Source organism: uncultured Odoribacter sp., from assembly GCF_937966165.1.
In the GTDB taxonomy this organism is placed as follows: Bacteria; Bacteroidota; Bacteroidia; order Bacteroidales; family Marinifilaceae; genus Culturomica.
Map to the genome: position 1 here is coordinate 1 of NZ_CALCLB010000023.1, position 57,671 is coordinate 57,671.

Here is a 57,671-nt window from a genome sequence, read left to right on the forward strand (position 1 = left end):
GGGCTTCATTTTTAAACGGATAAATTTCATAACCCCGTCATTCTAACCTACCTATGAAGCTTTAGTTCATAAATTTAGAATGATGTGGATAGTATAAAAATTTAAGGAATCAAGTTGCTTAGGAAGTAGATAAGTTTAACTATTACTTTAATCTTTTTAGCTAGATTTTTATAGAATTTACAAAAGAAAAACAAGTAAAATTGGAGAAAGGTATGATTCTAAATAGGGGACAATTATTAAGTATTCCATTTGTCGCTACAGGAATAATTTTTGTAATACTAAAAAGTAAATCAAATATAGTAAGAAAGCAATAAAAGGATAAACGATAGCACCTTCCCCCGTCCCTAAGTGCTATTTGTGGGTTGAATAAAATATTTTACTTATTTTTGTCATTCTAATATTTTGTCCCATGAAAGTTAACCGGGTATATACAGCATATTTTAGTCCAACCGGAACGACCCGTACGGTTATAACTCGTTTGGCCCATGCTATTGCTGCTCATTTGAAGATACCTATCGAGATTTGGGATTTTACCCTCCCGAAACATCGTCAGCAACTCCCCCAATCCGTGTATTCTGACCTTTTTCTAATAGGGTTACCTGTTTATGCAGGACGTTTGCCCAATCTGATGCTGGATTATCTTTCTGCCTTTACCGGACAGGGTGCTTTGGCCGTGCCTATTGTAATGTTCGGCAATCGTTCATACGGGAACGCATTAATTGAATTACGGGATTTACTCGAAAATTCCGGATTTCATACCATTGCCGCAGCAGCTTTTGTCGGACAACATTCATTTTCCGATGTATTAGCTAAAGGACGTCCGGATACAAAGGACCTGGAATTGACTGACCGGTTTGCAGAAAATATTATTGCACGAATAAAAGCAATATCTACTATCGGTTCGTTAACGCCTGTAAATGTTCCCGGGAAAGGAGCTCCCAATTATGGAGGATATTATAAGCCTCTTGGGAATACAGGAGCCCCTGTCAATATACTAAAAGTGAAGCCCATTACAATAACAGACTGTATTGATTGTAAACGCTGCGTAGCCGTTTGTCCTCTCGGCTCCATCGATCCGGAAGCTGTTGACCGGATTAACGGGATTTGTATCAAATGCAATGCCTGTATTAAAATTTGCCCGGTCCACGCCAAACAATTAGATAACCCAGCCTACCTTTCACACTGCCAATACCTGGAAACCACCTATAATTCTCGGGCTGAAGTGGAGTTATTCTAAACAAAAAGACGGAAACCGATTGGGCTTTACTACCTGTACCCATTTACACACTTACCCCCGTCCCTATTTGCACAAAAATATAGCACCTTCCCCCGTCCCCGGGTGTTACTTTTACGCCCAATTTAACCACCCTTTTTTCGCTTCTTCAAGATTTTGTAGATGAAGCAAGATTGATACAAATTTGCATTATTTTACGACAATATTTTTTAGTTCTTTTAGATGAACACACTACAGAAGCCTCCAATTATTAAGTGAAAAATAGCATTTTTGTTTCTATTTATTCACTTAAATTGTTTAATGTATGGCAACAGTTCATGTAAAATTGCGTCAATCTGTCGTAGAGGGTAAACCAGGCACCCTCTTTTTTGTTTTATCCCATGGGAGAAATACCAAACAAATTAAAACAACCTGCAAGTTATTTCCTCACGAATGGGATTCCACAGCACAACAGGTACTTCTTCCGGCAAACGAAAGAAGTACTTATATCCGCCAAGTGCGGATTTATCTGGAGGAATCGTTAACTCACCTCCGTTTACTTATTCTTTCCCATTCTCCGGAAGAACCTGATTTTCTTCAAAAAATAGCGGATCATTTCAACGGGAAATCCTGTGCTCTCCGTTTATTCCCTTTTATCGAAGAACTACAGAAACAATTGGAACAAAACGGACAAATCAAAACCGCCATGTCCTATCACTACGCCATGAGAAGCTTTAAAGCCTTCCGGGAAGGACGGGATATCGAATTAACAGCCATCGATTCCAACATTATGTCAGAATACGAATATTGGTTAAAAAGGAAGAACGTCACCCTCAATTCCATTTCCTTTTATATGCGGATTCTCCGTGCAATATACAACAAAGCCGTCTCCCAGGAATTAATCTTCCAGCGCGATCCTTTTAAGAATGTATATACCGGCATCGAAAAAACCCGGAAAAGGGCTATTGATGAAAACATCATTCTTAAATTGAAAAAGTTAGACCTCAAACAACCTAATCTGATCTTTACCCGCGACCTCTTTTTGCTCAGTTTTTACACCCGGGGCATGTCTTTTGTCGATATGGCTTATCTCCGCCGAAAAGACATTCGTAACGGCATTATTGGCTACAAACGCCGTAAAACAGGTCAGCGTCTTTCTATCAAGCTGGAACCCTGTATGCAGCGCATTCTGGACAAATATACACCTCATGTCTCCAGTGAAGTGGATTATGTACTTCCGATTATCAGCAGCATTGACCCGCTCACGGCTTTCAAACAGTACCGCAATGCTCTTTCTTATTACAACCGTTCACTCAAAACCCTCTCCCATCTTCTGGGACTGCACCAAAGTCTCTCCTCTTATGTCTCCCGCCACAGCTGGGCCACCATCGCTTACAAAAGGCATATTCCTCTTTCCGTCATCAGCGAAGGCATGGGGCATTACTCTGAGATGACCACCAAAATTTACCTGGCCTCCCTCGACCAAACCCTCCTCGACCGGGCCAATAGAATGGTACTGAAAGGACTGTAAAAACATTCTCAAATACAAAAATCAGACCGGATTAAATTTCTTTGGAAGAAATTATATTCATTCTTGCCCAAGTCTAAAGTTTACTTGGGCAAGTTAATATAAACACCCGTCAAATATTTGCATTATCCTCTTTTCCGTCAAAGAAAATAAGCGTGTTTTTTACCCAATAAGTATCCCTAATGCTACACCTAAAAGAAATAACCCTTAGAAAAAATGAATCTTTATGGATTTGTAAAAGAAAGGAAATTATCTGTCACGAAAAAAAGAATAATTGTATAGATAATCTTTAAGACTGGAAAATTGAAAAGAATATTTATTTCTGGCATAGTCCAATATAAATCAGATTATCAAAGACAGGAAAGAAAGGACTAAAAACGATTTTGAATAGCTTATCTTTTTAAAAAAGATAAAACATTTTTCAGAACACATACTGACTCCAATCCACCCACATTTCCTTATCATATCTCCAGCTATCCTTCACTGCCTCAGAAAGAATTTTATTGGAAAATACCAAAAGAATGGAATCCGGTTCATTGGCTTTAAACCCGTTGGCATACCCTTCCGGTACAAGCAATACTTTACTTTGTTGCGCATTTAACTGGAATATTTCCGCTTGCAATGCCGGTGAAGGATTTTCCCAATTGTCCACTTTTACAAAAGTCGCAGTAAAAGATCCCTTTACCACATAAAACCACTTTTTCTCATGCTGGTGGGCATGCCAGGCCCGTATGATGGAGGAATCTTTTTGATGAATGATATAAAACCGTTCAATTTCGCTCATATTCAAATCGTTCACATGGGAAATCTGTCCCCTGAAATCAACTGAAATCCCACCTTCTACGAATTTAAGTTCTGGCATATCTTACTAAATAATTGATTCGTTTTTTCTTTTAATTTCGCTCTTTCAAAAATAAAATTGAAAAAACTTATTTATAAACCGGAAATTCTCTATTTCCTAGCGAAACCTTTTTCCCGACATTTTGATAGTCAAATGAGCAAATTCTTCGGCTCTTTTACCAGATTTATCTTATACTCCTGTTAACAGATTTCTATCCATCCTGACTGTCTATATCTTACCTATTCCTAAAAGCCATAAAAAATAAACTAAATGAATCTGCCGCTTAATCCGGGAAGGCTGTTTCACTAAACGATAGGCCCATTCCAATCCATGTTCCACCCACCATGCAGGAGCCCTTTTTACGGCTCCGGTATATACATCAAAACTTCCTCCCAGCCCCTGATAAACCGCAATATGCCGTTCCTGCATCTCTTCCATCAACAATTCCTGCTTGGGAGACCCCATAGCTACAAATACGACATCCGGTTTTTTCTTTGCAACATCCTTTAGCAAGGCTTCCCTTTCTTCCCGGGTTTTGATATACCCATTTCTATAATTCACAATAGAAATTCCAGGAAACTCTTTCCGTAACTTTGCAACAGTAAATTCTATCACTTCCTGCTTTCCTCCTACTAAATAAAAACTCTTCCCTTCCTGATAAAGTTGATGGATAATCTTTAACCAAAGCTCACATCCGGGTATCTTCACAACATTTTTATATCCTTTTCTTTTAAGGGCCAAAACAGCCCCAATTCCGTCACAATACCCTACGTTCCGGTTAATAATTGCCCGTGTTTCTTCTGTAGCATGCAAGATTTTTTCAGCATTGATCGCTACAAGAATACCTTTGAATTTATTGATATAATTCAATAATTCCTCTTCAGAATCAAAAGGGAAAACCTCAACTCCGTTCAATGAAATTTTGTCGTTTGTCATTTATAGAAAACAATTGATTTTTCAGATAGAAAAGGCGGCCCAAAACTCTTATTTCGCCTTCAGACGACGAAATACCGATATATAAATAATTTTCTCTGATTTATTGATAAAAGAAAAAACAACATTTATAATTTTCTATAGGACAGGATTCTGTTCCAATAAAAAATAACTCATGGCGTAAAACATAAAAGCATTACTCCAGCGCATATATGATATTTTAGAACTTATTCCTGGCTTAATCTGATAATAAAAATAGCCTCGTTTGTTTTGCATATTATGAATTGTCCAGTTTAACACTTGTTGTGCCATTTCCTGATTTTCCTGAAACTTATGTAAACGGGAAAGCGTAACCAAAAACTGAGCGGGGCAATGGATATCTATGGGATAAATTTGATTATAATAATACTTTGGAGTACCATTTTTTTCAAAGAAATGGTGCATATAAAAATTATAACCTTTTTCCAGATATTTCTGAAAAGAACTATCTCCCGTCTGTTCTTGATAAGCAACTAACCCATCCAGATTGTATGCAGAATGGAAACTATCAATCCATGATTGAACGGGTAATAATCCGTATACCCAACTTCCGTCTTCCGCCTGCCCATTACAACAAGCTAACACAGACTGTTGCGCCAGATCTTTATAAAGAGTATTTTTGGTATAATGATAACAATAACTCAATAATCTGCTTCCTAATAATGAAGCATTATAGACCGTATCATTCCCCGGTAAGGGACTATATGAAAATAAAAAACCTTCGTTACAGGGAGTTCTATGTAAATCCTTTACGATAAATTCTGCTGCTGAAAGCGCAACTTCTAAATATTCTTGATTCTTAGTAATTTCATATGCCTCTATCAAGGCCGTCGCACAAAAATTTGTAGCAACTACTGTTGGTGTATTTTTAGGAAAAAGAAATAAACGACGTGCCTGCCAATCAAAATTGTATCCCCAACAAGCTCCACTATATCCTTTCGATTGCATTTTAATCAGCAATCGGGCCAGTTCATGAATCTGTTTTAAAATCACGTCTTTTGTGCCAAGACCTCTCGACAACTCTGAAGAATCGCACATAACTTTGTACAGATTACAATATCCTTGCAAAAACAATCCAATTCCTTTCGCATTATACTCTTTCGGAACGAAAGCCAGTGAACGCAAATTTACCGGACAACGTTTAAATCCCTGAATCATAATTAATCTGCAAAAAGCTGATTTTTTAAAAAAAGGAATCGCCTGAAATACTTTGGAATTTAACCCATCATAAGGATCCCAACCTTTAAAATGTTCAGATTCACAATATTTTCGCAAAGAATTAAAAGAATCTAATACAGATTTCATCGTAAAATAATAATTCTATTAAAAAATTATACAGTCCTCAGCATACTCTTAATTTTTCAACAATTTTATACACGCCTGAGTATAATGATTTGCCATATTTTGTAAAGAAGCTTTTTCCCGAATTATATTTTTGCTTCGCAGAGACATTTTCCTTTTAATTTCAGGACTTAAACGAATAAACATTTCTAACTTGTCTGAAATTTCATCAATATCTCCAAATTGTTTTAGCAGAAATCCATTTTGATCCACCAAATCATATACAGTACCATCTCCAGCAGTAGATATAATAGGTAAACCATAAGCCATAGCTTCATTAATAGCTAATCCCCCGCTCCCTGTCAGTAAAAAAACATCTGCGTTAAGGAAATAAGCTGTTAATTCTTCTCCATATTTAGGTCCCACAATATTTATATATTCCCCCATCTCATGCTCTGCAACAAAATTTTGTAATACATTTAGAATCCGTCCTCCTCCTACAATGTTAAATTCAATAAAGTACCCTTTTTGCTTTATTTTTTGTACAGCCAACATGGCAGCTTCTAATTTCTTATTTTTTATAAGAGCACCTACATATAAAATTTTAATATGGCCTTCCTCTTTACTGAACTCAGGAGAAAAACTCCGCTCCAAAATTTTTTCAACATCAATCGTATTCTGAGCAATAAAAATATTTTCTGAAGGAATATGCCGATGTTGTAAATATTGTTTATACAAATGACCATAACAAATATGTACCTTCGCTTTTCTCAAGACAAAACCTAATAATTTTTCCCTCAATTGTCTTACCATTTTTGAAAGCTCAGGTCTCACATATCCACAACTCCAGATCGCATAAGGAATCCTCTTTTTTCTACAATATCCTAACAAAGACCAAAAAGATAAAATAGCAGGATTAAATAAAAAAATCACCCCATCCGGTTGATATTCTTTGACAGCAGATACCATCCCTTTTAAATAAGTCACAGTATATCCACAATACCTATCTTCTTGAGTTTCAAAACACTGCTCCTGAAATTGATTATCAACGGAATTTTTAACAACCTTCGTATTTGTTGTCCCGTGGAAAACAATAAATTCCACCTCTTTTACTGATAATTTCCGTTTCAATAATTCAAAAAAATCCTTCCTGTAATCAGGTAAAGTTGGAAGTATAACGGCTATTTTCTTTATCATTATAAAATTCTTATAATTGTTTTATACATACCAGAGGGTAGCTCCCCGATATAAAAATTTCCTGATATTTTTAGTGTATGTATTCTTGAAAAGACATCAAAAATATTCGTACTACTAATAGTAGTATTCCTTCTTTAATTAAAGATCATATATATTAAATCTTCAAACCCATTACATATATATAATCATTATCCACCTTTGTGAAAAAAGAAAGGCATCCAAAATAGGATTGAGAATTATTTTCAAGGGTATCTACAACCTCAAATTCAGTTGACTTATAATTAAAATCCATTTGTTGAATATAATACGTTATGTCAACAAATATCTTCTTTCTAAAAAAATAAAAGTGAAGAGAGAATATTACAATGGAGAACCGTATCTAATTTATAAACAAAAATTTCCACATTTTAAAAATAAAATAATATTAAGCATTCTCTTTTGAACATCAAATGATGATAGTCCCCCCTATAGATAAAAATCGCTCTTAAAACAATTTTTGTAAAATATTTAAAAGAAGAAGTAAAAAACAAAACCGGAGTATAATTGAATTTTCTCAGCTTTCTGATATTATAATAAACTCATTCTTTTATTCTACAATTGTATCTTACTTCCCAAATAATCATAATATTGATCAGTAAAATAACCATAACCCGTTGTAAAGGTCATCTCACCTAGATAAGGTTTCCCATCTATTTCGTAAAAATCCATTCTTACTTGTTTAAAAGGTTTTGCGAGTATTTTACATGCCTCAATCATTTTATCAAAGGATTTTGGCTTAGGGATATCTATTGCAGCATTACAATGATAATGATTGCCAGGTAAAATGAATTCATTTTTTTTATTCCACTCAAGATCATAAAGGATCATATCCAAAGTAAACTTCTTACGATTACATATCACTAAAACCGACTCAGGCATTCCATTAAAACACCAGATTTTATAATCAACCAAAGAATCGGTAGAAACTTTTTCCGCCACCTTATTTTGAAATAATAATTCTTCAGCTATAATACAAGGTCTAATTTTTAAATAATGTATTTGTCCTCCATGATAACCATACGGACGGGATATCCATCTCTTTAGTTTCTTTTTAAGAAATTGTATATCTAAAGCCCCTTTATCCTCAACCTTCATCACTGTACCACAACCGTTATTGGCTTTAAGCACAAATGACTTCGGCAAAGAATCAAAATCGATATCATCTACGGAATACCAATACCCGTAAAGAGTATTCAACAGGTATTCACAACCGTTTTCACGCACATAATTTCTCACTAAATATTTATCAGCACATTTTGTCCATAAAGACGTATCCGAATTAAATTCTAACCATACAATTTTCTCAATTAAATTACTAGGATGTTTCCAATTAATTTTTCTTTTAAAAACTTTTTTAAAAAGATAATTTGCAGAAAACCGTGGATTTATTTTATATAAAACCAATCTTTTATAATATAGATAATTCAAGTATAAATTACTTATTATCAAATTATTTCTTAAACATGACTTTAATTTCATTTATTTGCAGACTTAAAATTAAATTAATCATATTTTTCCTCAGTTTATAAAATTTTGAAATAGCATTCCTTATCGTTTTACTAAAGTTAGCATCGATAACTCTTAAAGAATGATCCAGAAGCTTTTAATATTAAGCTACTTAAAGAATATTTTATGTATGATCTTGATTTTGAAAAGTATGCATCATAATATAGTCGGAATAATAATTACATTTCTTACTAATAGCAGACATTTTTATTGTCCAGGGCTGTGTACCGACGATTGATATTAATGCTAGTTTCTCCATTTCTTATAAACTCTCATACAAAGGATATAATTTTTTATGCTTATCCACCCATTCTTTCATTTCAATAATCATTTGTTCATAAGAAGGTACAATAAAAGAGAAATCGTGTCTTCTTCGATATAATGACTTATCAACAGTCAATATATCTGATTTATTAATTGTAAGTTCATCATTTCTAAAATACTTATTAAATAAACAAAGTAAATCATACTTAGAGATATTCTCGTTATTTACAAGATTATATAATCCGCATAAATTCTCTTTTATAGCCTGTTCCATTGCTTTAGCAAGTGTCAAAGTCGTTACACCAGTCCACATCGCACCCGTATAACCGTTAATTTTACCAGATTGCTTCATAAACCAATGAAAAAGTCCTATACCTTTTTCATTCATATCAGGACCAATAATAGAATTCCTAAAAGTTAAGTTTTTTTCATCATCAATCTCGCCCATAGCTTTTGTCCTATCGTAGAAACTTCGGCCATCAGGTAAACTATCTTCAAAATAAGGTCCAGTATTTCCTGCAAAAATACAATCCGTACTCATGTGTATCAACTTTGTATTCCTATCTTTTAATGTATCAACAATAAGATGCGGTAAATAACTGTTAAGAAAAACAGCTTTATCTGGGTTCTTATCAGCAATCTGATTTAGTAAACCTATACAATTGATAACGGCATCATAGTCATCTGCCAACAACATTTCTTTAAATTTCTCGGTTTCAAAAGCATTGCCAATAATATTTTTATCACAATAAGAAAAAGGAGTCTGTGAATAGGCTACCACATAATTTCCTTGCTCTTTAAAATATATTGTAATCAAATGTCCAGCCATACCACTGGATCCCAATATTAATATCTTCATCTGAAATAATTTGTCTGAATTAAACTTAGATTTTACTCACTGCGTATTTCACGTGATTTAGCCTGTTCTATCCATCCCAGATCCTCACGAATAAGACGTAATTTCAATAACAATTTTTTCATTCCTTCCACATCTAATCTTCTGGTATTATGACTGTGATAGTCTTCAATTCGTGAAAGTTGTTTGTCACCTTGTACAAAGAATTTATCATAGTTCAAATCACGTGTATCACAAGGAATCCGAAAATAATTACCCATATCTTCAGCCCGCACCATTTCTTCACGTGTAACCAAAGTTTCATATAATTTTTCTCCATGACGCGTACCAATAACCTGAACATCTGTTTGCCCATATTCTTCTTTTATCTGTGAATATATTTCCTTTAAGGCCTGAGACAATGTAAATAAAGTTGCAGCCGGAGCCTTCTGTACAAATAAATCACCATTATGCCCATGTGTAAAAGCATATATTACCAAATCAACTGCATCATCGAGTGTCATCATAAAGCGTGTCATGTTCGGATCTGTAATGGTAATAGATTTATACGCCTTGATCTGTTCTACCCACAATGGAATAACCGATCCACGACTGCCCATCACATTTCCATAACGTGTACAACAAATTGTCGTCTCCGCATTTTCGCTAATTTCACGACCTTTAGCAATGGCTACCTTTTCCATTAAAGCCTTACTCATGCCCATAGCATTAATAGGATAAGCAGCTTTATCCGTAGAAAGTACAACCACATTTTTAACCTTATGTTCTATTGCCGACAATAAAACATTCTCTGTTCCTTCAATATTCGTACGAACAGCTTCCATCGGAAAAAATTCACAACTTGGAACCTGTTTCAACGCAGCCGCACTAAATACATAATCGACACCATGCATTGCTATATCTACAGATTGGCGACTACGCACATTTCCTATGTAAAATTTCACCTTAGGATTTTGAAGCGAATGACGCATATCATCTTGCTTCTTTTCATCACGCGAAAAAATACGGATTTCTTTAATATCGCTATCCAAAAAGCGACGAAGAACAGCATTACCAAATGAACCCGTTCCACCTGTAATCAACAGGACTTTGTCTTTAAATACTGACATATTATTAATTATTAATGACATTCAATGTCAATCTGATAATCTAAAAAAACAAAAACTGTTTATTAACAACTTTCATCAAATTCGTAGTTGATTTCTTGGGAAAGAAGCAATAAGAGACTATGTCACTTTACAAGCCAAAAAACAAAATTGCGGAAAACTTAATGTACTTGCTTTCCGCTTCTCTACTAATCTTTTTTAAAACAGACCCTCCAGAAAAGCGTTGATCTCCTTCTTAAGTTATAATTTAGGCTATTAACTAAGCGTGAACCATTATTATAAAAACTTCTTGCTTATGTAATCTTTACTCTTAAACTAACTTTTTAATAATTTAGCTGATAAAGCTTTATTTTCTAATGAAATTTAATTATCAACATATAAATAAAGTAAACATAAGTTTTTCTTTGGATTAGAAAATTTTGAAATTCAAAAGGGATTTTATAGAACTCTTTGATAATACTATTATTTCTTAAACATTTATCAAAAAACCACTTTTCCTAACGTTCAATAATAAAATAATTAGAATTTTGTCGAACTAACGTCATTTATATCTGGAAGAGCTTCATAACTATATTTTCTATTTTTTAAAATAGTTTTTATTATATTATTAAAAACTCTTGAGAGGGGCATATGAGAATATATATTATATAAATATTTAGTCGCGAATGCAGCATCATACAAACTGTTTATTCCGGCAGCAGAAGCATCAAAAATGATCGAATCTCTAGTGATAACCGAACCAAATATCTTTTTTCGATGTCGTATTTTTTTCTTTGTTGTTTGCATCAGCCTATCAAAAAGTTTTATTAAATTATGTTGCTCAGCAATTTTTCTAACTATTTTCAATTCCCTAATTAACAATTCTTTCTCAAAATATCTATTTGCAACTTCATCAAAACATTTTCTGATAAGATTCTCAAAATCGATCGGAGTATATTTACCCGGCCAACCAGGCAAATCTCTTGCCGTTAATAAATAATCAGCCGTCATTAAAGCAATAAGAGGAGAATAAGGTTGTGAGGCTAATTCTCTATGCATAGGTCTATCAGCGTTTTGTCGAAAAAATAATTCAGATTCTTTTCTGGATTCCGGATCCGTTCTCAAATAAGCCTTTCCTTGAGATTTCGGAGAGGATCCACCTATTGATAATGGCTCTCTTGAAAAAACATACTCATCTACTTCCCCTGCCAGTACAACCCCTGAAAATCCATCAGGTGTGGGACATGAATAAAAACAATGATCAATTGTCCTAGATTTTACTTTTTCTACCAACCTAGTGGAGACAACACCTTTAATATAAAACATCGGACAGTCTTCAGATATGTACCATAATGTATGAGATATTTTATTCAAATATTCTCCTGACTTATAAATTACTATTCCTCGTCCTTTTCGAAGGATAAATTTGCCACTGGGATCTTCCGAAGTAGGATACTGATAGAAACTCGTTGTCCAGGTAAGCAATTCTTTATTCGTCTCTCTAAGAATCTCATACATTCTTTGAATTCCATCCACAACAAGTCCGTCATCTCCTCCCAATGCCATTACATATCCGGGACGTACTTGATTTAAAGCAAATTCAAAATTATCTCTCATGCCTAAACATTTTTCGTGTGCAAAGAGTTTAATCCTATTATCCCGCTTTGCCAGTTCCCTCACTATTTCAACCGAGTTATCGACACTTCCGTCATCAGAGACAATAATCTCGAAATTAGGATATTCCTGAATCATACATGTTCGTAGCACATCCCTAATATATTCTGCCCTATTTTTTGTCGGAATAATCACAGTAAACAACGGATAATCTCCACTTTGACTCATATTCTTTTAGCTTAATAATTTCTGATAAACTTCTTCCAACTTTTTTATGTTAGCCTCCGGATTAAACATTTTCTCCACATAAGTAGATTTCTCTTTGAGCTTTTTCTTTAATAAAGGTTCAATCCTATCAAATGCCATTAATTGTTCTTTAAAATCATTGTAATTATTCTCTTTATAAAGAACTGCTAACTCTCCTTTAATAGAGTACTCTAAAGATTCTGCATTTTCAGCAGCAATAACTGGTATATGTAAAATAATGCTTTCGGCTAAAGCTAAATTTGCATGTGGTATTTTAAAGTAACTCAGTACACAATAGGCTTGTTCATAAATATGCTTAATAAAATAGGTGTTCGGAATTATCCTTATCCGATTGTCTGACGAAATAGCTTTATCGAGCTCTTCAATATAAGTTTTTTCTGAATTTATAAATAAAAATTTTCTCAATCTGTTTGTTTTACTATTGGGCTTAGTACCCAATAAAAGTAATCTTGAATCCTCACCTTTAATAACTGAACTAAAAGCACGGATTACCTCTAAAGTACCCTTTATCCTATCATACCCACCTGTACACAAATATACTTTCTTGTGTGAACAATCCTCATTAAATATTTTACTATAAGGTCTGTCCTCATAACGATTAGATAAATCGATCCAATCATATATAATATTTACGCTATGAGTCTTATTTTCTATCATTGATGCGCTATACGAATTTATTGCAATAACTTCATCTGCAAATTTTCTGATTTGACTGATAGCCAGATTACGCTGAATATAATGCTGATTTTCAGGCCAATGTTCCCGGATATGAATAACAGTTTTTATTCCATTCTTTTTTGCAATCCGAAGAAATGGATAAAGCATCATCGTATTGAGATAAACGATATCGGGTTTAATTTTATGAAGGATATTACAGAATAATTTCAATGATTGAACTATACGCATCATACGCACAATATTATGCAATGTAAATATGCTTTTGTTATAAGGAACAGTTGTTATTTTTGAAATAAACAAAACATCCACATCCAAAGCTTTCAGTTCAGCAACCAACGGGCCATCTCTGCCCAAAAGTACAATAGGACGGTATGCTTTTCTATCCAAGGCTTTGATGATATTAAGCAGACAATAGGTTCCGCCTCCAATATTTGATGCATGATATACATATAGAATAGTTTTCATAAAAAATCTCCCTTAAACGATCTTTTCATTATAATTCAGTAGTCCCAGAATATAAGGATAAATCCATGATGTGGATTCAGGATACGCGGCTTGTATAAATGTCATCATAATAAGAAATAAGAATCCCAATCTGGCTTTTAGATTTCTTTTACAAATACTTTTACCCAAATAATAATAGAATAAGAAAAAAAGAAAAGCTGAAAATATTCCATAAGTAACAAAATACACTTTATAACCAGCACCTCTGATATTTTCGTCATAACCCGCAGCACCCGCAGTACCACCGTTAATTTGATTTACTCGTTCTGTACCTAAACCTAAAATTATTGACCCATTTCTGATCGCTTGATCATAATAAAAATCTGTTGCTTCACCAGTCCTATTATTACCGGCAATACCCTTCTCATCACTCAGTTTCAGTCTTTCTATAATCGTGATATTTATATAATTATTACCCTCATTATAAGACAAAGAACAACTATATATAATTATTAATAATATGACAGTTTTTATGAATGTCTTAAAACTCTTTTTTTCTATAAACAAAAAAATTATATATGCAATCAAAGTTGTTATATAGCCTGCTAAAGAAAGGCTCAACAATAAGCCAAGCAGGAGTATATAATTATATTTTTTAGAAAAATCGAACTTTAAAGCAAAAAGCAGAAAAGAAAGCATAGTACCTAAGTAACCCGGTTCCAGAAAAATGGATTGGAAACGTATAGATGCATAAGAAAGCCCCTCTATCGGTTTTAATAAAAATATATAATTGAAAAAAAAGTAAGAATTAATATCTCCTTTCTGAATTATAGGAGCCGGTAGGTTATTTATCAACAACAAAATATGGAGAATTATCCCGGGTATGAGAATAAAAGCAATTCCTCTTGCAATAAATTTTAGATTTTTTGCTAAATTGCTTTTATCGCTAAGAGCTACCCATATAGGAAATATTTTCAATAAGATACCGGGAATACTGAGTATACTAAATCGGTTATTAAATAAAACTGCCAAAATATAACATAAGAAAGCAAACATTAAATTGGGTGAAACACATAATCTTATCTTCATTTCGCCTTTATACCAAAAAGCAATAAGTGCCAATGCGATAAGAACAAAATAATGAAGCATTCTTGAACTTGTGATTTCCCAAGTAAACCAAGCATGTGCTCCCCATAAAATCTCAAATAAAAGTAAAAGTCTGAAAAGAAATATGATAATTTTAGCTTTCATTGCTTAATGACAATTTAATAAAATCTATAGATTCATCGATCAACATATTCAATTTAGGTACTATCAATGAATAATCTATTTCATTTGCCGGAACAGATAATTTATCAGAAGACATCATACGTTCATTTAATCCTACCGAATTCAAAAGGCTCATAGCACGTTCGTCGACACCGGTTCCTAATCGGAGGGTGATAAATTGCTTGTTAAACTTGATAGAAAAAGCTGTACCGTGAAACGATGTAGTTACAACAAATGAAGCACATTTGAAATACCCCAAAAACTCATTGGGCGATGTAGTTTGCAATACACCTTTTTGATGTTTCGGAGTTACATATGGTCTAATTTCTATAACCTTTAACCCCTTAGCTAATGCTATCATATCAGCTAATCTCCTAACACTTTTATGCTGAGGTACGGTATAGATTAAAAGATAATCATTCTCTTTAGGTAGAAGTGCAATCTTTTCCCATTGAAGCTTATCCAATAATAAAACGGGGTCCAATGCGACTTTTGTAGAAGCAGGCACAATGCTGTTTAGATAATTCATCAACGAGCTCTCTCTTACAGACACAGCATTAAACCGGCTGAGTATACCCGTAAAGTATGGTTTATGTGCTTCATCGCAAATCAAAGGATTGGTACTGGCAGCATAAGATATAAAAAGTGATTTATTCTTAATAATTTTTCCCGAAAAAACCTTATCCTCCCCTCCTGTAAGTAACGGATTCCATATCTGATCACTCCCAAAAATTAGAGCATCATAGCCTGTAATTTCATCTATGGTGCTATCGTATCGACGTTGAGATAAAGGAAGTTTGTTTATAAATTCATTAAAAACCTTTACTCTTCGTCTTTTTAGGTGCATACACAAAATAAATTTAGACAAATAGACTATTTTTGCTTTAAGTGATAATGATTTGAACGTTGTTAGAGAAAACAATGCATATTGTGATTGAAAATAGGAAGGATAATAGTCGATCACTTCTACCTCATGACCTAATTTTATAAGCATTGTACTCAATGCATAACATTGCAGCACTGCCCCATAGTTATGAGCACGATGATATGTAATAATGCCAATTTTCACACAACTATTTTTAATGATTTATAATTCTACCGATTATTTGATGTATACTTTTCCTAATGCTACTTCTCTCCATTTTACTTAAACCCAGAACCCAAATCGTCAGCATAGAACAGCTTACTGACACTAGAGATGTAATTATAAAACGAGTAATATCGTTCGATAAAAAAGTATACGTAATGTATGGAATAATAAACGAAACAGCAGAGACCAATAGTATTCTTAAATAAACTTCCAGGATAAATCGTCTGGCATCAAACTTTATCATAGGTTTTAACAACACCAACCTTGCCCATAAACACAATTGGCTCAATACAATTGCTGTAACAAACACGCTCTCGGGAAGAAAGCCTAAACGCAGGAGTACATAGCTAACAGGCAAGTTGAGTAAATTGATTCCTCCTACGATTATCTGATACTTTTTTATATTCCCAGTAGCCAACATGGCTGTTATCAATGGATTGGAAATCGATTCACTCATACTTAATATCAGTATCAATCGAATAAAGTTAATTGAATGCTCAGGAATCTGCCCTAACCACAATTGTACAACATAAGAAGTATTGAACAAAAGAGGAAGCGATAGTACGAAAAGAATATAATAAGAAAACTTTGATCCTTTATAGAGAAGTGACATCATATATGTCTTATCTTCAGATGCATAGGATTTCGTAATTTGAGGGTTCATTGCTGTTGTAAATCCGGAAATAAAGTTATGAACAGCATTGCTTACTTGAGAAGCGATGCCACGTGCCGCGTTTACTGTTGGACCACAGAATATATTAATTATTATATTGCCACCCTGATCGCGTAATATTCCACTGGCCGCGCCTATAAAATTCCAACCGGCAAATCCAAACATTTCTTTCAATAAAGAACGCTCCCATATCCAATGTAAAGTGCATTCTGCAAATTTCCGTTTACAATATATCGTGTAAATAAAACGTACAGATATAGAAAGCAGGCAAATAGATAATCCGTAAAAAATTAATGTATCTATCGGGGATACCAGAATTGCATAAGCGATTACTAATTTCCCTATCCCTTCATAAATGCTGATATAAGCAAATGCATTCATTTTCTCATGCGCAATAATTGCAGCATTGTAGGGGATACTGATGAGGTTTATTACAAAGGTCAAGATTGAAAATTGAAACACCCAATTAGCGGCTACCATTCTGTTATCAGGTATATTCATTTCAGAGCGGAGGAACCATAAACCTGCAGTTTCAATCAAAACGAATATTATAAACGCCAGTATGGATTGAATAATCACTGCTGACGAAAAAACTTTGGACAATCGTTCTTTATTATCCGTCCCAAGTTCAAAGGTTATGAACCGGCTAATTGCTGCAGTGATTGAACTACTGATAATAGAAAACATCGTAACAACCCCACCAACTACATTGTAAATACCATAATCTTCTATGCCAAGGGCTTCCAACAATATACGGGATGTATAGAGATTTACGGCCATCAGAAACAACATTCTGATGGTGAGTGTTAACGTATTCTTTGCTAATCTTTTTGATTTGTCACTCATTGACTATCGCGAATTATCTAAAAAAATTTGAAAGAATACTCCTGAATTTACTGAATTTATATTTAGTTTGAGTTTTTATATTCAAATCCGAATATTTCTTTGCAACATACAAAAAACCTTTACCTGAATATTCTTTCTCAAAAAGTTCTCTGTTCGCATTATATTCAGCAGGACCCAGTAATTGAGGCTGAACACATACGTCTTTGGATACTTCTTGACTGAAATGACCTTTACTTGCGATATTAAAAAGAATTTGCCCCTGCTTAGTGTTTACTAATACCAGACTGATTCCTTTATTATCTTTAGGTAAACTGGGAATGCGTTCCGACCCCCAAAAATCTCCTATTGTCAAATCTGAAATCCGTTCATACCGGGAAAATCTGCAGCTATAACAACATTTTTTTAAGCTAATATTGGAGTAAAAGAGTTTTTTAAACGTAATAAAACTGTGCTCTTTATCACAGACAAAAGTCTCTTTATGGACATTCCAACCTATGCGTTTATCTCTAAAATATGCTTTCTTGATTTTTCCATACTTTTTCTCAATATATACCAAATAGTCAGACCATATTTTCGGAGAAGGAACTCCATGGCAGATCAAATCAACAAGAAAAAGATTTTCTCTGTATTTTGATGGAATAAATGCTTTAATACCGGCAATCTGGCAGGGAGTACCGGTGAACATTACTTTTCTCCCGTCTTTAAGATCTTGCAGTGTACGAATGTAACAATCGTTTAAGTCGCTTTGAACGTATTTCGAAAACCTTAGCCCTTCACGTTCTTCAGCCGATACGGCTCGCTTATGTAATACACGAAAGTTCTCATCAAATGCTGCCCCATATACCACTCCCCCCTGATCTAAGATTGCATCGGAAAATATGACGAAAGCTGCTCCACTCTGGCTCTTGAGTAAATCCGATTCATCAAAATGCCTTAAGGCATAATACCTCTGTTTAAAGCTGACTGGTTCTGGAGGACGAAAAGAGCATTCTTTCAAACACAATCCACAATGAGTACATTTTTTTACATCCACAACCGGATAACTAAATCCTAAAACATCCGGAACCATCGTTATCGCATTGTTAATACAGATAGTTGCACAGAGTACACAACCACTGCAATCTTCTCTCTTTTTAATTAATACGTTGTTGACGGAATTCATTTTTCTCTTAATTATAGATTATGAATGTCAGATTTTTTTCCAAATCATTTTATTGATGATGCCAGTATAGCTCTGGATGAGTTTTATAACTTTCATAGATACATTATCGTTTATATAAGCGGGTACATCGCAAGCTTCATCGCCGCTCTTATGCATCTCAACAGCCATATTCACTGCTTGAAGCACCTGTTCAGATGAAAGGGAGCCAATGATAAAAACACCTTTATCCATAGCTTCAGGTCGTTCAGTAGAAGTACGTATAGATACTGCAGGGAAATGGAAGTAAGCACTCTCCTCTGGTACCGTACCGCTGTCTGATACTACACAAAATGCGTGTTTCTGAAGATGATTATAATCAAAGAAGCCAAAAGGTTGTGCTTGAACGACACGTGCATCGAACTGGAATCCACGTAGTTCAATAAATTTCTTTGAACGCGGATGACAACTGTAAAGAACAGGCATATCGTAATATGTTGCCATAGCATTTACAGCATTCATTAAAGACATAAAATTGGCTTCAATGTCAATATTTTCTTCGCGGTGTGCCGAGAGCAGTATATAACGGTTGTCTTTTAATCCCAACCGTTGCAAAACATCACTATTATCAATTTCCAACTGACACTTTTTCAATACCTCAGCCATAGGGGAACCCACAACATAAGTGTATTCCGGTCTAACGCCCGAATCAAGAATATATCGTCTAGCGTGTTCCGAATAACATAAATTAACATCGCTGGTTACATCTACAATGCGGCGGATTACTTCTTCCGGTAAGTTCTCATCTTTACAACGATTTCCTGCCTCCATATGAAAGATTGGAATCTTTAGGCGTTTTGCAGCAATAACGGAAAGACAAGAATTTGTATCTCCCAACACAATTATGGCATCAGGCTTCACTTCAACCATAATTTCGTAAGATTTAGAAATTACATTTCCCATAGTCTGACCAATATTTTCGCCTACAACTCCAAGGTAGTAATCAGGCTCTCTAAGTCCCAAGTCCTTAAAGAAAATCTCATTCAATGTATAGTCATAGTTTTGCCCCGTATGTACCAAAATGTGATCAAAATATTTATCAGCTTTCTTGATAATGGCAGACATCTTGATAATTTCAGGCCGAGTGCCGACTATTGTTAGTAATTTGAGTTTTTTCACTTTATAATAATATTTATAGACTATAAATGAGACAAATGAACTTATACCTCTTGTTATCAGTAGGACCTACCTTCTGATACTGGCATGAGCTTATTAGCTTATTCCAAACATTTATCGATTATCCGTCCACACGCCATCCCATCTCCATAGGGATTGATGGCTTTACTCATTTTTTCATAAGCTTGCTGGTCATCCAGTAAGGCAGACACTTCATTAAAAATCCGGTGATAAGCCGTACCTACTAATTTCACCGTTCCGGCATCCAATGCTTCCGGACGTTCTGTCGTATCACGCATCACGAGTACTGGTTTTCCCAAACCCGGAGCTTCTTCCTGTATGCCACCGCTATCGGTCAGGACAATCGCCGATTTTTCCATCAGATAAACAAAACTCAGGTATTCCAGCGGTTCGATAAAAAACATATTGCCCAAATTCGCCAAGTTCTCTCCAAATACTTCATGGATCGGTTTGCGGACATTCGGATTCAGATGCATCGGATAAACGAAGTCAACATCAGGATATTTCTGTGTCAAATCTTTAATGGCCGTACACATATGAACAAAACCATCTCCAAAATTCTCACGGCGATGCCCCGTAATCAGTACAAGTTTCTTACCGCCGGACAGACGGGTAACATCATAACCTGCTGCAGCCAACGCCCCTTCCAATTCCCGGTTAAGAGACAGGTCTTCTTTAATTTTCTTTACTACCCAATAAAGCGCATCAATTACGGTATTACCCGTAACAGTTATCTTTTTATCTTCCACATTTTCCTCTAATAAATTCTGACGGCTTAAAGCAGTAGGAGCAAAATGCCAGGTAGCAATACGCCCTGTTAGCTGACGGTTCATTTCTTCAGGCCAGGGACTGTAAATATTATGGGTACGCAGTCCGGCTTCCACATGGCCCACAGGAATTTGCTGGTAAAAAGCAGCTAAAGCCGCAACAGTACTGGTTGTGGTATCCCCGTGAACCAATACAACATCCGGTCGGGCTTCCGTTAATACCTCCCGCATACCGGTAAGAACACGGGCGGTAACATCATAAAGATCCTGCCCCTGCTTCATAATATTCAAATCATAATCAGGTACTATACTGAAAATATTTAATACCTGATCCAACATTTCCCGATGCTGACCTGTGACACAGACCAGGGTCTGAAATTGATCCGGATATTTTTGGAATTCTTTTACCAGCGGAGCCATTTTAATGGCCTCAGGACGAGTTCCGAAGACCAACATTATCTTTTTCATCTGAACTCACTTTTTATATATACCACAGAAGTCTAAAATCACTTTGTCATCCCGGTAAGGTAAAGTTTTAAATTCTTTATGAGCTACCAAGAATACAACGATATCAGCTTTTTCATAAGCTTCTGTATAAGAGGTCAGTTTAAAAACTTTATGTTCTGACACATTGGGTTCCACGACCAATATGTCCGCATTATTACAACTTTGCATTACCTTAGTTGTGATATATTTAGCCGGAGCTTCACGCAAATCATCAATATCCGGTTTGAAAGCAAGCCCCATCATAGCAATGACTGGTTTTCTTTGATGTTCGAGCTCAAACTTCAACATCGCATTTTCTACTTTTTCGGCACACCAGAAAGCTTTATAGTTGTTAATTTCGCGGGCTTTAGCTATAATCTGGGATTCCATCGGGAACTCAGCGGTAATGAAATAAGGGTCTACGGCAATACAGTGTCCTCCTACTCCACAGCCGGGCAACAGTATATTCACGCGCGGGTGTTTATTGGCCAGCTGTATCAATTCCCAAACATTTATACCCGCCTTATCACAGATCAGAGACAATTCATTGGCAAAAGCAATCTGTACATCACGGGAAGAGTTTTCAGTCAATTTACACATCTCTGCTGTACGACAATGCGTACGATGTAAAGTACCCTGAACAAACTGACTGTAAAAAGCAATTGCTTTTTCTGTTGATTCTGAGTTAATTCCTCCAATTACCCTGTCATTGTGTACCAATTCGTAAATTACATTTCCTGGTAATACTCGTTCCGGACAATAAGCTATAAATATTTCATTCTCAAGCTCAGGACGTTCCTCAAAGATTAATTTAGCCATCATTTCTGTAGTTCCGACCGGAGAAGTAGATTCAATTACAAATAAATCTCCTTTTTTCAAAAGAGGGAGGACAGCCCGGGTTGCAGCTTCCACATACGTCACATCAGGTTCATGATTTCCTTTAAAAGGGGTAGGCACCACCATAAAATAAGCTTCACAAACTTCCGGCTTTACAGAAGCTTTTAACTTTCCGGATTTTACAACTTCCTGCAAATAAGCCTCCAAACCAGGTTCTACAATATGTAACCTGCCCTGATTAGTCATTTCCACAACTTGCGGATTAATATCCACTCCGATAACATCTATACCATGCTTAGCTGCAATGATAGCGGTAGGTAAGCCAATATAGCCCAACCCCATAAAACATGCTTTCATAATTTTATTGATTAATCTTTATATAAGAATTGCTCAGTTATTCTCTTATCATACAGTTCTTTTTTTACAACCGATCCAATTTTCTCTGGATTTTGAGAAAAAACTTATTTCGTTGAGGATAATGTAATTTTATATGCTGTTGAACACGATTATAGATTTGTGGCCTGTATTTTTCCAAATAAGCCACTATATGCCAAATTCCATATGTAACAACCAAACAGGCCATAAAAACAATCAGAAATTGAAGTTCCGGAGCAATATGCAGTACAAAAGCCGTAATATACCAAAGCATAATCACGAAAAGATTCAACATAATAATCTGTATGGTGGTCAGCACATGACTAAACCCTAATCGGATAAACATATGATGTAAATGAGTTTTATCCGCAGAAAAAGGAGATCGCCTTTTAGCTATCCTGGCAAGCATCACCCGTAAAGTATCGAAGACCGGAACAGCAAATACTGCCATTAAAAAACTAACGGAATAGGCTCCGATATTAGTAGGACCTTCGTATTGCAAAATATTTAAAATAAAAGCGCTGAATACAACTCCTAATACTAAAGATCCTCCATCCCCAATAAACATTTTATATTTGCGTCCAAAAACATTATGCATAAAAAAAGGGAACAAAGCTCCTACGATGACCCACGCTAAAATAGCGTATGGCATATCTCCATAACGCAAAAAAACGATTCCGCAAATAGTTGCAACGACAATACCATAACCGGAAGAAAGACCGTCCACCCCGTCAATCAAATTAATTGCATTAATAACTCCCACACAAGCAATTAACGTCAAGGGATAAGCAACAGATGCCGGTAAATAATGAATCCCAAATAAACCATGTAAATTATCCAAAATATAACCCTCTCCCATTAAGAAACAGACAGCAATAACCTGTAATAAAAACTTTATGTGAGGACTTAAATTCAATATATCATCAGCTACTCCGGTAAACAGCATCAATAACATAGCTATAAATACAATAAAAAGAGAAGAACAATCGTAATGAAAATAAAACAAACCGACTGTAATAAAAATACCGAAGAATACACCTACTCCCCCCAATATAGGTATTGGTTCTTTGTTCAGTTTTCGTGCATTCGGATTATCTACAATAGATTTAATCCGGGCAATTTTGACTAAACGAGGATGTACCAACGACACGAGTATTGTCGAAAGTACTACACTTAAAAAAATAATCATGAAAAATTCCATGGGGAAGGTGATTTATAATTACGGCCCTGGGAACTCTAAAATGAACTTCTAAAATTCCATTTTTCTGAATCGTAATCGTTCGCTATACTTAACTTCCAATTATTCTCTTTTTTTACATTCTTTCGGTATGGAAATCTTAATTAAATTGCTTTTCGGAATACGGACACTGACCGATAAAAATGTTCCAAGACGTAATGTGAATTCCTTCTTTCCTTCGCATTCCGTCAAAATTCCTTCCATTCCAGCTAAAGTCCCACTCTTAATCATCACCCTATCCCCTACAACATAACAATTGGGATTTATTTTTATCTTATTTCCCATCTCTGTTGTCAAACGTATGAAATCCTCCATCTGCCTTTCCGGAATAACCAGAATTCTATTGTCTTTTTGCCGTATATAATTGATTTTAGTTTTATGAGTCAGTAGAAAATCAAACGCCTCCTTCCAGCTTGTTTTTAAAAATATTAAATTCGGAATAAGAGGTTTTTCGCTTTCTTTTACGCTATTGCCTTGTTTGATAATTTTTTGAACGGTTGGAATAAAATACAATATATTGTTTTTAATAAGACGCTCTTTCAGCAAGATCTCTTGATTACATCGCGTCCGTGCACAAATCCAATTTTCCTTATTATCAAGCATTTATAATTTATAAAATCTAAATAAAGTACAAACCATTCCTATTTGTCCCCTATTTTATAAAAGACATTTATAAAGACCTTTCTACTCTTTACTTGCGATTGAATTGAATGACTTTTAAACAAAACTTCATTTTGTTATTCTTCCTCTACCAAAGAGGTACATAACAAAATTTCGTTAGGCAAAATTATAAATATATAATTTAGAATGCAAATAAATGTCAATTTAATTATTGGTTACAGGGAGCAAGCGTTGTTTTCCAATGTCTTGCAATTCTATCACTTTCAGAAGAATATAATTATTTCCATAGCTATTAAATATAATATTTAAATAAATATCTACTTTGATTTTAATTTATCATAATATAAAAAAGTAATTATACTGCAATTTATTTTATCACTCAGAGATTCGAAAATTTAAGAGTTGAATTTTTTTAGCATTTAATATTTTCTTTTTATAAATCCTTTTTTAACAACGATAAATACACTGTAAAAGTTACAAATACGAGAAGATATAACTGTTATGTTCTTGTAAAAACAGGTATACCTCTTTGGTAGAGGAAGGAAAATAGCAAGATAAGTTTAGAGGAAGTGTGCGATCTTCCTCTTTGGTAGAGGAAAAAATAACGAAATGAGTTTAATGAAAATTAGCGTTGTGGCGGACAATGCGTAGAAGGTTAAACAAATTTACCGACTGTTTTCAATCAAAAAAGAGAACAAAAAGTAAAATTTTTTCTATCAAGAATCTTATCGGAATGAGAGCTGAAAAAACAGAAAGATCGCATTCAGCACAATAAACTACGATCGGGATTTTTCAACTAACCTTAAAACGTTAATGAGTGATGAAATCAAAATTACTGAATAAAATTATCAACGCTAAATATTTGAGTTACTGGATTATTTTAGTTGTTGACCTTATTATTTCTGTTAGTTGTACTTTTCTAGCTTGTTTATTAGCCCGGCATTTTACGAAATTGGAAATATCCGAGGGGAATTTATCAATTTCTAATCTGATTCACGATAAAGTATGGCAATCTACAAATTCTGAAATGTCGATTGAAGTAATACTGAAAATCATGGTATTATCCTTGATTTGCAGTGCCATCTCATTCTATATATTCAAAGCTTACCGGAATATTATCCGGCATTCTACATTAAAAGAATTGTGGAGAATAGGCTGCGCTACTTTAGGTAAGATTCTTCTGATTTATATTACCCTCTCTTTTTATCATATAGTAAGTGACAAGCAATTACTTATCGGCTCTTTATTCGATCTAATGCTTACCGGTATTTCTTTAGTAGCCGTCCGGATTGCCATGATTCTGATGTACGATATTTTAACCAGTAAGTTCTCCAAACAAAATAGCAAAATTTTAATTTACGGAATTACGGATAAAAGTGTCTCTCTGGAAACCCGTTTACGAAATAGCAGCCATTACCATATAGCCGGATTCTATGTATTCGGACAAAACTACAAATCTTATCGGCTGGCCGATCTTCCGGTATATTATTTTAATAATGAAGACGATTTTATATACATCACCAACCGCTATAATGTGGAAGGAATACTTTTCCCCAACTATATTACAGCTCAGGAAGAAAAGGAGCGGTTGATCCGTTATTGTGAAAAGAATAAAATAAAAGTATTGATTGCGCCTCCTGTAGATGAAGTAAGCGGAGACAAATTAATGCGGGCGAATATACGGGAGATCCGGATAGAAGATTTGCTTGGACGGGAAGAGATTAAGATCAATATGAATGAAATTATCGCCAACTTTAAGGATAAAACGATTCTGGTAACCGGTGCTGCCGGTTCTATTGGAAGCGAACTTTGCCGGCAATTGGCGACATTCGGGGTGAAGCAGCTTGTTCTGTTCGACTCTGCGGAGACCCCTATGCATAACATCCGCCTGGAATTGGAAGAACGTTTTCCGGAAATGGAATTTGTACCTATTATCGGAGACGTCAGAATTTCCCAGCGTGTAAACATGGTGTTCGAACGCTATAAACCTCAGTTTATCTTCCATGCAGCTGCTTACAAACATGTGCCTTTAATGGAAGAGAATCCTTGTGAAGCTGTATTGGCAAATGTATACGGCACCCAAAACATAGCTGAGCTGGCAGTACGTTATCAGGTAGAAAAAATGGTTATGATCTCAACAGACAAGGCTGTCAATCCCACAAATGTCATGGGAGCCTCCAAGCGTCTGGCGGAAATTTATGTACAAAGTTTGGGAATGGCTATCGCTAAAGGGGAGGTGAAAGGAAAGACCAAATTTGTCACTACCCGTTTTGGAAACGTGCTGGGAAGTAACGGAAGTGTTATTCCCCGTTTCAGGAAACAAATCGAAAAAGGAGGTCCGGTAACCGTTACTCATCCGGAAATTACCCGTTTTTTTATGACAATACCGGAAGCTTGCCGCTTAGTGATGGAAGCAGCTACAATGTCCAATGGAAATGAAATTTTTGTATTTGAAATGGGAGAATCTGTAAAAATTGCAGACTTGGCGAAAAGAATGATCGAACTAGCCGGTTATGAACCCGACAAAGATATTAAAATCAAATATACGGGTTTGCGTCCAGGTGAAAAACTTTATGAAGAAGTATTAAGTAATGAAGAAAACACCATTCCGACAACCCATCAAAAAATTAAAGTAGCAAAAGTACGGGAATATAAATATGCAGACATTGTGCCCGAAATGGAGCATCTGGCTTCCGTAGCCCGTCAAATTCAAGTTATGGAAACGGTACGGCTCATGAAACAAATTATACCCGAATTCAAATCGAAAAATTCCTGTTTCGAAGAACTGGATAAGCAAAAGGAAAGTGCTTTATCCCATCAGGATTATAAAGTTTGATATAAAACGATAGGATAAAAGTGATGTAAGAACAAACAATATAAACTGAAACATGGAATTACGCTCCTCTTGGTATGCCGTTTATACAACCTCCCGTAGTGAAAAGAAAGTAAAAGCCCGCTTGGATGAAGCCAAAGTGGATAACTATTTACCATTGCGTACTGAATATAGAATGTGGAGTGACCGGAGGAAAAAAGTATCTTTTCCATTAATTCCCGGCTATATTTTCGTTCGTATTCCCATGCAGGAAACATTGAAAGTCTTAAATATACCCGGAGTCGTCACATTTCTCAAAGAAAAATCTGCCCCAGCCTCTATTCCTGACAAACAGATAGAACGTCTCCGCCTGATGGTAGAACATGCTTTTGACGAAGTGGAATTCACCACCTCCCCTGTTTCTGTCGGAGATACAATTTTAGTTAAACACGGTACCCTTCAAGGATTAGTCGGAGAACTAGTGGAAATGCGAGGCAAATACAAAATCGCCATCCGGATCGAATACTTCGGCTGTGCCCTCACCACAATCCCCCTCGGCTGGATAGAAAAAATATAGGTGACAGGGGGACGGTTCTTTTGTCACCTCTTTCAATCAAAAAATACACAAACCTAGCCCTCCCTACTAAAAATAACCTGCAAAAAACAAGGTATCTTTAATTCCGCTGATGATAGAATCTAATATAACAAATCTTCCGGTTCAATCGGCATGTAAGGCCCGTCTTTCACTTCAAAAATTACGGTCCCGCTTACCAGCACCTCCAACGTATGCCATTGATCTTTCGGTATATGTACTCCATAATTTCCTTCTAACGGATCCAACAGAAAATCCGCTGTCCTTCCTCCCAATTCATTATAAAACATCACCCGTATCCTACCTCTTATTACCATATATGTTTCTGCTGTTTGACGGTGACGGTGAATAGGCAGAATCGTACCCGGCTCCAAGGCATTCAGTAATCGCTGTGCTTTAGCCTCCAGCGAATCGTGCAGATTGAAATTCATCCGTAAGCGCGGGCTTTCTTTCGCTTGCCCGCTCACCTTATCTAATAAAATCTTATCTATCAACATATATACTTTACCTTGTTACAACAGTTTGCAAAGTACAAAATATTAGCTTTATATCAAATCCCAATGAAATGCCGTAAAATTTTAAACTATTTTTAAAGGACATAATTATAATACATTCACCAGAAATTCTAATTATTTATTATTTCTACAAAGTTCTCTAATAAAAATTCGATTTGTACATCTGTCAAACCTGTATGTAAAGGTAATGTTACCTCATTTTTATACTGATTATAAGCATTGGGATAATCCTTAATATCAAAACCGAGAGCCTTATATCCAGACATCATAGGTAATGGTTTATAGTGAACATTACAAGCAATATCCCGCTTAGCCATTTCAATAATAACATTATTTCTGAATTCTGTATCTTTATCAAGTAACCGTACCAAATATAAGTGGCAACTGGACAAATAATCTACACCCCAATGGGACAATACCTGTACATTACAGTTCTTTAAGACATCATTATATTTAGCAACCATTTCCTGACGGCGGACCAGCATTCCCGGATAACGTTTCATCTGAATCAAACCAATAGCTGCTGTTATGTCCGTCATATTACATTTGTATGCAAGAGAAACGATATCATACTCCCAAGCTCCTAATTGTGTTTTTGCCAAAGCATCTTTACTTTGGCCATGTAGTGATAAAAGCTGAAACTGTTTATAAATCCATTCATTATCCACGCCTTTGATATTCTTCCAAGTCAAAGCACCCCCTTCTGCTGTCGTAAAATTTTTTACAGCATGGAATGAAAAGGAAGTGAAGTCTGCAATTTCTCCACACATTTTTCCGTGCCATTGTGCTCCGAAAGCATGGGCGGCATCCGCCATGATAATTACTCTTCCAAAGGCTTTTTGTAATCCATTGGCTGGCCTGAACAGAGCTTTTTTACTTTTGACAGCGGCATATATTTTCTCATAATCGCAGACTATGCCCCCTAAATCTGCAGGGATAACAACCTTTGTCTTTTCTGTAATCGCATCTGCTAGTTTAAAATAATCCATTTCAAAAGAGTCCGGAGCAGTATCTACCAAAACAATTTTAGCTCCCACATGGGCAATGACACTTGCCGTTGCGGTGTAAGTATATGCACTCGTTATAACCTCATCACCAGGCCCTACCCCTAACAAGCGCAGGATTGATTCCATACAAGCCGTAGCAGAATTCAGACAAACTGCTTTTTCTGTATGGCAATACGCTGCTATTTGTCTTTCAAATTCCTTTGTACGAGGCCCCGTCGTTATCCATCCTGAACAAATCGCCTTAGTAACTTCTTCAGCTTCTTGTATCCCCATATCAGGGGGTGAGAATAAAATTTTCATTTTAGATTGAATTATTGCATAACATATCCGATTGAACTTATGATATTATCAGCATAAGCAACCGCATCTTCCACATTTTTTCCAATAGTAATAACATGTCCAGAGCGATCAAGACTGGAAGTTACTTCAGAAATAATATCACCAGTTTTCTTGTACACTTCCAGTTGATAAACGGAACTATCTATATGACATTTACTGAAATCGATTGATTTCAATACTCCCGGCCGTGGAGTAAAATACCTTATTGCCACACCTTGGGGAGCGTGTTTAGGTGTTAAATCGGGTTCTTCTCCTAAAGCTACCTGTATTGCTGCACCCACCATATCAATGCCTGTAGACAGGTGTACCAATTCTGTTGAAATAAAATCCCCTCCCAGTCTGGCTCCGATTTCCATAATATAAGGTTTCCCCTGTTGTAATTTAACTTCAGCATGAGCGACACAATTAGTAAGATGCAAAGCTTTACAGCCAGAAATTGCAGCCTTCACAACTAATTCAACCTCAACGGGAGAAAACTTACTTGGCTGACTATGACCCAATTCCACAAAATGAGGAGCGCCCGTCGTTAACTTATCGGTAACCGTCAACACATTAATCTCATTATTCCAAATAATAATCTCTACGCTAAATTCCGGTCCCTCAATGTATTGTTCTACTACAACAGCTTTATCTCTGCTATTCATAAAAGCTGTATCAAATGCTTTTTCCAAAAAGGCTCTATCTTGCTGACGATTTATACAAGAAACTCCTCTGCTTCCACTATTACGTGATGGTTTGACAATAGCTTTACCTTCGATCCGATATAACTTTTGTAAAAACTCATCAAAAGTTCCGGCACCAAAAGACAGGGGAGAAGGCGCATTTCCCAACCGGAAAGCTTCCCGCATCTTCTCCTTATTCGTGGCAAGAATAGCCGTTTTTACTCCTATACCAGATAAATGAAATACATCGTTGACAATTCCCATCGTATTCATAGCCACTTCAGAACAGGGATGAATCACACCATCAATATGTTCATTCCCCAATGCCTTTAATACAGCTTCCGGATCTACAATATTGACTACAAGTGATTTATCAGCCAACGGTAATCCTATGGCAGCAGGATTTCCGTCTGCAACAACGGTATAAATACCTTTCTCCTTTGCTTTCTTAATCACAGCAACCTGAAGAATCCCGGCACCTAATATTAACAACGATTTCATTAATTTCTGACTAAATCCTCTATTACTTTCAAATATCTGGAAACAGAAATTTCTCTGGATAAATTTTCAACAATATAATTCCGGGCATTTCTCCCCAGTTGACTACATAATTCCCGATTTTGATATAAAGTCTGTATAGATGAAACGAAAGCCCTTAAATCTTCTGCCTCCGAAAATAATCCGACCTGATTATCTTCAATAATTTTTTGTAAGTCAGAACGAGAATCAAAATTTGCAACCACTGGTGTGCCACTAGCCAGAATACTCCAAGTTTTACTGGGCATTGCACTTCCCCCAAACCCTTTTTTGCAGGAAACGACAGAAACATCGGCTAAACTATATACATAAGAAACCTTATCATAAGATTGCAACGGCAGAAATCGTAAATTTGTAATCTTTATGTTGTCTAAAGAATCGATATAAGGCTTAGACTGTTGCTCCGTTCCAAAAATCAAAAATTCTATATCCTCATACTCCAGGAATTGTTTTGCAGCTTCTATAATAATATTGATATTCTGAGCTTTTCCCAAATTCCCCGCATAAACGATATAAAACTTATTTCTGCTTAACTGAAATTCCTCAAATAAAAAATTGTCTTCTTTAGCTATCGGATGAACGACTTTCTCGTCAACCCAGTTATAAATAACTCTGATCTTGTCTTTCGCTACTTTTTTAGATAACAGATTTTTCTTAAAATCGTCAGAAATAACAATAATCTTGGACGCGCTTTTATATGTGATATTTTCTATCCTTCTTCCAATTTTCCATAGAAAAGAATTATATTTTGTCAATCCCGACGCTACTAAGGAGTCCGGAAATATATCCTGAAGATTATAGACAAAAGGTTTGCGTCTGAAAAAACGGATAAAAGCCCCTACTAATCCCTGTGTAGGCGGAGTACTTTGTAAAAACAGGACATCCTGTTTTTTGAAAAGACCGATACCTGCAAAAACCATATTAATATAAAAATACCTCAGTGCCCTTGCTAGAACAGACTTTCCTTCTTTCGGTGCATAAAACCGGTGAATCGTCAATCGTCCATTTATTAATTGTTCTCTTTTCTGCTTTTTATAATAATTTCTGATTGAAGTATCAATCCCCCGTGTCGGCAAGGGGACATATAGGTTTACAGTCCATCCCAACTCTGCCATCCCTTCATACAACTGTTTCGACAAATATAAACTGGCCGCAAATTCTGGTTCATAATAAGCACTAAAAATCAGTATTCTCATCACTTATTATTTTCTATTCACATTTTCAGAAAATAATACTGTCCGGATCGTCCAAAAGATGATCATGACATCCAATAAAAATGAGAGGTGTTCTACATAATAGATATCATTTCTCAATTTTTCTTTTGTAAGTACGGAATTCCTGTTTATTGCCTGATTATAACCTGTAATTCCGGGCCGTACAGTTAGAATAATACGTTCTTCTTCTGTATATTTATCTAAATACATAGCTGAATCGGGACGGGGACCAATAAAACTCATATCTCCTATCATGACATTTATCAATTGAGGAATCTCATCAATACTGGTTTTTCTCAAAAATTTTCCCACTTTCGTAACACGGGGATCGTCTGCAGAATTATAAGTGGAACCATCTTCCAAACGGATATCCGGAGCATTTACCTTCATCGACCGCAACTTATACATCTTAAAAATTTTCCCCTTTTTACCAATTCTTTGAGCACAATAAAATAAAGGACCGCCGTCTTCTATCTTTATCGCTAATCCGAATATAACCAATACCAATAACAGGAAGGGGGATAAAATAAAAGAGAATAAAATAGCCAGGAATCTCTTGAAAAAATGTTTATACATACATCAATAATTAAAAAGATCTCTGTAAAGGTTGTCGTCCATATCCTTTTTAAAATCTTCCATCATTTTGCGAAAATCAGAATAAGCCGGAACATAGTTAAAATCTTTTTTAGCTTTTTCCATACTGAACAAATAGGAAGGGGTATTATTTTTTATATCAGGATTATAAAGGATCTTTGATTTTCTTCCGTCCCGGGGAGCAAAAACGTCAGCAATTATTTCTGCCTGTTCCTGAAGAGTTACCCCTTTTCCAGAAGTCATATTATACAGGCCATAAGTATTTGGATTTGTAATCGCCAGATAAAAAGCATGTGCCACATCTTTCACATAGGCAACATCCCGGCTCAAATCTTTACTTCCAAAAACGGTAATATCTTCAGCTTTCTGGGCTTTCTCGATAAAAATTTGTAATCCGGATTTTAAATATTTACCATTGATAAATAAGGAGCCATGAGGACCAACCCCATAAACCGGAGGAAACCTGAAAACGGCATTCTTCATGCCATGTTGTTGATTATAATATTCCAGTACATCATTTGCTGCATTTTTTGAAATTACGTATACGGCATGATCCCCTTTATAGATAAATCCCCTCGGTTCATCTTCCGTAACAGCCCTTTCGCCGCTCCAGGAATTATAGACATCAGCATAAGAAGAAGTCGAAATGACACGTTTAATAGTATGCTTTCTGCAATATTCCAAAACGTTTATAGTCCCCAGTACATTAATCTTAAAATAATCGTCGGCATTTTCATCTACATCCAAATTTACCGGGGCATTAGCCGGTAGTAAGCCAGCCAGCAATATCACTCCTTCCACCCCTTCTGACGGAAGTTTTTCAAAGTCATTTTTATTTGTAATATCCAGATTTACATACTTTACTCCTAAAGTATCGTAATAATTTTTAAACTTGTTATTACGTCCCGTTACCAATACTGAAGAATTATTTTTTAAAAATTCGGTTACAGTATGAACACCGATAAAACTGGATGCACCAATAATGATTATCATATATTTCTCTGTATTAATATTTTCTCCAAATCATTTTATTAACAATACCCGTATAACTTTGAATAAGCTTAACCACTTTTACAGACACATTCTCGTCCTTATAATCAGGTGTGGGGAACCCCAATGCTCCATCTTTATTCATTTCTACAGCAACATCTACTGCTTGTAATACCTGCTCTGTCGTTATGCCGGCCAGGATAAAATCTCCCTTATCCAATGCTTCGGGCCGCTCCGTACTGGTACGGATACAGACTGCAGGTATCGGATTGCCTACCGACAGGAAATAGCTGCTTTCCTCCGGCAGGGTTCCCGAATCGGATACGACCGCAAAAGCATTCATCTGCAAATGATTGTAATCGTGGAAACCCAGCGGTTGATGTTGTATCACACGGGGGTCAAAACGGAATCCGCGCTGTTCTATATATTTCTTTGAGCGGGGATGACAGGAATACAATATCGGCATATCGTATTTTTCTGCCATGGCATTTACAGCATTCATCAGATTGAAAAAGTTCGCTTCAATATCGATATTTTCTTCCCGGTGAGCTGAAAGTAAAATATATTTCCCTTTCTCCAATCCCAATGTTTCGAGTATACGGCTGGCCCGGATCTGTTGCAGATTTGCAGAAAGTACTTCTGCCATGGGAGAGCCCACCACATAAGTCCGTTCCCGGGGCGTGCCTGCCGCATTCAGGTAGCGACGGGCATGCTCCGAATAACACATATTGACATCGGCCGTCACATCTACAATACGGCGGTTGGTTTCCTCCGGCAGACATTCGTCGAAACAACGGTTACCGGCTTCCATGTGGAAAATCGGAATATGTAAACGTTTGGCACCGATTACGCAAAGGCAGGAATTTGTATCACCCAGAACCAGGACGGCATCCGGTTTTACCTCTGCCATCAGGCTGTAAGACCGGGCTATAATATTGCCGATCGTTTCTCCCAAATCGGATCCCACTGCATTCAAATAATGATCAGGAGCGCGGAGTCCCAGATCGTCAAAGAACACCTGATTTAAGGTATAGTCGTAATTCTGTCCCGTATGTACCAATACCTGAGTAAAATACCGGTCGCATTTTTTTATAACTTCCGATAACCGTATAATCTCCGGACGGGTTCCGATTACCGTCATAAGTTTCAATTTTGCCATTTTCTTCTTTTTAAACTTCCTCAAAAAAAGTATCGGGATGTTGCGGATCAAAACATTCATTGCACCACATAAATGTTACCATATCTGTCTCCCCCAGATTCTCAATATTATGGGTATAACCCGTAGGGATATCGATAACCTCTATCTTATCCCCGCAAACAAAATATTCTATTACTTCTGTATTTTCTCCGTTCATATTGCGGAAACGGATAACCCCTCTTCCACTCACCACAACAAACTTCTCATTCTTGGTGTGATGCCAGTGATTTCCCTTCGTGATATGCGGCTTTGAGATATTTACCGAAAACTGTCCCCGGTCCGGTGTCCGGATGATTTCGGTAAAACTCCCCCTTGCATCCACGTTCATTTTCAGGGGATAACCGAACTTGTCACTAGGGAGATAAGAAAGATAAGTGGAATACAACTTTTTCGTAAAGGCATCCCCTACATCGGGAACGTTCAGATTATTCCTGCTTTCCTTGAAAGAATAAAGCAGTTCTACAATCTTACCCAAAGTAACGCTATAGACTACCGGTACTTCACAATAATCCCCTTTTCTGTTTTCCCCTCCCGTTAAGGCAGCGATCAGTTCATTTACCACATCGTCCACATACACCAGATTCATCATCACAGCCGGATCATTCACCCGGATTGCCAGGTCATGGGCAATATTGTTGCAGAAGGTAGCTACCGCGCTGTTATAATTCGGACGGCACCATTTCCCGAATACATTCGGGAAACGGTATATCAATACCTTCGCCCCGGTTTCTTTTGCATATTCCAGCATCAAATGCTCCCCTGCCCTTTTGGACTCCCCATAGGGATTGTCCAGTGTCGCCTGGGTAGAGGAGGAAATCATTACCGGGCAGGTATTGTTATATTTCCTGAGCGTATCCAGCAGGGTAGAGGCAAAGCCAAAATTACCTTTCATGAATTCCGACTGCTCTTTAGGCCTGTTTACCCCGGCCAGATTAAATACAAAATCTGCATTTTTACAATATACCTCTAATTCGGACGGATCACTGTCTATATCGTATTCGAATACTTTGAGGCCGTCGGGAACAGCATTATTCCTGGCTTTCCCCGATTGTATATTATGCAGCTGAGCCACCAGGTTTCTGCCAATGAAACCCCTGGCTCCCGTTACAAGAATATTCATAACATATCAGTTGATTAAACAGCCGTTGTACATGAGGCAGGATGCCGGTCAAAAAGAAAAGTATAAAACGGCTCTGTATCGGATTTTACTCGCTTTTGATTTCAGTTGTCTTTAATTTCTCCTCCAAACCCAAATCTTCCCGTATAAATCGCAGCTTGAGCAATAATTGCTTCATGTCGTTCACATCCAAACGGGTTGTATTATGGGAATGATAATCTTCTATTTTCGCCACGGCCTCATTGCCTTCGGTAAAGAACTTATCATAATTCAGATCCCGGGTATCACACGGAATACGGTAATAGTTTCCCATATCGATTGCTTTTGCCATTTCTTCACGAGTAACCAGGGTTTCGTACAATTTCTCACCGTGACGGGTACCGATTGTTTTCACTTCCACCTCAGTCTTATACAATTGCTTCAAAGCTTCAGCCAGAACATCCAGGGTAGCTGCGGGAGCTTTCTGAACGAACAAATCCCCGTTATGACCGTGTTCAAATGCATACATGACCAGATCCACGGCATCATCCAACGTCATCATAAAACGGGTCATATTGGGATCCGTAACCGTAAGGGGTTTACCTGCTTTAATCTGATCTACCCATAGGGGAATAACCGAACCACGGGAGGCCATTACATTCCCGTAGCGGGTACAGCAGATGGTTGTCTGTGCATTCTCTCCGAGGGCCCGTCCTTTAGCAATAGACACTTTTTCCATCATGGCTTTTGAGATTCCCATGGCATTAATCGGATAAGCAGCTTTATCGGTCGAAAGGACAACCACATTTTTTACGCGGTGGGCAATAGCTGATTCCAGAACATTATCCGTGCCGATGACATTGGTCTGGACGGCTTGCAGGGGAAAAAACTCGCAGGAAGGCACCTGCTTCAATGCTGCTGCCGAAAAAATGTAATCCACTCCACGCACAGCGCTGTCGACAGACTGCCGGTCGCGCACATTACCGATATAGAATCTGACTTTCGGATTCTGCAGATGATGACGCATATCGTCCTGTTTTTTCTCATCCCGGCTGAAAATGCGGATTTCTTTAATATCCGTATCCAGAAAACGACGCAATACAGCATTCCCAAAGGAACCAGTGCCTCCGGTAATTAAAAGAATTTTATCTTTAAAAATGGACATACTTATTATTTTATTAAATTAATCCAATCATCAATATTGTTATAAATATCATAATCATTTATACAACGATCATAACACCTTTGCCGCATACAATTATATGCAATCTCCTCCATATCCAACAATTCATCTGTAGCTTTAGCTATTGAAGCAGGCTCATTATCAATCCACCATCCGCAACCATCAGATGCCAAACTAGCCCAAGGCGTTCCTTTAGATGTTATTACAGGCGTACCCTGAGCCAAGGCCTCTATAACAACATTTCCAAAATTTTCCGATTTAGACACCAGATACAAACATTTTGCTTTCGCATACAATTCATTCTTAGCTTCCCCCGTTACTAATCCTAAAAATTTAACTTTATGTTGCATTTGATTATCAGCAATAACTGTTTGCAGATATTTATAATAATCTCCTGCAATCTCTCCTGCAAGTAAAAGTTGCAAAGAACTTTCCATAAATTTTTTTGACTTTGACAATCCTCTAATCAGGTTATCCAACGCTTTTATGGGAGCAATCCTTCCTACATATAACAAATAACCTGAATAGGGATTAGAAGAAAGATGAATGTGTCTGGGTAAAACCATATAATTAGGAATGATGACCACTTTCCGGTTTTTTCCAAACATTTTTATTATAGAATCTCTTTCTTCTACAGAAGTTGCATGATAAATAACCTTTTTATTATAAATCAGATTAATAAATTTGAAATAACAGGTTTTTAAAATCTTACTGCCAAAACCCTTATTTGCAATAGCTGTTGAAAACATTTCTCCCCGGGGAGAAATTATTACTTTCTTATTTTTAAAAAGAGCGTAAGTATTTAATACAAAACCTGGTAAATAACATAATCCATTGGAAATAACGACGTCGCAATTCCTCACTTCTTTCAGATTCGTACGTAACAAACGAATTGAAAACTTATAGTGCTTTACAGATTGATATATGATATGAATACCTTCGAAACAATGCCACCTGTCAAGGATAACTTTATTGTCTTCTATATACCTGCCTGTTGTTACCACAGAAACGTCGATACCTTCTTTCACAAAGCCTTTGGCAAGCCAATACAAAGCGTTAGAAGGACCTCCTTCCTGGGCCGGATAAAATGAAACAGAGGGAATTAAAATTCTCATCAGCCAACAACTTACAATCTACCGTCAATAATATCCCTATCCAGACAACCTTTCACGTCATAAATTACATGCCTGTCTTCCACTAAAGACAAAATATTCAAATTCTCAAATTCTTTATGAGCGACAGCTAAAACAACAACATCCGACTTTTCGGAGGGAAGGGCATTCACAATATCTATCCCGTATTCGCCCTTGACTGCATCAGGACTAGCCCAAGGATCATAAATAACGATATTATTCGTAAACTCAGACAGAGTGGTATAGATATCGACGACTTTAGTATTCCGAATATCCGGACAGTTTTCCTTAAAGGTAACTCCCAATATCAAAATCTTTGCATCTTTCACCAAAATACCTTTTTTATTCATACATTTAACCACCTGATTGGCTACATAAGCACCCATGCCATCATTTAATCTGCGCGCATTATACATAATTCTCGGAAGCACGCCATAGACCTGGGCCTTTTGAATCAGATAATACGGATCTACACTAATGCAATGTCCTCCTACTAACCCGGGTTTCATCTTAATAAAATTCCACTTGGATGCAGCGGCCTCAATGACATCACTTGTATCAATGCCCATCGCATGAAAAATTTTAGAAAGCTCATTCATAAATGCAATATTTACATCTCTTTGTGAATTTTCTATAATTTTTGATGCTTCCGCAACTTTTATAGAGGGGGCTTTATGCGTTCCATTGACTAACACAGCATTATACAAACCATCTACAATATCTGCAATTTCAGGAGTTGAGCCAGAAGTGACTTTCTTTATTTTTTCTACAGTATGTTCTTTATCCCCGGGATTAATCCGTTCCGGAGAATATCCCGCATAAAAATCAACATTGAATTTCAGGCCCGATACTTTTTCTACTACGGGCAGACATTCTTCTTCTGTAACTCCCGGATAAACGGTCGATTCATAAATAACAATATCTCCTTTGGAAATAACTTTACCTACAGTCGTACTCGCTCCGATCAATGGTGTCAGATCCGGCCGGTTATTATTATCCACAGGCGTGGGTACGGCGACTATATAGATATTACAATCCCGTATATCTTCAATATTACTCGTACATTTAAATCCGTTATTAATTGCATTTCGTAAAAGCTCATCACTGACTTCAAGTGTTACATCATATCCTTTATTTAAAGAGTCAACACGTTTTTGATTCATATCAAAGCCTACGGTGGGATATTGAGTAGAAAATAATCTTGCCAAAGGAAGTCCTACATAACCGAGTCCTATTACCGCTATTTTTTTATTTAACATAATTACGATTTATAGATTCTGAACAATATGATTAATAATCCTATCTATCTGGACATTACAATTTTTATTTTCCAACACATACTTTTTCGTATCTCTTCCTCTCCTCTGGAATTCCTCCGGTTTTTTTCGATAACACTCTATTATCGATTTCCGGACACCTTCTACCGTTTCATCCTCAATAAAATACATCAAGTCATTATACTCTTCAGATATTCCGGGTAATCTGGTTGTTAACACCGGAGTACCGGATAACATATATTCCATCAACTTGGAGGGAAAACTATATTTAGTAAATTCCTGACTACTGAAACGGGGATTTATTAATAAATCAACTTTTTGTTCATACCGGATAATATCATTGTTAGATACTCTCCCGTAATATTTTATCTTTTTACAAATCTTTGCTTTCTCCTCGACTAAACTTTGCAAATCACCTGTACCAAAAATCCATAATTCCATATTTTCCTCCATTTGTTCAAAAGCATCTAATAATAATCTTATTCCCATAGTCTCATGCAGACTACCGGCATACATTACAATAAAAGCATGTTCTTCCGGACATTCTATGGAAGAGGAATCATTCAGGTCCACCAAGCCCTCCATGATCGTAAAAGGTCTATGCGGAAACAGAGTCACCATTTGTTTAGTGATAAACACGTAATAATCTATTGCATAGATAAAAATATTGCAAATTTTAATATATAAAGGCGTAAAAAAACGTCTTATAATATTGCGATCTCTTGTATACCCATATTGATATTGGGGAAGATCGGGAACAAAAGATACAATTTTAACACCCCATAGCTTTAAAAAAAAAGTACCTAAGAGAAAAGGCAATTGTATCGAACTTAAAATAATTATATTCTTCTCTTTTCTCTTACTTTTCAGGACCCAGCCCAATGTTTTAACAAAAACGCTAAAAGACATTGTGAACTGTTTTAGAAAGGGTAGATTAATAAAAGAAATATATTTTCCGCTCAACTGACGGTGATTGAAAAATAAAAATGTATTTACATGAGGCCAGGTGGTAAAAGTCGGAGAAAATACATTAGTTAAAACAATACTTTTATTATTCTCCAACCCCTTCCGAATTAAGTCCGCATATTTTATAGCAGCAATGGAATAATTAGAATTCTTTAATTTGATTTTAGCGATTAAATCTTCATCCATGGAAGTGGATATATAAAGAATATTCATTCTATTTAAAATTGCTTATAAATTTTTAAATTAAATATTATCTATAGCAGAAAAGTCATGAAACAACTAAAGTGGCCCTATTCATTTTATTCCTTTTCAATAAAACTAATCTTTTATCCAGCATTCCAAATACGATCAGGTAAAAAGAAAAAAACCAGCTTGAAGCCTGCAATATAGGTTCAGTATTAAAAATCAGCAAAAAAGCAATCATGACTCCAAAAAACAAATCCGCTTCAAAAGCATCTCCTATTTTCGAAATCTTATATAATGACTTACAGCTTTGAAACACAATTATTATCAACAACATAAAGGGGAATATACCTGTAAAAGCAAATGTATCCAAAAACATATTATGCATGTAGAGCAAAGGATTTATAGTATTTAATCCCCCGAAAAGATATTTGCCGAAATTATTGAAAAATAAGGGCCAGCTACCAACTCTGGCATTTTCAACTATACCCCCGTCATATTTTTCGGTAAACCGGACAAAAATAAATTGATTTTCAAAAAAGGTCCTGATATGAAAGATGTCAAACGTATAGAGTATAACTAAAATAACAGTAATAAAAATTAAATAGTTAAAATGCTTTACACTTGAAGTTTTAATACCATAAAATATAGCGGTTAATACAACAATAACCGGAGGATAAAGCAACTCAGACCTGGAAGCGGACATTATAGCTGACAGGCAAAGAGAGATACAAAATAAAACCATCAGGATTTTAAACGAGAAAGAAGACTTATATATGAACAACATCGGATACAATAAACCACTAAATATCAAAAACATACAAGAATGCGCAGTTGCAGAAACCTCCCCATCCCACCAAACGGCCGATAATACCCTTGCCCCTACATTTAATCCGTAATGTATATAATTATCAATACTAATCAAGGTACTATAAAAACCATTTCCCAGCCCCATAATTAATAGGACAATCAGCATTGATTTTTTATCCTTAACTAAGGAAAATCCAATTATATAGGAAACAATCCATGTGATATAATCTGTAATTACAGCATTTTCAACAATAAACAGAAAATATAAAACGGCAAAAAGTACTATTGTTAAAAAATGTACTGTCCTACAAGCGGAAAGATCTATTTTATTTTTAAAAATTAAATATAAAAATAATAAATATATAATGGGATTGAAATAGGACAAGAATTGGATAGAGCATAAAAAAAGCAATAAATACTCTATACGAAAATAAGATTTAATTTTAGAACTCATTTAGTAATTCTATTATTGTATTTGTTTCAGTGGTAGTTAAAACCTGACTAATAGGCAAGCTTAACTCTTCCCGGTGAATCTGTTCGGTAACAGGAAATGACAAATTATTCCATTCTCTATAACATTTCTGTTTATGAGGAGGAATAGGATAGTGTATGATTGTCTGAATTCCATTACCGGTCAAATATTGCTGTAATTTATCGCGTTCTTTACAACGAACCGGAAACAAATGAAAAGCATGTGCTTTCCAATCCCTGATAAAGGGCAAAATAATTTTAGGATTTGTTATCTCGGTTATATAACGCTTAGCAATTTGCTGCCGGATGGCCACATCCTCATCCAGATGCCGTAACTTGACATTCAGAATTGCTGCCTGTAATTCATCTAATCTACTGTTTCGGCCACAATATTCGAAAACATATTTTTTTGTAGATCCGTAATTTGCAACAGCTCTTACGATTTTAGCCAATTCTTCATCATCCGTTGTAACAGCACCTGCATCCCCAAATGCTCCTAAGTTTTTTCCGGGATAAAATGAATGTCCGGCAGCGTCCCCAAGCGATCCTGTCTTTTTCCCCTGATAGAAACAACCATGCGCTTGTGCATTATCTTCTATCAATTTTAAATTATATTTTTTGCATAATTCTTTTATTTTCTCCGTATAAGCACATTGACCATATAGATGAACAATCAGGATTGCCTTTGTATGTGTAGTAATCGCTTCTTCGATTTTAGAATCATCTATCTGATAAGTATCGATATCAGGTTCTACTAATACCGGCTTTAAACCATTTTCTGAAATGGCCAGAACAGAAGCAATATAGGTATTAGCCGGAACAATTACTTCGTCTCCGGGATTCATGACTCCCATTTCAATATATGCTCTGAAAATCCATATCAAAGCATCTAATCCATTAGCACAACCTACCGTATATTTCGTACCAATATATTTAGCATAATTGGCTTCAAATTTATCGTTCTCTCCTCCCTGGAGATACCAGCCCGAATTCGTGACACGCAAAACGGCCTCCTGAATTTCATCTGCATACTTGGCTGTTATTTTCTGCAGATCCAAAAACTTAATCATAATTCGTATAGCTTTCCTTCTTTATCTTTTTTATCCATACCGAGCAAAATACCTTTATTCGTAATATATCCTTTCTGTCTGGCCGGGTTACCATACCAGACAGTATTGGCGGGGATATCTTTCGTAACAACACTTCCTGCCCCGATAAAGGCATAAGCTCCTACCGTATGCCCCGCAATTATAGTTGCATTGGCTCCGATTGAAGCTCCCTCTTCTATAACGGTGTTTCTTCTGATGTAATCCTTTTTAGAGCGAGGGATTAAATCATTGGTAAAAGTGACATTCGGACCGATAAAAACGTTGTTTCCTATTTGTATACCGTCCCAAACCTGCACACCACATTTAATAGTCACATTATCTCCAATAACCACTTCATTTTCTATCAGTACATGGGAACATATGTTACAATTCTTACCTATAACTGCATCGGGCAATACGACACAAAACTGCCATATTTTCGTCCCTTCACCGATATGCTCACTTTTCACATCAGCTAACGGATTGATATTACTCATTGTGTCGAAACGCTAAAAATTCCGTATAATCTCTGATATAATCATTCTTATCGTATCCTGCTGACGCTAATACCATACAAACGGATCCTGCAGAAAAATCATTTAAATCCCTCCAAATTCCGGGCACGATATATAAGCCTTGATAAGGTCTGTTGAGTGTAAATGTCCTTTTTACATTTCCATCATCAAGGATCACATTAAATGAACCACTGGCTGCAATAATTAATTGACTTAATTTTTTATGGGCATGCGCCCCTCTCGATTCTCCCCCCGGGACATCGTATAAATAATAAGTACGTTTCACTTCAAAAGGAATGGTATCATTATTCTCTACAACTGAAATATTTCCCTTCCGTTCACTATGATGTTTATCAAATTCGATAATCGTACAATCGTAAACACTATTCTTTTTCATCGGCCACATATTTTTTAAATTCATCATAATCGCGGATATAATCCTTCGCATCATATTTCGTCGATGCTAGTATCAAAGCCAAAGAATTGGTAGAAAAATTAGTCATTTCTCTCCACAAACCTTTAGGAATATATAAACCGTAATAAGAACGATTTAAAGAAAATATTTCACGTCTGTTGCCATCATCCAGTATGACATCAAAACTGCCGGAAAGGGCAATCATAAATTCACAATTCTCTTTGTAAGCATGACCGCCCCGGCTCTCGCCTCCCGGGACATCATAAAGCCAATAGGCCCGTTTTATTTTAAAAGGAATATGTATAAATTCTTCTACAAAAGACAAATTCCCTCGTTTATCCAGAAATTTTGGAAGATCTATTATTTTTACCTCATCAAGTGTCATATTACCTATTTTTATACATACCCTCATAATATTTTTCATACGCTCCGGAAGTAATATGGTCCATCCATTCCTGATGCGTCAAATACCACTTTACGGTTTTTTCAATTCCTTCCTCGAATTGTAAAGAAGGTTCCCAACCTAACTCATTACTTAATTTAGCGGAATCTATGGCATAACGCAAATCATGACCTGCACGGTCAGTAACATACGTGATTAAATATTCCGAATAGCCTTCCGGATTTCCTAAAAGACGGTCTGTCGTTTTAATAATTGTTTTTATAAGATCTATATTTTTCCATTCATTAAAACCGCCAATATTATAAGTATCAGCAATTTTACCTTTGTGAAAAATGATATCAATTGCACGGGCATGGTCCTCCACATATAACCAATCCCGTACATTTTGCCCTTGCCCGTAAACCGGCAGGGGTCTTTTATGACAAATATTATTGATAAACAGAGGAATTAATTTTTCCGGGAATTGATAGGGACCATAATTATTAGAACAATTTGTCACTATGGTAGGTAATCCGTACGTATCATGATAAGCCCTGACAAAATGGTCTGAGGATGCTTTGCTGGCAGAATAAGGGCTATGTGGATTATACTTTGTCATTTCTGTAAATAGAGAGCCGTCAAAAGTCAATGCCCCATAAACTTCATCTGTAGAAATATGATAAAACCGTTTCCCTTCATATTTCTCCGGAGTAGCTTCCCAGGTAAGTTTGGCAGCTTGCAGTAACGAAAGGGTCCCAAGAACATTGGTTTGCGCAAATACAAAAGGATCTTTTATGCTCCTATCTACATGACTTTCAGCGGCTAGATGAATGACTCCATCTACATGGTATTTCCCGAATAAGTCTAAGATCTTCCCGAAATTACAAATATCCTCTTTGATAAAGGTATAATTTACCTGTTCTTCTATATCACTCAAATTTGCCAAGTTTCCGGCATAAGTCAGTTTGTCAACATTAATAATGTGATATTCGGGATATTTATTTACAAACAACCGGACAACATGTGAACCAATGAACCCAGCTCCACCGGTAATCAGTATACTTCGCTTAAAATCCATGTATTTTCAGTTTTCTTTTACTTCATCAACTACTTTCAAAAGATATCGGCCATACTGATTTTTAATCATCGGCTGAGCCAATTCCCTCATTTGTTTCTCAGAAATCCATCCTTTTCGGAAAGCGATTGCTTCCAGACAGGCCACCTTTAACCCCTGACGTTTTTCTATCACTTCTACAAACGTAGAGGCTTCACTAAGCGAATCATGTGTACCCGTATCTAACCAAGCAAAGCCTCTACCCAAGATTTCAACCTTCAAGTTTTTATTTTCTAAAAATTGTTGGTTAACTGTCGTTATTTCCAGTTCTCCCCGCAAAGACGGTTTGATATGCTTGGCTACTTCAACTACCTTATTGGGGTAAAAATATAAGCCGACAACCGCATAGTTTGACTTTGGATACTGAGGTTTTTCCTCTATAGAAAGACAATTCCCTTCTTTATCAAATTCAGCAACTCCATATCTTTCCGGATCTCCTACATGATAACCAAAAATAGTGGCTTTCTGATGACATTCTGCATCAGCTACCGCCTTCTGGAGCTTCGGACTAAAACCCTGACCATAAAATATATTATCACCCAATACCAAACAAACTGCATCATTACCAATAAATTCCTCTCCTATAATAAAAGCTTGTGCTAACCCCTCCGGACGAGCCTGTTCAGCATATTCAAAAGAAACTCCGTAAGCACTGCCGTCTCCGAGCAACCTTTTAAACCCAGGCAAATCCTGTGGAGTGGAAATGATTAATATTTCTCGAATTTCAGCCAACATCAAGACCGAAATAGGGTAATAAATCATGGGTTTATCGTAAATAGGCAGTAGCTGTTTACTAACACCTTTGGTTATCGGATATAAACGTGTCCCGGAACCTCCTGCTAAAACAATTCCTTTCATATCAAATGTTTAAGAATGATCATAGGGTTAATGCCTGATAAATAATTGTTTTGCCATGTAAGCGAACTCCAAACCATATTTTTTACAATTCACCCCGTACCTAAAATCCATACTACCCATAAAATACATGACCGACAGGCAAAATAATTTAAATGAGGGCTGAATTCTGAATTTAGACTTTGCGATCTCAAATTTCAACCATTTTTTATCTTTGGGTGATAACGAAAGTATTTTCTCGTATTCAGAAAACAGTTTTATATAAGATTCTAAAGACTCCTTTTTACCAATTTTTGAAGAAGCCCCTATTCCCGAATAATAAATGCCCCCTATAAAATCAAAGTAATAATTTTTATCAGCATATAACTGGACTTGTATATCAATCAACCCATCTGTGAATATACCGATCTCTTTTACAGGCAAAAATCTGGAAAACAATTCTTTACTATAAAATATACCTCTTGCCGAAAATAAGAGGCCCCTGATTTTCAAACTGACAGCATCGTATCCTTTTGCTATCAATTTATTGGATAAAATTAATTCCTTACTATTGGGAAAAATCACCTTCTGATCTGAATAAATACAAAAAGAACCTTTGCTGACATCTATTTGCTGTTCCTGAATGGAATCGTACAACTTTACGAAAAGTCCGTCCACAATAGCATCATCTCCGGAAACATACAAGACGAGATCGCCATTGATATTTTTCTGCCATGTACTTTCTATATTTTTAAAAATCCCTAAATTTTTCTCATTCCGGAACGGCTTGATAATATCCGGATATTTCCGTGCATAGTCCTGAATTACGTCCCAATTATTGTCAGTAGAACAGTCATCGCATATAATGATTTCGGAGAGCCCCCATTCTTTCTGAATTAAAATAGAATCAAGTGCCCGGCCAATCAATTTTTCTTGATTATATGTAATTATTATTACTGTAATTTTATAAGTAATATCCTTCATCATTTTCTGATTTTATTTATCCGATTCCGGATAATGTGGCGTATTCCTATCATTTTATCTAAATAATAATAAGATAAAAAGAGAATACCCGTTAAGGCAATTGCACCTATAATATATCTGTATACAGAATACCCTAATATTCTAAATAAGATAAAAAGAAACGTACATATAAGTATTTGAGGAATAACCATTTTAAAAAAATCATGGTTAAAATGAAAACTAAATTTTTTTCGAGATAAGATATACACTTGAATGGTATAACAAAAATAAGTCAAGCAAAATGCAATCCCCATCCCGGTGAAATTAGCCAGTTTATAACCGATAACGGAAAAAAACAGTGAATAAAAAGAAGTCAGTAACTCGTTCAGAAAAAATGTTTTTGGTTCACCTCTTGCAATAAAACAAAAAGAAATGGACCAACTTAATGCCCGGAAAATCATGCCGAACATAATCCACTCCACCATAGTCGTAATAGCTATAAATTTAGTCGAGTATAACAAAATAACTAATTGTTTAATAAAGACAATAAAAGCAACAATCAAGGGAGATAAAATGGTTATCAAAAGAGTAGCTTGTTTATTTATTGTCAACGACAAGAGATTGGCATCATTGGCTACAGCAGATAATCTGGGAGCATAGTCCGAACTCATCGCATTTAATACGATCCCGACATAAGAGGAAGCTATTGCAATCCCAGCAGTATATAATCCGACATCCAGAATATTACCATAATTAGAAATATAGACCCTTAATAAATAAATTTGACCCGTCCCTACGACCCCCGAAAGAGCTATTGCCATTCCTAAAACTAACATTAACCGACCTTCCTTCCAAAATTCCCGGATGCTCAATTTTATTTTAGGAAATGAAATTTTCCGGGAATAAAACCATACGGCCAAATAACTGCATAAGGAAGTGACGATAATAACCGGAACAATTGCCTTAATTTTCCATATATAATAAAGGGGGATTATAATAAACAATCCTATAAGGTTCCCGATTAATGCTGACTTCGCTATCGCTTTATATTGAAATGTACCCTGAAGTAATACAAAGCGGCCATTATATAATTGGGTGAATAAAACGACAATAGCTATTAGTTTTATGGATACAGAATAGTCGTTATTCCCGAAAGCCCATTCACTTAACAAAGAAGAAAAGCAAAAGGTAATGATCATTCCCAAAATACCAGTAAACCATATTAACTTGCGTAAGACTGTAATGACTATACTTATCTTAGGCGTGTCTCCGGTGGAGTATGCCTGAGATACATCTCTAACTGCACTTGTCCTCAGCCCGAAATTTGTCATCGAAGATATCAAATCAGTAGATGAAGTAAGCATTCCGACTATCCCAACTCCCACCGGGCCAATTAAGAGGGCAACAAATTTATTTTTTATAATGCTCACAATAATTTGAAGGATTTGTACTCCCCCAAATAAAGAAATGGCTTTCGTTATATTTTTGTATGAATTTCTATCTTCTGCCATCAATCATTTTTAACGAAACTCAAAAGAATGAATTTTAAATTTGTTTATACTTTTTTAGAATCGATATGCAAAATGTCATTATAACATTTCATCAATTGCCCGTAAATACGCTCATTTGAATACCTATATTTTATTTCGTCATAAGCATTATCAACAATTTCCCCATACAAAGCTTTATTGTTCAACAGTGTCCAAATTTGCTCAGCTAAGTCTTCAATATCCCTCTCTTTCGCTAACAAAATACATTTTTTAGACTTGTTGAACTCGGGAATTAATCCAACAGGATAAGAGACAACTGGAATTTTTAAAAACATACTTTCCCTGATACTACCGGGCATAGCATCAAAATATGTTGGTAAAGCGTATACTTTTGCTTTAGATACCCACGCAAACAAATCATTATCACTTTTTTGATAACCAGCAAAAACAATATTTTCTTTAATCTTATAATTTGAAATGAACTGGGAAATTCTTTTATAATATTGTTCTGAGCAACTTCCTACGATAAGGGCTTTAAAATTATTTTTCTTTCTAGACAAAATAGCTACCGCCTGAATAAAATCTTCGATACCTTTATTGACAGAGATCCTGCCCCAAAATACTAAATCGAATTCTTTTTTTACAGTAGTCGCATCTATAGACGGTATCTTCGTAGGAAAAATCAGTTCATAAACATTTTTACCGGGATACTTATCCAGAAATTTCCGGAGAAAGTTATTGTCCGTACAAGAAAATGTAAAGTTTTTAAATTCAGAATTTATTTCATTTTCAATCTGTATCCTTTGATTAATGATATAACGTCTGTAAAGATTTCCTTTATTGGCAACATCACTAATCAATCCCTGTATACTTATCAGTACTTTATATTTTCCCAATAAGGGTAAAATACCTTCTGAATAAGTAAAATTTTCAGAACCATATAAGTGAACTATATCAGGATTTATCTTTTCTACAATACGATTCACTTCAGACTTAACCCTACGTCCCTTATTTAAAATAAAAAATAAAGTACTTAAATGATTGGGAATGATTGTCGAATAAAATTTAAATAAATGATAGTGTATTCTATTTATCTCAAAATCATCGTTTTTATTTGTATAATAATTAGGAGCGATAATGTGAATTTCCAGCTCTGTCTGATTTTTAATTACATCTATAAACTGAGGAATCCAAGCTGCAATTTCTTTCTTATCTGTTCCATAGTATTGATTCAATTCAGGACTGGTTAAATGACATAACCAGGCAACCTTTATTCGATTCATACGTTAATCAATTTTAAATAGCCATTCCATTCCCCGATATCGGTCCACGATTTTTCACTGACGGGGAAACACCCAACTTTCCCTCCCTTATTTTTGATCTTTTCTATTAAATCTGTTATATGGAACAATTCATTTTCAGGTATTTCTTTTATTAATCCCGGTTCTAAGAGATAAACGCCGGTATTAATCATATAGGTATATTCCGGTTTCTCCGATAAACCCGTCATGATTCCGTCCTTTGCCGTCTCAATGACTCCATAAGGGATTTGAAAACTTTTCAGTGAAGTTATAAGAGTTATATCATTCCGGTTGGCGCGATGATACTCGTAAACATCCCGGAAATCCTGATCTATAATTATATCGCAGTTTGATAAAAAGAACGGAGTTTTAATTTTATCTTTTAAAAGCGATACGCTACCGATAGTACCTAAAGGTTTGTCTTCTTTAAAAAAACGAATATTATATTTTCGGACCAATTGATTCAGATAAAATTCCAAAATATCATATTTGTAATTTACCGACATATAAAACTGATTACAACCAATGGTTTCGAACTGATCCATTATTGTTTCCAGAATCGTTTTTTCCCCTATTGGAATTAAGGGTTTAGGTATTACATTCGTTAAAGGCTTCAGCCGTGTCCCTTTACCGCCAGCCATTATAACCACAGGCAAATTTATTTTCTCTCTTTCCTGATCAACAGTTTGAGATAAAAATAAATCTTCCCAATAATAAACTTTTTCTAATTTCCCTTCTAAAGAAATAACCGGCATACATTCGGCCCGTAATTCTAACATTTTTGCCTTAATTACCTCAATCGGATCTTGCGCTGAACAATACTTTTTATTATGAATATCCAATATATGCTCAATATTCATATTCAAATCACAATCTGAAATAATGGCCCTCTGAATGTCACCTATCGTCAATAAGGAAAGAAATTTATCATCCGAGAAAACCAATAAAGATTTTACCCGCTCTTCATCCATTTTTTTCAACGCTTCAATAATGGATAAAGAACTTTGAATAACCCTTGATTTATTCATTATAATTATTTTGCAGGAATTCCTTTTACTATTGTATTCGGTTGCACTCGTTTAGTAACAACTGCCCCGGCGCCTACAATAACGTTTTCGCCAATGACAATTTCCGGTAAAAGAGTCGCATTGGCACCAATATAAGAGGCCTCATTTACAATAACCTTTCCTAATAATACAGCATCGGGGGCCACGGTAGCATAATCTTTTACCTGACAATCATGCATAACATTAGCATTAGTATTCAGCTTTACCATTTTCCCCACATTGACATTGGAAGAAATATGGACACCCCTTTGCACAATTGTTCCTTCCCCTATTTTTGCACTACGGGAGACATAAGCATCCTTACTAATCAAAGATGCCACCTTAAAACCAATCTGTGCATAGTAATTGTACAACTTAAAGCGGATACGGGGCAGATCAGGAGTAATTAAAACCGGTACTTCTTTATAGAAATCATACAATCGTTCCGCATCCCCGTCTTTCCCTAAAACCGGACATCCCCAATAGGTTTGTTCTGTCAGATGAGGATCGATTATTCCGGTTATCTGAACTTTATTTTCTTCACAAAGTTCAATAATTTCATGGAACCCTCCTACCAAGATGACTTTCTTATCCATGAATGGCGTTGTTTACCGTACAGGCAATAAACTCGATCTGTTCATCAGTCAATGCCGCATACATCGGTAGGGTTATCTCATTATCACTCACGTATTCTGTCTGTGGCAATACAGCTCCATAATCTTTGTATATAGAAAAACGGTGAACCGCAGGATAATGATTACTTGTTTGTATGCCGGCAGCATGGATTTCATCTCTGATTTTATCCCTTCTCTCCCTTGTAGAACCGCTTATTACGATCGGCATAATATAATTAGAAACAAATTCTGAGTTAGCCGCAAAGGGTACGACAATCCCTTCTATTTTTGATAATTCTTCGATATATTTACTTCTTACGTGAACTCGTTTTTCCAAATCAGCCTGCAATTTTCTCATTTGTACGCAACCAATTGAAGCCCGTATATCATCCATTCTGAAATTATATCCTAAATCGACAATATCATAAGAAGTCGCATGTCCTTTTGCCCTTTGATAGGACATTGTTGTCATTCCATGAGAACGTAGGGAACGGGCCTTAGAAGCAATTTCCTCGTTATTGGTAATCAGCATCCCCCCTTCACCTGTACTGATATTTTTATTGGAAAAAAAACTAAATGTAGCCACATCCCCAATGGTTCCTAATTTCTTCCCATGGTATTCGGAGAGCGGCCCGTGACAAGCATCTTCAATAACTCTCAAACCGTATTCTTCTGCTATTTTTATTATCTCATCCATTTTTGCAGGAAATCCTGCCATATGGACAACAACCACAGCTTTCGTTTTAGACGTTATCTTCTTTTTAATATCCTCCGGATCAATATTTATATGTTCCGGTCCAACAATATCACAAAAAACAGGAGTCGCACCTACATATCGGATACAATTTACCGAAGCTGCAAAAGTTAAAGAAGGACATAACACTTCATCCCCCGGTCCAATACCGCACGTTAAGCAGGCCAAATGCAAAGCATCCGTACAATTAGATAAACTTACTGCATATTTCACCCTCATCATTTCAACAAACAGTTTTTCTAATTCCTCACATTTAGGACCGGTTGAAATCCACTTTGAACGTATTGTCTGTGTTACAGCCTGAATTTCTTCTTCGTCGAAATTTAACTGAAATAAAGGAATTTGATATTCCATGATCACTCTGATTAATTACATTTTTTGGTCCAGATTCCTTCCCTTTTCTTCGTGTTCAAAATTGGGAATGAAATCTTTTAATATAGCCACAACCTCATCTTTGGTAAAATCCGGCTTTGAAAACGTTTTATTCAGATTATAAAATAGGAGATCCAGTTCTTCTATGGAACGGGATTTAACCTCTTCAATAACTCCCAAAGAAGAAAAACGATCCCAATTCAATTTCTCTCCCGGTACATAAAACTCTTCGAAATCTTTTTCTCCTGTCGTATCACTTTTAAAATAAACAACAGGATATATTTTCGGATTCTCCTCCATTTTTACAGCAAATTCTTTTGCTTCATCTTCGCTCTTACAATACCTGACCTCATACCCCAGCGTTCGTAAGAATTTATCACAAATCGCCGAAAAGGTCATCATCTGCTCTTCACCTAATTTCGGAAAAAAGATTTCCCGATTTTTTCCCAATATACAAGCCAGCATACAGATCTGTCCACTTTCTTCCGGAGAAACAAAATAACGTTTCACATCACAAGGAGCTGCAAGGGGCTGGTGTTTCATCAGACGTTCGATGAATCCAGCTAATAAAGAGCCGTTCGAAAAAGCGACATTGGCGAAACGGGCCGTAGAAACCTTAAACTTATCTGCATAAGCCATGATCATATCCTCCATGATCCGCTTGCTTCCACCCATAATATTAACCGGATTGGCGGCTTTATCCGTAGAAACACAGAAAAAATGCCGGGGAGGGAATTCTACCAGCAGATCCAATAATTTCCTGGCTTTTATAACGTTGTTTTCAATTAAAGCTTCTACCGAATATTGATCTTTTTCACTCCGGACATGTTTGTGGGCAGAGAAATTAGCTACAATATCAAAACCTTTTTCCTTCCGGAAAATTTTTTCAAAAATCGGATCCGCATAACTGACCGGATAAGTCTTATAATTTTCCGGCATATAGAGTCCGTATGTAGAACGCAAATCACGGGTCAGTTCCGTTAATCCGTTTTCGCTGATATCTACTACAACTAATCTCGACGGTTTAAAAGGAAGGAGAGCCCGTATATAGGATGAACCGATCGTCCCTGCTCCTCCAATAACCAACACTTTTTTACCTTCAATTTCCTGTTTCAGTTGCTCATGGTTTGCTTCTATATCAGAAACAAACAGGCTGACCGGACGACAGGTAATATGATCAATTATGAATTTGTTTATATTCAACATATTTAGTGAAAAACAGATATATACTATTTATAAAATAAAACAGTCCGGAAAATTCAGGGGAAAACATGCCTTCTACTTAATTTACAAACATTTAAATAAAATTATTTAAAGTAAAAAACAATTTTATTTAAATTCAAATTTACCAAAAAAAACGCTCGTTTTTATTGTCAAAAATTTTGTCTACAGAAATTTTACATTTCTATACTGAATGCCATTTATTTTAATAGAAGCAAATTTAATACGGAATGGAATTGAAATCTAAAAATTAAAGCTATTATTTATGGCTTCGCCCGGTAAGTCCCACCTTTTGTGAGTCAGAATAGTCTCTCTACCTATTTCAGCTACAAAATTACATATAAAAAACAAATTTCAAAGTCATTTAAGGCATAATATTCCTACAATTATTAACATATATAACATTTAAATATCTTTTCAATTCCTTTTATGGTAAAAATTAAATTTTAGAAGTTGGAAGGTTATAAAATAAACTTTAAAATATTTCATTTAAATTTCCTTGTAATAAAGATTCACATTTAGATTTCGTTTCCCCTTAAAAAACGAGCGTTTATTTTAGTTAAATTTTCAATAAATTTCTTCTCTTTCTTCACTTTAAATAAGATATAATAAATAATTATAATTCATGCGAATCAGTAGTTGAACGTTGTATAGGTGCAAGTATATACCGGAGATACAGAGAGTGTGTATAAAACGCTGAACATCCTCGAATTTGCAATTATGCTGGAAAATATAGCTCCTTTTCTGATCGGTTTGGTTGTCGGCTGGATGATTTTTTATTTCATCCGCCGTTATAAGAAGTTCACCCCCACGATGTTGGTAGCGTCTGTTGCTTCCATTCTCGGTGGTGCCCGAATTTTTTCGCTGGTAAGCATCTGCGGGCATTCCGGCAGTCTCAACCTGCACCCTTGGCGTTTTCTGGAGGTACTGCTAGTTTCCTTTTACAACCTTACACATTTTACTTGTCGCAATTTTCTACAATAGGCGACGAATCTGAAACTAAAAGAGTTTAACAGTCCTTCTTCTGCAGTAAAGAAGTAAAAGAAACGTAAAGTTGTTAAAAGTAAGAATTCACTATAAAATAATCAAATGAAAGTTTTAGTAACAGGAGGAGCCGGTTTTATCGGTTCCAATTTATGTGAGGCATTGCTTGCTCAGGATCATGAGGTGGTTTGTCTGGATAACTTTGCTACCGGTCACATTGAAAACTTACTTCCCTTGATCCAACAGTATCCGATCACATTCAAACTTATCGTCGGTGATATACGCAACCCGGAAGACTGTCGTAAGGCCGTTGATGGAGTGGAGTATGTCCTGCACGAAGCTGCCCTCGGTTCCGTACCTCGTAGCATCAAGGACCCAATTACCACTAATGCCACTAATATCAGTGGCTTTTTAAACATGCTTATAGCTGCACGGGATGCAGGAGTAAAGCGATTTGTCTATGCCGCTAGCAGTTCTACATACGGTGATAGTAAAACTCTGCCTAAGGTGGAGGACATCATTGGCAAACCTCTCTCCCCTTATGCTATCACCAAATACGTCAATGAACTTTATGCCGATGTATTTGCACGTACCTATGGGATGGAAACCATAGGCCTGCGTTATTTCAATGTTTTCGGTCGCCGTCAGGATCCGCATGGTGCCTATGCTGCTGTTATCCCCCTATTTGTAAAGAAATTTATGGCTCATGAGAGTCCTGTCATCAACGGGGACGGGGAATACAGCCGTGACTTTACCTACATCGACAATGTCGTTCAGATGAATCTGCTGGCTCTTTCGACAGAGAATGCCCAGGCTGTAAATCAAGTTTATAATACAGCCTACGGTGAGCGTACTACTTTAAACCAATTGGTAAAATATTTAAAAGAATACTTAAGTGAATTTGATCCTGAAATCGGTAATGTTGAAGTCCTCCATGGTCCAAATCGGGTAGGTGATATACCCCATTCTTTGGCTTGTATCGACAAAGCCCGCACACTGTTGGGTTATGCTCCCCGCTTCAGCATGAAGGAAGGTTTGAAGGAAGCCGTAAAGTGGTATTGGGAAAATCTATAATATTCAGTTAAGTTAATTATACATTGTTATGTCAGAAACAAAAATTTGTGTCATTGGTCTGGGGTATGTAGGTTTGCCCCTGGCTCGCCTGTTTTCAACGAAATATAAAACTATCGGTTTTGATATGAATCCCTCTCGAGTGGAAGCCCTGATGGACGGTCATGATGCTACGCTTGAAGTCAGCGATGAGCTTCTACAAAGCGCTATTCAGCATGGTTTTGTCTGTACAAGCCAGATAGAAGATATTCGAGACTGTAATTTTTATGTCGTAGCTGTTCCGACACCCGTTGACAAAAACAATAATCCCGACCTCACACCGCTTTACGGAGCCAGTACAACGGTGGGGAAAGTTATTTCCAAAGGCGATATCGTAGTCTATGAATCTACGGTTTATCCCGGGGTAACGGAAGATGAATGTATCCCGGTGGTGGAAAAGGTTAGTGGACTAAAATTCAATGAGGACTTCTATGCCGGCTATTCTCCGGAACGGATTAATCCCGGGGACAAACAACATACGGTTGAACACATCAAAAAGGTAACCTCTGGTTCTACTCCGGAGATCGGGAGAAAAGTGAATGAAATCTATGCTTCCGTCATTACTGCCGGAACACATCTGGCACCATCGATCAAAGTAGCAGAAGCGGCGAAAGTCATCGAAAACTCTCAGCGGGATATCAACATTGCCTTTGTCAATGAGTTGTCCAAGATCTTTACCCGGATGGGCATCGATACCCAGGATGTGCTGGAAGCGGCTTCCACCAAATGGAATTTCCTGCCTTTCAAACCAGGTTTGGTCGGTGGACACTGCATAGGTGTGGATCCTTACTATCTGGCACAGTGTGCCCAGCGCTATGGCTACAATCCAGAGATCATCCTGGCCGGTCGCCGCATGAACGACGGTATGGGTGAATATGTGGCAAACGAGGTGATCAAGCTGATGCTGAAAAAGGGAATACAGGTGTTGAATTCAAATATCTTAATTCTGGGCTTTACCTTTAAGGAGAATTGCCCGGATGTCCGGAATACCAAGGTAATAGACATCTATAAGGCACTCAAGCAGTATAATCTGAATATTACGATTTATGATCCATGGGCGAACCCGGCTATTGTGGAACGTGAATATGGAATCCATGTGATCAATGAACTTTCCATCGAAAAGGCTGATGCCGTAATTATGGCTGTGGCTCACAATGAGTTTAAGACGCTAGAAGTTGAGTCTTTTGTAAACGACAAGCATGTCGTTTTTGACGTAAAGGGATTTATGAATAAGAAAATTATAGACGGGAGACTGTAAAAGTGGTAGAAACAAATAACACCAGGCAAGCTGCTTGGATTGCACTAGGTAGCTTGTTTTCATTTGGTTTTGGAATAGTTAGTTCCATGATTCTCAGTCGTTATTTTGATAAGGCTGATTATGGAACTTATAAACAAGTATTATATGTTTACAATACATTGTTAACTGTATTTACTTTAGGATTACCTAAGGCTTTTTCTTATTTTTTACCAAGAGTGAAAATATCACAAGCCAAAAGTTTGATAAAAAAAATTACTAATTTATTTTTTATTCTAGGATTTCTTTTTTCTACATTACTATTTCTTTTTTC

Annotated in this window: 52 protein-coding genes and 1 pseudogene (1 of these 53 running past the window's edge); 9 read left to right on the top strand and 44 right to left on the bottom strand. The window is 36.2% G+C overall.

Translation table 11 applies throughout. The features are described from left to right. Positions 1–167: 167 nt before the first annotated feature. The 3 genes and pseudogenes from Q0465_RS10060 to Q0465_RS10070 form a co-directional block, all read left to right on the top strand. Positions 168–314, top strand: a pseudogene (locus tag Q0465_RS10060) (prolipoprotein diacylglyceryl transferase); the annotation flags it as partial. Positions 315–409: 95 nt separating this feature from the next. After that, entirely contained in the window at positions 410–1,237 is an 828-nt protein-coding gene (locus Q0465_RS10065; RefSeq protein ID WP_298615756.1) for an EFR1 family ferrodoxin, read from the top strand. Positions 1,238–1,538: 301 nt separating this feature from the next. Next, positions 1,539–2,744 (top strand): site-specific integrase, encoded by a 1,206-nt coding sequence (locus tag Q0465_RS10070; protein ID WP_298615758.1) that lies wholly within the window; start codon positions 1,539–1,541, stop codon positions 2,742–2,744. A 418-nt stretch (positions 2,745–3,162) separates the two neighbouring features. Here Q0465_RS10070 and Q0465_RS10075 read toward each other — a convergent pair whose 3' ends face one another. The 18 genes from Q0465_RS10075 to Q0465_RS10160 form a co-directional block, all read right to left on the bottom strand. After that, complete coding sequence (locus Q0465_RS10075; RefSeq protein WP_298615760.1) at positions 3,163–3,603, bottom strand: dTDP-4-dehydrorhamnose 3,5-epimerase family protein; 441 nt, start codon at positions 3,601–3,603, stop codon at positions 3,163–3,165. A gap of 207 nt (positions 3,604–3,810) precedes the next feature. Beyond that, positions 3,811–4,518: a WecB/TagA/CpsF family glycosyltransferase gene (locus tag Q0465_RS10080; protein ID WP_298615762.1), complete on the bottom strand. Its 708-nt coding sequence runs from the start codon at positions 4,516–4,518 to the stop codon at positions 3,811–3,813. 135 nt (positions 4,519–4,653) lie between these two features. Further along, a complete protein-coding gene (locus Q0465_RS10085) occupies positions 4,654–5,859 on the bottom strand; it encodes a delta-aminolevulinic acid dehydratase (protein WP_298615765.1) in 1,206 nt (401 codons plus the stop codon). 48 nt (positions 5,860–5,907) lie between these two features. Further along, positions 5,908–7,032, bottom strand: coding sequence for a glycosyltransferase family 4 protein (locus Q0465_RS10090; RefSeq protein WP_298615767.1), 1,125 nt, complete (start codon positions 7,030–7,032; stop codon positions 5,908–5,910). Between the two features lie 591 nt (positions 7,033–7,623). Next, complete coding sequence (locus tag Q0465_RS10095; protein ID WP_298615769.1) at positions 7,624–8,550, bottom strand: ATP-grasp fold amidoligase family protein; 927 nt, start codon at positions 8,548–8,550, stop codon at positions 7,624–7,626. A 289-nt stretch (positions 8,551–8,839) separates the two neighbouring features. Next, complete coding sequence (locus Q0465_RS10100; protein ID WP_298615771.1) at positions 8,840–9,700, bottom strand: sugar nucleotide-binding protein; 861 nt, start codon at positions 9,698–9,700, stop codon at positions 8,840–8,842. A 32-nt stretch (positions 9,701–9,732) separates the two neighbouring features. Next, positions 9,733–10,806 carry a polysaccharide biosynthesis protein gene (locus Q0465_RS10105; RefSeq protein ID WP_298615773.1) on the bottom strand — a complete coding sequence of 358 codons (1,074 nt, stop codon included), beginning with the start codon at positions 10,804–10,806 and terminating at the stop codon, positions 9,733–9,735. 516 nt (positions 10,807–11,322) lie between these two features. Continuing rightward, on the bottom strand, positions 11,323–12,624 hold the full coding sequence (locus Q0465_RS10110; RefSeq protein WP_298615775.1) for a glycosyltransferase family A protein: 1,302 nt from the start codon (positions 12,622–12,624) through the stop codon (positions 11,323–11,325). Between the two features lie 6 nt (positions 12,625–12,630). After that, on the bottom strand, positions 12,631–13,806 hold the full coding sequence (locus tag Q0465_RS10115) for a glycosyltransferase (RefSeq protein WP_298615778.1): 1,176 nt from the start codon (positions 13,804–13,806) through the stop codon (positions 12,631–12,633). A 12-nt stretch (positions 13,807–13,818) separates the two neighbouring features. Continuing rightward, positions 13,819–15,036 (bottom strand): hypothetical protein, encoded by a 1,218-nt coding sequence (locus tag Q0465_RS10120; protein ID WP_298615781.1) that lies wholly within the window; start codon positions 15,034–15,036, stop codon positions 13,819–13,821. Continuing rightward, a complete protein-coding gene (locus tag Q0465_RS10125) occupies positions 15,026–16,123 on the bottom strand; it encodes a polysaccharide pyruvyl transferase family protein (protein ID WP_298615782.1) in 1,098 nt (365 codons plus the stop codon). The genes Q0465_RS10120 and Q0465_RS10125 overlap by 11 nt, the downstream gene beginning before the upstream one ends. Before the next feature lie 10 nt (positions 16,124–16,133). Continuing rightward, complete coding sequence (locus tag Q0465_RS10130) at positions 16,134–17,663, bottom strand: lipopolysaccharide biosynthesis protein (protein ID WP_298615784.1); 1,530 nt, start codon at positions 17,661–17,663, stop codon at positions 16,134–16,136. Between the two features lie 13 nt (positions 17,664–17,676). Further along, positions 17,677–18,825 (bottom strand): Coenzyme F420 hydrogenase/dehydrogenase, beta subunit C-terminal domain, encoded by a 1,149-nt coding sequence (locus Q0465_RS10135; RefSeq protein WP_298615786.1) that lies wholly within the window; start codon positions 18,823–18,825, stop codon positions 17,677–17,679. Positions 18,826–18,852: 27 nt separating this feature from the next. Continuing rightward, on the bottom strand, positions 18,853–19,980 hold the full coding sequence (gene wecB, locus Q0465_RS10140) for a non-hydrolyzing UDP-N-acetylglucosamine 2-epimerase (RefSeq protein WP_298615788.1): 1,128 nt from the start codon (positions 19,978–19,980) through the stop codon (positions 18,853–18,855). A 98-nt stretch (positions 19,981–20,078) separates the two neighbouring features. Then, positions 20,079–21,233, bottom strand: a complete 1,155-nt coding sequence (gene wecB / locus Q0465_RS10145) for a non-hydrolyzing UDP-N-acetylglucosamine 2-epimerase (protein WP_298615790.1) — start codon at positions 21,231–21,233, stop codon at positions 20,079–20,081. A 6-nt stretch (positions 21,234–21,239) separates the two neighbouring features. Continuing rightward, positions 21,240–22,445: a UDP-N-acetyl-D-mannosamine dehydrogenase gene (gene wecC / locus Q0465_RS10150; protein WP_298615792.1), complete on the bottom strand. Its 1,206-nt coding sequence runs from the start codon at positions 22,443–22,445 to the stop codon at positions 21,240–21,242. 64 nt (positions 22,446–22,509) lie between these two features. Then, the gene (locus Q0465_RS10155) at positions 22,510–23,664 is read right to left on the bottom strand and encodes a glycosyltransferase family 4 protein (protein WP_298615794.1); all 1,155 of its coding nucleotides are present in this window, start codon (positions 23,662–23,664) and stop codon (positions 22,510–22,512) included. A 99-nt stretch (positions 23,665–23,763) separates the two neighbouring features. After that, positions 23,764–24,303, bottom strand: coding sequence for a UpxY family transcription antiterminator (locus tag Q0465_RS10160; protein WP_298615796.1), 540 nt, complete (start codon positions 24,301–24,303; stop codon positions 23,764–23,766). An 838-nt stretch (positions 24,304–25,141) separates the two neighbouring features. Between Q0465_RS10160 and Q0465_RS10165 the strand changes: the two genes are divergently transcribed. Further along, positions 25,142–27,157, top strand: coding sequence for a nucleoside-diphosphate sugar epimerase/dehydratase (locus tag Q0465_RS10165; protein ID WP_298615798.1), 2,016 nt, complete (start codon positions 25,142–25,144; stop codon positions 27,155–27,157). Positions 27,158–27,209: 52 nt separating this feature from the next. Continuing rightward, positions 27,210–27,710, top strand: coding sequence for a UpxY family transcription antiterminator (locus Q0465_RS10170; RefSeq protein WP_298615800.1), 501 nt, complete (start codon positions 27,210–27,212; stop codon positions 27,708–27,710). 119 nt (positions 27,711–27,829) lie between these two features. On the opposite strand, the gene Q0465_RS10175 is transcribed toward Q0465_RS10170, so the two are convergent. From Q0465_RS10175 to Q0465_RS10300, 26 genes are all read right to left on the bottom strand, one after another. Further along, positions 27,830–28,222 carry a WbuC family cupin fold metalloprotein gene (locus tag Q0465_RS10175; protein WP_298615802.1) on the bottom strand — a complete coding sequence of 131 codons (393 nt, stop codon included), beginning with the start codon at positions 28,220–28,222 and terminating at the stop codon, positions 27,830–27,832. Between the two features lie 128 nt (positions 28,223–28,350). Continuing rightward, entirely contained in the window at positions 28,351–29,547 is a 1,197-nt protein-coding gene (locus tag Q0465_RS10180; RefSeq protein ID WP_298615804.1) for a DegT/DnrJ/EryC1/StrS aminotransferase family protein, read from the bottom strand. An 11-nt stretch (positions 29,548–29,558) separates the two neighbouring features. Next, entirely contained in the window at positions 29,559–30,749 is a 1,191-nt protein-coding gene (locus tag Q0465_RS10185; protein WP_298615806.1) for an ATP-grasp domain-containing protein, read from the bottom strand. After that, positions 30,749–31,981 carry a glycosyltransferase family 4 protein gene (locus tag Q0465_RS10190; RefSeq protein ID WP_298615808.1) on the bottom strand — a complete coding sequence of 411 codons (1,233 nt, stop codon included), beginning with the start codon at positions 31,979–31,981 and terminating at the stop codon, positions 30,749–30,751. The genes Q0465_RS10185 and Q0465_RS10190 overlap by 1 nt, the downstream gene beginning before the upstream one ends. Positions 31,982–31,987: 6 nt before the next feature. After that, positions 31,988–32,575 carry a sugar transferase gene (locus tag Q0465_RS10195; protein ID WP_298615810.1) on the bottom strand — a complete coding sequence of 196 codons (588 nt, stop codon included), beginning with the start codon at positions 32,573–32,575 and terminating at the stop codon, positions 31,988–31,990. A gap of 3 nt (positions 32,576–32,578) precedes the next feature. Then, complete coding sequence (locus Q0465_RS10200) at positions 32,579–33,586, bottom strand: NAD(P)-dependent oxidoreductase (RefSeq protein WP_298615813.1); 1,008 nt, start codon at positions 33,584–33,586, stop codon at positions 32,579–32,581. Between the two features lie 13 nt (positions 33,587–33,599). After that, on the bottom strand, positions 33,600–34,742 hold the full coding sequence (locus Q0465_RS10205; protein WP_298615816.1) for a UDP-N-acetyl glucosamine 2-epimerase: 1,143 nt from the start codon (positions 34,740–34,742) through the stop codon (positions 33,600–33,602). Between the two features lie 10 nt (positions 34,743–34,752). After that, positions 34,753–35,901: a capsular polysaccharide biosynthesis protein CapF gene (locus Q0465_RS10210; protein WP_298615819.1), complete on the bottom strand. Its 1,149-nt coding sequence runs from the start codon at positions 35,899–35,901 to the stop codon at positions 34,753–34,755. Positions 35,902–35,986: 85 nt separating this feature from the next. Further along, positions 35,987–37,042: a polysaccharide biosynthesis protein gene (locus tag Q0465_RS10215; protein WP_298615821.1), complete on the bottom strand. Its 1,056-nt coding sequence runs from the start codon at positions 37,040–37,042 to the stop codon at positions 35,987–35,989. A gap of 5 nt (positions 37,043–37,047) precedes the next feature. After that, the gene (locus tag Q0465_RS10220) at positions 37,048–38,175 is read right to left on the bottom strand and encodes a glycosyltransferase (protein WP_298615824.1); all 1,128 of its coding nucleotides are present in this window, start codon (positions 38,173–38,175) and stop codon (positions 37,048–37,050) included. A gap of 11 nt (positions 38,176–38,186) precedes the next feature. Next, a complete protein-coding gene (locus Q0465_RS10225) occupies positions 38,187–39,452 on the bottom strand; it encodes a nucleotide sugar dehydrogenase (protein WP_298615827.1) in 1,266 nt (421 codons plus the stop codon). Between the two features lie 9 nt (positions 39,453–39,461). Then, positions 39,462–40,649, bottom strand: a complete 1,188-nt coding sequence (locus Q0465_RS10230; RefSeq protein WP_298615829.1) for a glycosyltransferase — start codon at positions 40,647–40,649, stop codon at positions 39,462–39,464. A 55-nt stretch (positions 40,650–40,704) separates the two neighbouring features. Beyond that, positions 40,705–41,574, bottom strand: coding sequence for a hypothetical protein (locus Q0465_RS10235; protein ID WP_298615831.1), 870 nt, complete (start codon positions 41,572–41,574; stop codon positions 40,705–40,707). A 298-nt stretch (positions 41,575–41,872) separates the two neighbouring features. Beyond that, complete coding sequence (locus Q0465_RS10240) at positions 41,873–42,970, bottom strand: DegT/DnrJ/EryC1/StrS aminotransferase family protein (protein ID WP_298615833.1); 1,098 nt, start codon at positions 42,968–42,970, stop codon at positions 41,873–41,875. Further along, positions 42,967–43,485 (bottom strand): acyltransferase, encoded by a 519-nt coding sequence (locus Q0465_RS10245; RefSeq protein ID WP_298615835.1) that lies wholly within the window; start codon positions 43,483–43,485, stop codon positions 42,967–42,969. Before Q0465_RS10245 ends, Q0465_RS10240 begins: the two co-directional genes overlap by 4 nt. Next, positions 43,478–43,900: an FdtA/QdtA family cupin domain-containing protein gene (locus Q0465_RS10250; RefSeq protein WP_298615837.1), complete on the bottom strand. Its 423-nt coding sequence runs from the start codon at positions 43,898–43,900 to the stop codon at positions 43,478–43,480. The genes Q0465_RS10245 and Q0465_RS10250 overlap by 8 nt, the downstream gene beginning before the upstream one ends. Beyond that, positions 43,887–44,303: an FdtA/QdtA family cupin domain-containing protein gene (locus Q0465_RS10255; protein ID WP_298615839.1), complete on the bottom strand. Its 417-nt coding sequence runs from the start codon at positions 44,301–44,303 to the stop codon at positions 43,887–43,889. Before Q0465_RS10255 ends, Q0465_RS10250 begins: the two co-directional genes overlap by 14 nt. 1 nt (position 44,304) lies before the next feature. Further along, entirely contained in the window at positions 44,305–45,378 is a 1,074-nt protein-coding gene (rfbB, locus tag Q0465_RS10260) for a dTDP-glucose 4,6-dehydratase (RefSeq protein ID WP_298615841.1), read from the bottom strand. A 6-nt stretch (positions 45,379–45,384) separates the two neighbouring features. Then, positions 45,385–46,272: a glucose-1-phosphate thymidylyltransferase RfbA gene (gene rfbA, locus Q0465_RS10265; protein ID WP_298615844.1), complete on the bottom strand. Its 888-nt coding sequence runs from the start codon at positions 46,270–46,272 to the stop codon at positions 45,385–45,387. A 27-nt stretch (positions 46,273–46,299) separates the two neighbouring features. Continuing rightward, positions 46,300–47,235, bottom strand: coding sequence for a glycosyltransferase family 2 protein (locus Q0465_RS10270; protein WP_298615846.1), 936 nt, complete (start codon positions 47,233–47,235; stop codon positions 46,300–46,302). Continuing rightward, positions 47,232–48,722, bottom strand: a complete 1,491-nt coding sequence (locus Q0465_RS10275) for an oligosaccharide flippase family protein (RefSeq protein WP_298615848.1) — start codon at positions 48,720–48,722, stop codon at positions 47,232–47,234. The genes Q0465_RS10270 and Q0465_RS10275 overlap by 4 nt, the downstream gene beginning before the upstream one ends. Before the next feature lie 44 nt (positions 48,723–48,766). Beyond that, on the bottom strand, positions 48,767–49,984 hold the full coding sequence (locus Q0465_RS10280) for a glycosyltransferase family 4 protein (protein ID WP_298615850.1): 1,218 nt from the start codon (positions 49,982–49,984) through the stop codon (positions 48,767–48,769). Beyond that, positions 49,981–51,030 (bottom strand): sugar phosphate nucleotidyltransferase, encoded by a 1,050-nt coding sequence (locus tag Q0465_RS10285; RefSeq protein WP_298615852.1) that lies wholly within the window; start codon positions 51,028–51,030, stop codon positions 49,981–49,983. Before Q0465_RS10285 ends, Q0465_RS10280 begins: the two co-directional genes overlap by 4 nt. Before the next feature lie 5 nt (positions 51,031–51,035). Continuing rightward, positions 51,036–51,644 (bottom strand): acetyltransferase, encoded by a 609-nt coding sequence (locus tag Q0465_RS10290; protein WP_298615854.1) that lies wholly within the window; start codon positions 51,642–51,644, stop codon positions 51,036–51,038. Beyond that, entirely contained in the window at positions 51,637–52,770 is a 1,134-nt protein-coding gene (locus Q0465_RS10295) for a DegT/DnrJ/EryC1/StrS aminotransferase family protein (protein ID WP_298615855.1), read from the bottom strand. The genes Q0465_RS10290 and Q0465_RS10295 overlap by 8 nt, the downstream gene beginning before the upstream one ends. Before the next feature lie 15 nt (positions 52,771–52,785). Beyond that, positions 52,786–53,994 (bottom strand): UDP-N-acetylglucosamine 4,6-dehydratase, encoded by a 1,209-nt coding sequence (locus Q0465_RS10300; protein WP_298615857.1) that lies wholly within the window; start codon positions 53,992–53,994, stop codon positions 52,786–52,788. A 669-nt stretch (positions 53,995–54,663) separates the two neighbouring features. Between Q0465_RS10300 and Q0465_RS10305 the strand changes: the two genes are divergently transcribed. The 4 genes from Q0465_RS10305 to Q0465_RS10320 form a co-directional block, all read left to right on the top strand. Further along, entirely contained in the window at positions 54,664–54,993 is a 330-nt protein-coding gene (locus Q0465_RS10305; RefSeq protein ID WP_298615859.1) for a hypothetical protein, read from the top strand. A 105-nt stretch (positions 54,994–55,098) separates the two neighbouring features. Further along, on the top strand, positions 55,099–56,067 hold the full coding sequence (locus Q0465_RS10310) for an SDR family oxidoreductase (protein WP_298615860.1): 969 nt from the start codon (positions 55,099–55,101) through the stop codon (positions 56,065–56,067). Positions 56,068–56,095: 28 nt separating this feature from the next. Then, the gene (locus tag Q0465_RS10315) at positions 56,096–57,361 is read left to right on the top strand and encodes a nucleotide sugar dehydrogenase (protein ID WP_298615862.1); all 1,266 of its coding nucleotides are present in this window, start codon (positions 56,096–56,098) and stop codon (positions 57,359–57,361) included. A gap of 2 nt (positions 57,362–57,363) precedes the next feature. Further along, a protein-coding gene (locus tag Q0465_RS10320; RefSeq protein WP_298615864.1) for an oligosaccharide flippase family protein crosses the window boundary here: on the top strand, positions 57,364–57,671 show its beginning. Its footprint extends 1,171 nt past the window's final position; only the first 308 of its 1,479 coding nucleotides appear in the window; the start codon lies at positions 57,364–57,366; the stop codon falls past the right edge of the window.

Excerpts from the sequence above, each read along its gene's own strand:
- Q0465_RS10065 (WP_298615756.1), top strand. The coding sequence starts at position 410 with ATGAAAGTTAACCGGGTATATACAGCATATTTTAGTCCAACCGGAACG.
- Q0465_RS10070 (WP_298615758.1), top strand. The coding sequence starts at position 1,539 with ATGGCAACAGTTCATGTAAAATTGCGTCAATCTGTCGTAGAGGGTAAA.
- Q0465_RS10075 (WP_298615760.1), bottom strand. The coding sequence starts at position 3,603 with ATGCCAGAACTTAAATTCGTAGAAGGTGGGATTTCAGTTGATTTCAGG.
- Q0465_RS10080 (WP_298615762.1), bottom strand. The coding sequence starts at position 4,518 with ATGACAAACGACAAAATTTCATTGAACGGAGTTGAGGTTTTCCCTTTT.
- Q0465_RS10085 (WP_298615765.1), bottom strand. The coding sequence starts at position 5,859 with ATGAAATCTGTATTAGATTCTTTTAATTCTTTGCGAAAATATTGTGAA.
- Q0465_RS10090 (WP_298615767.1), bottom strand. The coding sequence starts at position 7,032 with ATGATAAAGAAAATAGCCGTTATACTTCCAACTTTACCTGATTACAGG.
- Q0465_RS10095 (WP_298615769.1), bottom strand. The coding sequence starts at position 8,550 with ATGAAATTAAAGTCATGTTTAAGAAATAATTTGATAATAAGTAATTTA.
- Q0465_RS10100 (WP_298615771.1), bottom strand. The coding sequence starts at position 9,700 with ATGAAGATATTAATATTGGGATCCAGTGGTATGGCTGGACATTTGATT.
- Q0465_RS10105 (WP_298615773.1), bottom strand. The coding sequence starts at position 10,806 with ATGTCAGTATTTAAAGACAAAGTCCTGTTGATTACAGGTGGAACGGGT.
- Q0465_RS10110 (WP_298615775.1), bottom strand. The coding sequence starts at position 12,624 with ATGAGTCAAAGTGGAGATTATCCGTTGTTTACTGTGATTATTCCGACA.
- Q0465_RS10115 (WP_298615778.1), bottom strand. The coding sequence starts at position 13,806 with ATGAAAACTATTCTATATGTATATCATGCATCAAATATTGGAGGCGGA.
- Q0465_RS10120 (WP_298615781.1), bottom strand. The coding sequence starts at position 15,036 with ATGAAAGCTAAAATTATCATATTTCTTTTCAGACTTTTACTTTTATTT.
- Q0465_RS10130 (WP_298615784.1), bottom strand. The coding sequence starts at position 17,663 with ATGAGTGACAAATCAAAAAGATTAGCAAAGAATACGTTAACACTCACC.
- Q0465_RS10135 (WP_298615786.1), bottom strand. The coding sequence starts at position 18,825 with ATGAATTCCGTCAACAACGTATTAATTAAAAAGAGAGAAGATTGCAGT.
- wecB (WP_298615790.1), bottom strand. The coding sequence starts at position 21,233 with ATGAAAAAGATAATGTTGGTCTTCGGAACTCGTCCTGAGGCCATTAAA.
- wecC (WP_298615792.1), bottom strand. The coding sequence starts at position 22,445 with ATGAAAGCATGTTTTATGGGGTTGGGCTATATTGGCTTACCTACCGCT.
- Q0465_RS10155 (WP_298615794.1), bottom strand. The coding sequence starts at position 23,664 with ATGGAATTTTTCATGATTATTTTTTTAAGTGTAGTACTTTCGACAATA.
- Q0465_RS10160 (WP_298615796.1), bottom strand. The coding sequence starts at position 24,303 with ATGCTTGATAATAAGGAAAATTGGATTTGTGCACGGACGCGATGTAAT.
- Q0465_RS10165 (WP_298615798.1), top strand. The coding sequence starts at position 25,142 with ATGAAATCAAAATTACTGAATAAAATTATCAACGCTAAATATTTGAGT.
- Q0465_RS10170 (WP_298615800.1), top strand. The coding sequence starts at position 27,210 with ATGGAATTACGCTCCTCTTGGTATGCCGTTTATACAACCTCCCGTAGT.
- Q0465_RS10175 (WP_298615802.1), bottom strand. The coding sequence starts at position 28,222 with ATGTTGATAGATAAGATTTTATTAGATAAGGTGAGCGGGCAAGCGAAA.
- Q0465_RS10180 (WP_298615804.1), bottom strand. The coding sequence starts at position 29,547 with ATGAAAATTTTATTCTCACCCCCTGATATGGGGATACAAGAAGCTGAA.
- Q0465_RS10185 (WP_298615806.1), bottom strand. The coding sequence starts at position 30,749 with ATGAAATCGTTGTTAATATTAGGTGCCGGGATTCTTCAGGTTGCTGTG.
- Q0465_RS10190 (WP_298615808.1), bottom strand. The coding sequence starts at position 31,981 with ATGAGAATACTGATTTTTAGTGCTTATTATGAACCAGAATTTGCGGCC.
- Q0465_RS10195 (WP_298615810.1), bottom strand. The coding sequence starts at position 32,575 with ATGTATAAACATTTTTTCAAGAGATTCCTGGCTATTTTATTCTCTTTT.
- Q0465_RS10200 (WP_298615813.1), bottom strand. The coding sequence starts at position 33,586 with ATGATAATCATTATTGGTGCATCCAGTTTTATCGGTGTTCATACTGTA.
- Q0465_RS10205 (WP_298615816.1), bottom strand. The coding sequence starts at position 34,742 with ATGGCAAAATTGAAACTTATGACGGTAATCGGAACCCGTCCGGAGATT.
- Q0465_RS10210 (WP_298615819.1), bottom strand. The coding sequence starts at position 35,901 with ATGAATATTCTTGTAACGGGAGCCAGGGGTTTCATTGGCAGAAACCTG.
- Q0465_RS10215 (WP_298615821.1), bottom strand. The coding sequence starts at position 37,042 with ATGTCCATTTTTAAAGATAAAATTCTTTTAATTACCGGAGGCACTGGT.
- Q0465_RS10220 (WP_298615824.1), bottom strand. The coding sequence starts at position 38,175 with ATGAGAATTTTAATTCCCTCTGTTTCATTTTATCCGGCCCAGGAAGGA.
- Q0465_RS10225 (WP_298615827.1), bottom strand. The coding sequence starts at position 39,452 with ATGTTAAATAAAAAAATAGCGGTAATAGGACTCGGTTATGTAGGACTT.
- Q0465_RS10230 (WP_298615829.1), bottom strand. The coding sequence starts at position 40,649 with ATGAATATTCTTTATATATCCACTTCCATGGATGAAGATTTAATCGCT.
- Q0465_RS10235 (WP_298615831.1), bottom strand. The coding sequence starts at position 41,574 with ATGGGGCTGGGAAATGGTTTTTATAGTACCTTGATTAGTATTGATAAT.
- Q0465_RS10240 (WP_298615833.1), bottom strand. The coding sequence starts at position 42,970 with ATGATTAAGTTTTTGGATCTGCAGAAAATAACAGCCAAGTATGCAGAT.
- Q0465_RS10245 (WP_298615835.1), bottom strand. The coding sequence starts at position 43,485 with ATGAGTAATATCAATCCGTTAGCTGATGTGAAAAGTGAGCATATCGGT.
- Q0465_RS10250 (WP_298615837.1), bottom strand. The coding sequence starts at position 43,900 with ATGAAAAAGAATAGTGTTTACGATTGTACGATTATCGAATTTGATAAA.
- Q0465_RS10255 (WP_298615839.1), bottom strand. The coding sequence starts at position 44,303 with ATGACACTTGATGAGGTAAAAATAATAGATCTTCCAAAATTTCTGGAT.
- rfbB (WP_298615841.1), bottom strand. The coding sequence starts at position 45,378 with ATGGATTTTAAGCGAAGTATACTGATTACCGGTGGAGCTGGGTTCATT.
- rfbA (WP_298615844.1), bottom strand. The coding sequence starts at position 46,272 with ATGAAAGGAATTGTTTTAGCAGGAGGTTCCGGGACACGTTTATATCCG.
- Q0465_RS10270 (WP_298615846.1), bottom strand. The coding sequence starts at position 47,235 with ATGATGAAGGATATTACTTATAAAATTACAGTAATAATAATTACATAT.
- Q0465_RS10275 (WP_298615848.1), bottom strand. The coding sequence starts at position 48,722 with ATGGCAGAAGATAGAAATTCATACAAAAATATAACGAAAGCCATTTCT.
- Q0465_RS10280 (WP_298615850.1), bottom strand. The coding sequence starts at position 49,984 with ATGAATCGAATAAAGGTTGCCTGGTTATGTCATTTAACCAGTCCTGAA.
- Q0465_RS10285 (WP_298615852.1), bottom strand. The coding sequence starts at position 51,030 with ATGAATAAATCAAGGGTTATTCAAAGTTCTTTATCCATTATTGAAGCG.
- Q0465_RS10290 (WP_298615854.1), bottom strand. The coding sequence starts at position 51,644 with ATGGATAAGAAAGTCATCTTGGTAGGAGGGTTCCATGAAATTATTGAA.
- Q0465_RS10295 (WP_298615855.1), bottom strand. The coding sequence starts at position 52,770 with ATGGAATATCAAATTCCTTTATTTCAGTTAAATTTCGACGAAGAAGAA.
- Q0465_RS10300 (WP_298615857.1), bottom strand. The coding sequence starts at position 53,994 with ATGTTGAATATAAACAAATTCATAATTGATCATATTACCTGTCGTCCG.
- Q0465_RS10310 (WP_298615860.1), top strand. The coding sequence starts at position 55,099 with ATGAAAGTTTTAGTAACAGGAGGAGCCGGTTTTATCGGTTCCAATTTA.
- Q0465_RS10315 (WP_298615862.1), top strand. The coding sequence starts at position 56,096 with ATGTCAGAAACAAAAATTTGTGTCATTGGTCTGGGGTATGTAGGTTTG.